Origin of the sequence: Roseateles sp., assembly GCF_044373315.1 — a bacterium.
Taxonomy (GTDB): Bacteria; Pseudomonadota; Gammaproteobacteria; order Burkholderiales; family Burkholderiaceae_C; genus JACDQM01.
Map to the genome: position 1 here is coordinate 1 of NZ_JBILQK010000026.1, position 44,439 is coordinate 44,439.

Genomic DNA, 44,439 nt, shown 5'->3' on the forward strand with positions numbered 1-44,439 from the left:
GTGGGCAAGACCGTGAACATGATGGAACTCATCAACAACATCGCCAAGGCCCACAGCGGTCTGTCGGTGTTCGCTGGTGTGGGCGAGCGTACCCGTGAGGGCAACGACTTCTATCACGAGATGGCTGATTCGGGCGTCGTGAACCTCGAGAAGCTCGAAGACTCCAAGGTCGCCATGGTCTACGGCCAGATGAACGAGCCTCCGGGCAACCGTCTGCGCGTGGCCCTGACCGGTCTGACCATCGCGGAATCCTTCCGTGACGAAGGCCGTGACGTGCTGTTCTTCGTGGACAACATCTACCGCTACACGCTGGCCGGTACCGAAGTGTCTGCGCTGCTGGGCCGTATGCCTTCCGCCGTGGGCTATCAGCCGACGCTGGCTGAGGAAATGGGCCGTCTGCAAGAGCGGATCACGTCGACCAAGGTTGGCTCGATCACCTCGATCCAGGCCGTTTACGTCCCTGCGGACGACTTGACCGACCCGTCGCCTGCCACGACCTTCGCCCACCTGGACGCCACCGTCGTGTTGTCGCGTGACATCGCTTCGCTGGGTATCTACCCCGCCGTGGACCCGCTGGACTCGACCTCGCGTCAAGTGGACCCGAACGTGGTTGGCGAAGAGCACTACAACACCACGCGCTCCGTGCAGCAGGTGTTGCAGCGCTACAAGGAACTGCGCGACATCATCGCGATTCTGGGCATGGACGAACTGTCGCCGGAAGACAAGCTGGCCGTGGCTCGTGCCCGCAAGATCCAGCGTTTCCTGTCGCAGCCTTTCCACGTCGCGGAAGTGTTCACCGGCTCGCCCGGCAAGTACGTCCCGCTGAAGGAAACCATTCGCGGCTTCAAGATGATCGTGAGCGGCGAGTGCGACCACCTGCCGGAGCAGGCCTTCTACATGGTCGGGACCATCGACGAAGCCTTCGAAAAGGCCAAGAAGCTGCAGTAAGCGGCGTACTCGGGCCTGAGGCGTCGTTGCTGTACTCAGCGGGCAGGAAGCCCGCTTCCGAGCAGCGCCTAGCCTCAGACCCGACTACTTGCTTACTGAACCTTCTTACACGCTAAAGGAAGATTGAGATGGCAACCATTCGTGTTGACGTGGTGTCCGCCGAAGAGCAGATCTTCTCCGGCGAGGCCAAGTTCGTCGCGCTGCCGGGTGAGGGCGGTGAGTTGGGCATCCTGCCGCAGCACACGCCGCTGATCACCCGCATCAAGCCGGGCGCGGTGCGCATTGAGCGCGCTGACGGTGGCGAAGAGTTTGTCTTCGTCGCCGGCGGCATTCTCGAAGTGCAGCCGGGCACGGTGACCGTGCTGGCCGACACTGCAATTCGCGGCAAGGATCTGGACGAGGCCAAGGCGGCCGATGCCAAGAAACTGGCCGAGGAAGCGATGAAGAACGCCAAGACCGACATCGACTTCGCCAAGGCGCAAGGCGAGTTCGCGGCCATGGCTGCTCAGATCGCTGCGCTGCGCAAGTTCCGCAAGAAGTAATCAGCCGCAGCAACGCATCAGGATGATGCATGGCAGCCGACGGGTTGCCTTGCGTATCATTCCAGGCGCCCGCCGACGCAAGTCCGGCGGGCGTTGTCTTTTCAACGCACCGCCCGCTATGCCGACACCGATCGCAATCACCCGCCACCAGGGCATGGATGCCCTCGAACTGCGCTCCCCCGATGGCGCCAGCGCCACGCTGTTGCTGCATGGCGCCCATCTCGTGTCCTGGGTCCCAGCCGGCGCTGACGAGCAGCTCTACGTCTCACCCCACAGCGCCTACGCCTCCGGTCAGGCCGTGCGCGGTGGCATCCCCATCTGCTTCCCGCAGTTTGCCGAGCGCGGCCCGCTGCCCAAGCATGGCTTTGCGCGTACGCGTCCCTGGCAGCTGGTGATGGCCGAGCAGGGCGAGGACGATGCGCTGGCCGTGCTGCGTCTGACCGACGATGCGGGAACACGCCTGCTCTGGCCCCATTCGTTTGACGCGGAGCTCAGCGTGCGGCTGAGCGCCCGCAGCCTGGAGATCGAATTCGCCTGCGAGAACAAGGGCGAACAGGCCTTCAGCTTTACCGCCGCCTTGCACAGTTACTTGCGCCTGCAATCGCTGGCCGACGCCAGTCTGCTCGGCCTGGGTGGCCTGCACTATTGGGACTCGGTCGATCAGGTCGAGCGTCAGCAGCGCAGCGACCTGCTGCTGCCCGGCAGCCCGGGCACCGAGGACCTGGACCGCATCTATCACCAGCTCAAGCAAGACCTGACCCTGCGTGAGCAGGGCGACGACGGAAAGACCCGCGAGCTGCTGATTCGTCAGCAGGGCTTCGAAGACGCTGTGGTGTGGAATCCTGGTGCCGCCAAGTGCGCCGCGCTGGCCGACATGCCGCCGGACGGCTATCGCCAGATGCTGTGCGTCGAGGCGGCAGCAGTCGAGCATCCGCTGCTGCTGGAGCCGGGGCAGTCCTGGGTCGCGATGCAGAGCCTGACGCTGGCCTGAGCCGTGTTGGGCTAAGCTGACTGATCCACATAGGAGCAGTCATGGCCATGAAGACGCCCAAGACCGGTAACACCAGCAAGAGCAGCAAGAGCCATAGCAACGTGGGTTGCAACGGCAAGGGCAAGCTCAGCAAGAGTGAGTATCTGGAACGTCTGGCGCCCCTTCAGCTGGAGCTGAACACTGCAGCGCAATGGCTGCAGCAAACCGGGCAGCGCCTGGTGGTGCTGATCGAGGGGCGCGACACCGCCGGCAAGGGCGGGGTCATCTCGGCCTTGTCGGAGACGCTCAATCCGCGCCAATGCCGCACCGTCGCGCTGGGCAAGCCGACCGAGCCTGAGCGCAGCCAGTGGTACTTCCAGCGCTATGTGGCGCATCTGCCGAGCGCGGGCGAGATCGCGCTGTTCGACCGCAGCTGGTACAACCGCGCCGGCGTCGAGGCGGTGATGGGTTTCTGCAGCCCTGAGCAGACGGCGAGCTTTCTGAAGCAGGCGCCGGTCTTCGAGAAGCTGCTGGTGGACGATGGCATCCTGCTGTTCAAGTACTGGCTGACGGTGGATCAGGCGCAGCAGGAGGAACGCTTCACCGAGCGTCTGGCCGATCCGCTCAAGCGCTGGAAGCTCTCGCCGATCGATCTGGATGCGCGGCGTCTGTACAAGCAGTATGGCGAGGCGCGCGAGCGCATGCTCAAGGCCACGCACAGCCGGCATGCGCCTTGGACCCTGGTCGACTTCAACGATCAGCGTCGGGGGCGACTTACGCTGATCCGCCATCTGCTGGATCATCTGCCGGACGTCAGGGTGCCACAGGCGCGGATCAAGTTTCCGGCGCTGGCGCACAAGCCGCTGCTCGAAAAATTCAGCGGCAAGCTCAAGCCCCTCCCGAGCCTGTAGACAGCCAGCCGCCCGGACCGCGCCTCAGAGCAGGATCACCGCGTCCGGTAGTTCGTTGGGATTGAGCTCGCCAGCCGCCAGCGGGAAATGCTGCTGCAGCATTTCATCAACTGCGGCCACCGCTTGACTCAAGCCTTGTTCGAACTCGCCAGCGCGCAGCGCGGTGCGCAGACCTTCGATGATGGTCTGCCATTGCGCGGGGCTGACCAGCGCATTCAAGCCGCGGTCGGCAACGATCTCGATCGAGTGCTCGGCCAGCAACAAATAGATCAGCACGCCGCTGTTGGCTTCGGTATCCCAGACGCGCAGCTTGCCGAACAGCGTCACCGCACGGTCGCGCGCGCGCAGTTGCTTCCACAGATAGGACAGCGGCAGGCCGGCCTCCACGCAGACGCAGATCTCGCCAGCATGGCGCGTTTCGCTGGCCCGCACCTGGGTTTCGAGGCGCTGCACCGCGGGCGCGGGCAGCGCGCGCTGCAGATCACGCTCGTCGGTCCAGCGATGCTTGAGCAGTCGTTTCCAGCGCTGCATCATCACCAGTCTCCCGAGGCGCCACCGCCTCCAAAATCGCCACCACCGCCGGACGAGAAACCGCCGCCACCTCCCCAGCTGCCACCGCCACCGCTGCCGCCCCAGATCACCGGGTCGCTGTGACGGCCCGAGCCAATGCGGCTGCCGCGCCGGGTCGCGCCGACGCCCATGATGCCCACCAGAACCAGCGCTGCGACAGCCGCCAGGCCGGCGATCAAGGCGCTGGCACTGAAGAACCAGCCGATCGCGCCCGCCGCGCCGCCGGTGGCCACGCTGCCGAGCTTGCGCCCGAAGATGCCGGTCAGGATCGCGCCCAGCACCGGCACGCCGATGAAGAACAGCCCGGCCAGTTCCTCGAAGTCGAATCCGCTATCGCGCGCCTGCTCCGTGCGTTTGGAGGGCGCCGGCAGCGCTTCGCCGCGGATGCGGGCCTGCAGCTGGTCCACCGCCTGGTTCAGTCCGCCGGCATAGTCGCCGACCTTGAAGGCCGGTGAGATCGCGCTCTGGATGATCTGGCGCGCGGCGAGATCGGGGATGGCGCCTTCCAGCGCCTTGGCGACCTCGATGCGCACCTTGCGGTCGTTCTTGGCCACCACGATCAGCAGTCCGTCGCCCACCTCGCGACGGCCGATCTTCCAGCTGTCGGCCACACGCTGCGCGTAAGAGGTGATGTCTTCCGGCGACGTGCTCGGCAGCATCAGGATGACGATCTGCGGCCCGGCCTCGCGCTCGAAGGCTTCCAGCTTGCCCTCCAGCGCGGAGCGTTGCAGCGCATCCAGCGTACCGGTCTGGTCGATCAGGCGGGCCGTCAGCACCGGCACCGGCAACACGTCTTGCGCCTGTGCCGGCACGAGGAGTTGCCAGACGCAAAGGCACAGCGTCAGCAGCAGGCGCATATCGGCGGCGTGCTTACTTGGAAGCTGCGGGCGCAGCCGGCTTGTCGAAGCTGACCGTCGGCGCAACCTTGATGGCGGCCTCGTTCTCGACCTGGAAGTTGGGCTTCACCTGGTAGCCAAACACCATGGCCGTCAGATTGGTCGGGAAGCTGCGGGTGTGGGTGTTGTACTCGGCCACTGACTTGATGTAGCGGTTGCGGGCCACGGTGATGCGGTTCTCCGTGCCTTCAAGCTGCACCCGCAGATCCTGGAAGCCCTGGTTGGCCTTCAGGTTGGGATAGTTCTCGGTGACCATCAGCAGGCGCGACAGCGCGCTGGACAGCTCGCCCTGGGCTGACTGCCACTTCTTCAGCGCCTCGGGGTCGTTGGCCAGCTCCGGCGTGACCTGGATGCTGGTGGCCTTGGCGCGTGCTTCCACGACCTTGGTCAGCGTCTCCTGTTCGAAACTCGCCTCGCCCTTGACGGTGTTGACGATGTTGGGAATCAGGTCAGCGCGCCGCTGGTACTGGCTCAGCACCTCGGCCCAGTTGGCATTGACCTGCTCGTCCATGCGCTGGAATTCGTTATAGCCGCAGCCCGACAGGGCCAGCGACAGGGCGGCGACAACGCCGAGCACGATGCGACGGGAAAAGGCGGTATTCATGACTCGTAGCACTCCTTGCGCGTCTAACAGGACACGGGCCTGAGATGGCGGCACTGTGCCACATCTCAAGCCGCCTCCGCCGCTCGCCAAGGCCCCCCTTGGGGTGAGGCCCGAACAAGGGCGCAAGTCGCACATGGCCATCGCCCCCACAATCAGCTGCAATGTCTGGACAAACCTCTGAAGAGCCTGCTTCGGCAGCGCTACCCGCTGGTGCGCTGCTGTGCCTGTCGCTCGCCGCATTTGGCAGCGGTATTTCGATGCGCGTCAATGACGCGCTGCTGCCTAGCCTGTCAGCAGACTTCGGCATTTCGCTGGGCCAGGCCGCTCAGGTTGTGAGCTATTTCGCCATTGCCTATGGGCTGGCGCAGTTGGGCTTCGGGCCGGCTGGCGACCGCTTCGGCAAGTACCGCGTCATCGCCTGGGCCTGCGTCGGCAGCGCCCTGACGTCGCTGCTGTGCTTGCTGTCACCGGGCTTCGAGGCGCTGCGGCTGGCCCGCCTGCTGGCGGGCATCGCGGCGGCGGCGGTGATTCCCCTGTCGATGGCCTGGATCGGCGATGTGGTGGCCTATGACCAACGCCAGCCGGTGCTGGCACGCTTTCTGAGCGGGCAGATCCTGGGCCTGGTGGTGGGCGTGGCGCTGGGCGGGTTCGCGGCGGACCACCTGAGCTGGCGCCTGCCTTATGCACTTCTGGCGGGCTTGTTCCTGGCGGTGGCGCTGGCCTTGTTCTCGATGAACCGGCGCCTGCCCGCGCGCGCCTTGCTGCGGCGCCCCAGCCAGGGCTCTGCGCTGCAGAGCATGGTGAACGACTTCAGCCATGTGCTGGCCCTGCCGTGGGCGCGTGTCGTGCTGCTGGTCGTCTTCATTGAGGGCATGTTCCTGTACGGTGCCTTTGTCTTTGTGGCTTCCTATTTGCACCAGCGCTTCGGGCTGTCGCTGTCGGCCGCCGGTGGGGTGCTGATGCTGTTCGGCGCGGGCGGCTTTTCCTTCGCCGTGGCTTCGGGCTCGCTGTCGCGGTGGCTGGGCGAGGTGCGTCTGGTGCGTTGGGGTGGCGCGCTGATGAGCCTGTCCTTCGCCGTGCTGGCGCTGGCGCCGGCATGGTGGTGGGCCTTGCCCCTGTGTCTGCTGCTGGGCTTGGGTTTCTACATGATGCACAACACGCTGCAACTGAACGCCACGCAGATGGCGCCCGAGCGGCGCGGCGCAGCCGTGTCGGCCTTTGCGGCCAGCTTCTTTCTGGGGCAGTCGGCGGGCGTCAGTGCGGCGGGCTGGCTGGTCGGGCAGCTGGGCATGGCGCCCTTGATGCTGGGTTGCTCGCTGGGTCTGCTGATCACGGCCTTGGCCTTTGCCAGGCTCCGCAGTGCCCGTCGCCCGGCGGGGTGAGGGCTGGCACAGCGGATAATCGGGGCATGAACGCCCCCTTGCAAAACGACACCTTTCTGCGCGCCTGTCTGCGCCAACCCACCGACTACACGCCGGTCTGGCTGATGCGCCAGGCCGGCCGCTATTTGCCCGAGTACCGCGAGACACGCGCCAAGGCCGGTAGCTTCATGGGCTTGGCCACCAACACCGACTACGCCACCGAGGTGACGCTGCAGCCGCTGGAGCGCTATGCGCTGGACGCGGCGATCCTGTTTTCCGACATCCTGACGGTGCCCGATGCGATGGGCCTGGGCCTGTCGTTCGCGATCGGCGAGGGCCCGAAGTTTGCCAAGGTGGTGCGTGACGAGGCCGCCGTGGCCGCGCTCGAAGTGCCCGACATGAACAAGCTGCGCTATGTGTTCGACGCTGTGAGCTCGATCCGCAAGGCGCTGAACGGCCGTGTGCCGCTGATCGGCTTCTCCGGCAGCCCTTGGACGCTGGCCTGCTATATGGTCGAGGGCGGTGGCTCGGACGACTACCGCCAGGTCAAGAGCCTGATGTATGCGCGCCCCGACCTGATGCATCGCATCCTGCAGGTCAATGCCGAGGCCGTGGCGCAGTATCTGAATGCCCAGATCGAAGCCGGTGCCCAGGCGGTGATGCTGTTCGACTCCTGGGGCGGCGTGCTGGCCGACGGCATGTTCCAGCGCTTCAGCCTGGAGTACTCGCGGCGGGTGTTGGCGCAGGTGAAGACCGAGCATGAAGGCCAGCGCATTCCGCGCATCCTGTTCACCAAGGGCGGTGGCCTGTGGCTGGACGAGATCGTCGGTGCCGGTGCCGATGTGGTGGGTCTGGACTGGACCGTCAATCTGGCGCGCGCCCGTGCCCAGGTGCAGGACAAGGTGGCGCTGCAGGGCAATCTCGACCCCAATGTGCTGTTCGCACCGCCTGAAGCGGTGCGCGAGCAGGTCAGGGCGGTGCTGGACAGCTTCGGCCGCCCGCAACGCAGCGATGGCGGCTGGGGCGGCCACGTGTTCAACCTGGGCCATGGCATCAGCCAGTTCACTCCGCCCGAGCATGTCTCGGCGCTGGTCGACGAGGTGCACGCCCATTCGCGCAAGCTGCGCGCAAGCACCTGAACCCGAGGGGGCGCGCGGCGTGAAATCCTCACGCCGCGCCGGACTTATCCCCAAAATGGGGATGAATGCCAGGTCGATCTGCCCGTGCTGTGATGCCGCCTCTGGTTTTCCCGCTTGCGGGCTAAGTGCTTGATTTCTATAGCCGCTGCGTCGTGGGCCGAAGAATGTTGCCGAACCGCGGCTTGGCTGTCATTCAGGATTCAGGGCCGACCACGCAAGTTTTTCCCACAAAGTTATCCACAGGCGGCGATCGTTTCGGGAAAGCGTTTTGAAATCATGTGCTTAGCCGCTGTTGTTCAAAAATCCCGGAGCTTGTGGCGATGAGCGATCCGCTGGACGCTTCGCGGCAGAAACTGCGTTTGCGCGTCGTCGTGGATGCGCCTGCGCACAGTGGCCTGGCCGGCCCGCTGGACTATCTCAGTGAGCATGCGCTCACACCCGGCACCTTGGTCACGGTGCCGCTGGGCCGGCGCGAGCTGACGGGCATCGTCTGGGACGATGGTGAGCCGGCGGATGAGTCGCTCGATGCCAGCCAGTTGCGGAACATCGGCGCCGCGCTGGATGCCTTGCCACCGCTGTCGCCCAACTGGCGCGCGCTGCTGGACTTCAGCGCGGCGTACTACCAGCGCAGTGTGGGCGAGGTGGCGCTGTCGGTGCTGCCGCCGCAACTGCGCGAGCTGGATGGCAAGAAACTGCAGGCGCGCCTGAAGAAGCTCGACAAGTGGACGGCGGCGGTCGAGCAGGCGAGACCCGATCCTGGCGCTGCGACGGCACTGCGTCCCGAGCTCAGCCCGGCACAGGCCGAGGCCCTGGCGCAGTTGGACGGGCTGTTGGCGCCGGGCGAGCCGACGTCAGCACCGCCGCCGCTGCTGCTGTACGGCGTCACCGGTAGCGGCAAGACCGAGGTCTATCTGCGCGCTGCCGAGCACGCGCTGGCGGCCGGCCGCCAGGTGCTGGTGCTGGTGCCGGAGATCAATCTGACGCCGCAGCTGGAGGCGCGATTTGCCGAGCGTTTTGCGGGCCATCGCATCGTCTCGCTGCACAGCGGCCTGACACCGGCGCAGCGCCTGCAGCACTGGCTGGCCGCACACCTGGGCCGCGCCGAGCTGGTGCTGGGCACGCGGCTGGCAGTGTTTGCGTCGATGCCACGGCTGGGGCTGATCGTCGTCGACGAGGAGCACGATCCTTCGTACAAGCAGCAGGACGGTGCGCGCTACTCGGCGCGGGATCTGGCGGTCTACCGCGCCCGGCTGGAGAAGGTGCCGGTGATCCTGGGCTCGGCCACACCCTCGCTGGAGAGCTGGCAGCACGCTCAAGCTGTGAGCCTCCCGGCAGCGCAAATACCGCAGCCGGCCCCCAAGGGGGGCGAAGGCCTTCCTGGGAGCGGCCCGGCGAAGGCCTTGCGGAGTCGCTATCAGCTTCTGAGAATGCCCGAGCGTATCGGCGGCGGCGCCTTGCCGCGCGTGCGCATCTTCGACATGAACACGCTGCCGCGGAACAAGGGCGTCACCACCGCGCTGGCGGCACCGCTGATCGAGGCGCTGCGCGTGCGGCTGGAGCGTGGCGAGCAGAGCCTGGTGTTTCTGAACCGACGCGGCTATGCGCCGGTGCTGCATTGCACCGAGTGCGGCTGGAAAAGCGAATGCCCGCACTGCAGCGCCTACCGCGTCTTCCACAAGGGCGACCGTACGCTGCGTTGCCACCACTGCGGCTTCACCGAGCGCGTGCCCGCCGCCTGCCCGGACTGCGGCAACCAGGATATAGCGCCGCTGGGCCGCGGCACCGAGCGGCTGGAAGAGCAGTTGGCCGCGGCACTGCCCGGCGCCCGCGTTGCGCGCATCGACGCCGACTCAACCAAGCACAAGGGTGCGCTGGAAGCACAGCTGGGCGCCGTCCATGCGGGCGAGGTGGACATCCTGGTCGGCACGCAGATGATCACCAAGGGCCACGACTTCCGCCGCATCACGCTGGTGGCGGCGGTGAACCCCGATGGTGCCTTGTTCAGCAGTGACTTCCGTGCACCTGAGCGGCTCTTCTCTCTGCTGATGCAGGCCGCCGGTCGGGCCGGCAGAGACGCGGAGCAGGCCGCCCGCAGCGAGATGTGGGTGCAGACCTGGCACCCGCAGCATGCGCTCTACAAGGCGCTGGCGCGGCACGACTTCGAGGCCTTTGCCAAGAGCCAGCTGGAGGAGCGCGAGAGTGCCGGCCTGCCGCCTTTCTCGCACCTGGCTCTGCTACGCGCAGAGGCGCGCACGGCCGAGGCGGCGCAGGCCTTTCTGGCGGCGGCAGCGCATTGGGCGCAGGGCCGGCCCGAGGCGCAGCAGCTGCTGATCTACCCGCCGGTGCCGATGAGTGTGGCGCGCGTGGCCAATGTCGAGCGCATGCAGATGCTGGTGGAAGCTGCCAGTCGTGCTGCCTTGCAGCGTCTGTTGTGGCATTGGATGCCCGAGCTGCATGCACTCAAGCGCGAGCACAAGGGGCTGCTGCGCTGGGCGGTGGATGTCGATCCGCTGGCGATCTGAGCTGGACGCAGTGTTGGCATCGAATCTGCAGGTATGACGCACTCGCGACCGACGCAAACCGATAGAAAGCGAAAGCACCCTGCGCTGGCTTGTGCGCAGAGCGCGCAAGTTAGCGTGAGGCGGGCTGTCGCCGGCCGGGAATTAGGTCTCGAGCGCTGCTGCTGCGGCTCAGCGCAGCGCGGCCAGACCTTGCCGCAGCGACTGCCACAGCGGCAGGGCCTGTGGCCAGTCCGCGGCTTCGGCCGCAAGCTCCAGCGCTGCCGCATCCATCGACTCGGCCACATGGCCCAAGGTCAGCAGCACACTCTTGAGGCTGTGGGCCAGACGGCGCATGGCTTGGCCATCCCGCGCGCGGCAAGCGGCTTCGCCCGCCTCGATGTCATGGGCGAACTGTTGCAGGCAACTGGCGCGGAAGGCTTGATACAGCGCGGCATTGCCGGCAAAGTGTTGCTGCAGCGGATCGACCGCTTCGGGGGCTGCGGCCGCTGGCGGATCGGCAGCGGCCGTGTCCAGTCCTTCACCGACACAGCGCTCAAGATCATCAAGCGAGCAGGGTTTGGCCAGTGTGCGCCAGGCGCCAGCTTTGACAAGCTCGGCGCTGATTGCGTCATCCAAGCCTGCACTGAAGACCATGACCCGGGCCTGGCCGCGCAGTGCGGGTTCGGCATGCAATCGCGCTAGAAGATCGCGACCGGAGCCGTCGGGCAGCAGGAGGTCGGTGATCAGCAAATCGACGGGCGCCTGCTGCAGCATCTCGATGGCGCCTGCAACGGTGTCGCGGCAATGCAGCTCAAGCGGCATCAACTCCAGGGCCATTTCCACAAAGCGCTGCAGCGAGGGGTCATCCTCGACTAGCAGGACGCGTGGATGGGTCACACAGCAGCCTGGCGGGTGTCAGCCAGAGCCTGCTGCAGCAGCAGCGGCAACTCGGCCACCAGCCGTGGCTTGTGCACCACCGGCACCCCTGAAAGCGCGAACGCATAGGGCGCGAGCTGCGTGTGGTCCAGTGACGTGACGACGATCAGCCGGCTGTTGGCAAATTGAGGTTGTGAGCGCAGGCTAGTGATCAGCGTGGCGCCATCGATGCCGGGCAGCAGGATGTCGACGATCAGCACCTGGGGTTGCAACTGACCGTACATGGCCAGTCCGACGATGCCGTCGTGCGCGGTGTGCAACTCCACCTGAGGGAACTGCTGCGCCACCATCAGCGACAGCAGATTCTGGTAGTGGACCGAGTCCTCGATCAGCAGCACCCGCGGTTTGCCGGATGCTGGCATCGGCATAGCGGCCGTTGTCCTGTCGGCCGCGCCGGCTGCCTTCGCGCCAGTGCGCCGTGCCAGCCAGCCGTCCACCGACTCGCGCGAGATTCGCCGATGTCCTCCCGGGGTCTTCCAGGCCGACAACTCGCCGCGATCAACCATCAGTTGGACGGACCGCACTGCCATACCCAGCAGACGTGCGACTTCCATCGTGCTGAAGTCGGCGTCCGGATCTGCGGGGCTCAAGTTTTTGCTAGCCATAGCGTATTTTTGCCGAAATTTCGGGGCCTGCGCGCGTGGCCACGCCCAAGAAAATGCGATAGAAACGACAATGTTTCATCGTTGATATCAATTTGGCAGGCTATGAAGAAAATTCTTCTCGTCGATGATCATGCCGACATCCGCAAGTTGGTACGGATGACATTGGAGTTCGAGGACTATGACGTTCACGAGGCGTCAGATGCACCCGAGGCTGTTCGGGCGGCGGGCGACTGGCAACCCGATCTTGTCCTGCTCGACGTGATGATGCCGGGCGAGTACGACGGCCTGGAGGCCTGCCGGCGCCTCAAGCGCGGTGGCAACAACAGCACCCCGCCGCGGGTGATGCTGTTGAGCGCTCGCGGTCGGGCGCTTGACCGTGAGGCGGGGCTAGGTGCCGGCGCTGACGCGTACCTGGTGAAGCCGTTCAGCCCGCTGCAGTTGATTGACAGTATTGCTGCGCTATGGAGTCGAGAGTGATACCGGCGGCCCAGCCAGATGAGCTTGGCGACCCGATGTTGCCCAGCGGCCGCGCCTTCGATGCGGCGGCACAGGCTCAGATGGAACGTCTGGTGGGCGACTTCGGTCGCATGTACCAGGAGCGTAACGAGGCATTGCGAGAGGTTGCGCGAGCGCATCACGAGGCCCTGTTGCGCCTGTCTCTGGCGGCCGACCTGCGGGACGACGACACGGGCACTCACATCACCCGCATCGGCTTTCTGGCCGAAGCCCTGGCCCTTCACCTGGGTGAGGCGGCAGCGTTTGCACGGATGCTGCGCCGCGCTGCGCCGATGCATGACATCGGCAAGATCGGCGTTTCGGACCGGGTGCTGAAGAAGCCGGGTGCCTATGAGCCGGCAGAGCGCATCGAGATGAACCAGCATCCGCTCATTGGGTCCAGGATCCTGGGCCAGTCCCGCATTCCTCTGTTCCAGCTGGCCGCCGAGGTGGCGCTGACACATCACGAACGCTGGGACGGCAGCGGCTACCCGAATAGTCTGGTCGGGGCTGCCATTCCGCGTAGCGGGCGCATCGTCGCAGTGGTCGACTTCTTCGATGCTTTGACCATGAATCGCTGCTATCGCCCGGCTCTGGCCGATGACGTCGCCTTGGCGATGCTGGGCGAGCAACGAGGCCGCGCCTTTGATCCGGAGATCGTTGACTGCTTTCTTGCGAATTCAGCCAGTCTGGTGGCCGTGCGGGACGCGATCAATCGCTGCCCACCGAGCTTCGAGTCTCTTGCCCTCGGCGATTGAACAGCGTGACGCAGAACGGAGTGATCATGAAGAACCTGCCCGTACCCTTGCTGGCGCTCGCCGCGGCGATGCTGCTGTCCCTGCCCGCTGGCACCTCCAGCGCGCAGCCTGCCGATGGCTCGGTGCTCAAGCGTCAACAGGCGAGTGGTGTGCTGCGCGTCTGCATCTGGCCAGACTATTACGGCATCACCCATCGGCATGCGCACACGCAGCAACTCAACGGTATCGATATCGATTTGTCGGCCGAGCTGGCGCGCGATCTCAAGCTCAAGCTCGAGTACGTGGATTCGAGCTTCCCGCAACTCGCCGAGCACCTGCGTGGAGGGCGCTGCGATGTGGCGATGTTCGCCATCGGCGTGCTGCCTGCGCGCAAGGAACTGATGGCCTTCACGCAACCCTATATGCAGAGCGACATCTACGGCGTGACCTCACGCAGCAGCCGCGTGGTGCGGGAGTGGGCGGACATCGACAAGCCCGGGGTTGTTGTGGCGGTGCAGGCCGGCACCTTCATGGAGCCGGTGATGAAGGCAGCGCTGCAGCGCGCGCAGATCCAGGTCGTTCGACCGCCGCAGACGCGCGAGGGCGAGCTGGAGTCAGGCCGCGTCGACGTCTTCATGACCGACTATCCGTACAGCCGCCGCCTGCTCGACAACGCGGATTGGGCACGCCTGATCTCGCCGCCCAAGCCTTTCCATGTGCTGCCTTATGCCTACGCGGTCCGGCAGGGTGATGCGGAGTGGCTGGCGCAGATGGATGCCTTCGTCACTCGCATCAAGGCAGACGGGCGCCTGCGCGCCGCGGCCAAGCGCCATGGCCTCGAGGACATCATCGTCCGCTGAAAGCGCAGCATGGCCGAAACTGCCCCGTCAACACTGCCGCTGCTCAAGCGACTGGCCATCACCGTCGGCTTAGTCATATCGCTGGTGGTGCTGATGGCGCTGGCTGCCGTGGTGCGCTCCGAGCGCGAGGCGGCGCTGGATCAGGCGACGGACCGTGGCGAGTTGATGGCCCGTGTGCTGGCTGATCATGCCGGTCGGGGCCTCGATGCGGGGGCGCTGCTGCTGACGGCCTTGGGCGAGACCGTAACGCGCGCCGACAAGACCACCTTGAGCGCGCTTTCGCCGGTGTTTGCCAGTGCGCTGCTGGGTGTGAACCATGTGCGCAGCGTCGCGCTGCTGGACTCGCAGGGGCGTGTCCAGGCGGCGAGCGACTCGGCGGCCGAAGGCCTGATGCTGGATCGGTCGCGCCTGCGCACCAGCGCCGACAGGGGCGGCGTCCAGCTTGTCGGTGTTCTGCCCGGCCGGGGGCTGCGCGACCTGACTGTGGCCGGCGCTCAGGCGGCCCCTGGCGTTGGCATGATCCTGATGCAGCGACCGCTTGTGGCGCCTGACGGGCGCCCCATGACGCTGCTGGCCGTTCTGAATCCGGATGTGTTCGCCAACTACCAGCAGCGCGCACTGGAAGAGATTTCCGGCGTGGGTGTGCTCGCCAGCTACACGGGGCAGGTCTACAGCGCCACCGCGCCGCTGGACCTGGTGCCTGGGGCCTCGATCACGGCGCATCCAGTCTTCAAGGACTGGCTGCCGGCGCGTGAGTACGGTGCCTACGTCGGCGCGGGCTTGCAAGAGGAGCGCCAGATCGTGGCCTATCGCACCTTGCGCGGCCGGCCGATGACTGTGGTCGTCGAGCAGAGCGAGGATGCGGTGCTGGCCCCATGGCGCGAGCTTGCGGCCTGGCGAGTGCTGATGGCCGCTTTCGCTGTGCTGGTGATCAGCGTCGGTACGGCCATCGTCTACCGCAGCATCTGCGCGCGCGAACGTGCGCGGGCCGCGCTGGATGAAGCCCACGAGTCTGTCGCCTTACGTGAGCGAGAGCTCAGCGTGCTGATGAAGAGCGTGCAGGAGCTGATCTTTCGCACCGATAGCCAGGGCATGCTCACTTTCGTGAATGCACGATGGGCCGCCTTGAGCCCGGAGCCTGCCGAGCGTGCTCTCGGGCGGAGCCTTCAGGATCTGGTCGAGCCGATCTGTCGTCACCGGGTGGCCGCGCTGTTCGAACGCGATGTGGACGATGGCTTGCGGACGGTCGAGGTCACGCTGAAGGCGGCCGATGGGCGGCGCCATCGACTGCAGGTCTGTGTCGTGCCCCTGCATGCGCGCGGCCGCCTCGTCGGCTATGCGGGTAGCGCTGTCGATGTCACTGAACGCTATGAAGCCCAGCGGCGACTCACTCAGGAACTCGCCTTCACCGCGCTTCTGCTGGATGTCAGTCCGTACCCGATCTCGCTCTTCGATGCGGAAGGGCGCTACGTGACGGTCAACCGGGCCTGGGAAGCGTTCACCGGGCGGGCTCGCGATACCGTCATTGGCACCCGCATGGGCAGCTTCATGAGCAGCCCTGAGCGCGAGGAGCATGACCGTCAGCACGAGCGACTGCTCGCCGGCGGAGCATCGCTGCGGTACGAGGCCATCTGGCGGCACCGCGACGGCTCGCAGCGCGACGTGGTCATCAACAAGCTGATGTTGCGTGACGAGCTCGGGCAGATCACGGGGACGCTCAACACACTGATCGACGTCAGTGAGTTCCGCGAAGCCGAGCGTGCCACGCGCGAGGCGCGTGATGCAGCGGAAGACGCCTCAAGGGCCAAGTCCGAGTTCATCGCCAACATCAGCCACGAGCTGCGCACGCCGCTGCAGTCCATCCTAGGCTTCTCCGAGCTGGGCCAGGCGCGCGCGCAGCAGGCGCCGCGGCTGGCCGAGATGTTCGGCGACATCCATGTGGCCGGTCAGCGGATGCTGGCCTTGGTGAATGACCTGCTGGACGTGTCCAAGATCGAGAGCACGGTCGGCACGCTCGACCTGGAGCGCTGCGATCTGCGCAGCCTGGTGCGATCAGTGCTGCGCGAGTTGCAGCCGCTGGCAGCCCGGCGTCAGCTGCAGCTGCAGGCACGAATGCCCGCGGAGCCGCTGCATGCGCGTGTCGACCCCCTGCGGCTGCAGCAGGTGCTTCGCAACGTCATTGCCAACGCCATCAAGTTTTCCGCCGAAGGCTCGGTGGTCGAGATCGCGGGCGACACCACCGCGCAGCGCGAGGTCCAGCTGGCCGTTTCAGACCGCGGCCCTGGCATCCCTGCTGCTGAGCTTGAATCCATCTTCGAAGCCTTTGTCCAGTCCAGCAAGACCAAGGATGGCTCGGGCGGAACGGGGCTGGGCCTGGCGATCTGCCGCAAGATCGTCGAGATCCACGGTGGTCGCATCAGTGCAAGCAACCGGGCCGATGGGGGCGCCCGTTTCGATATCGTGCTGCCGTCCTGCAGCTTTGGCGAGACCTTGTCGGCCGAGTTCGCCAAGACCACCATTCATAGCGTCGAGCCTTGAGGCGCCGAGCCTCAGTCCTGCTTCAGGGGGGCGCGTGTGGGCGCCGCTGCGGCAGCGCCTGTCGAGCGCGGGTCGCCCAGGTGCAGTTTCAGCCAGTGGCTCATCTCCCACTGCGTGTGGCCGACCGATTCGCGCGCGGTGTAGCCATGCGCCTCGAAGGGCAGCAGCACGTAGCGCACCTTGCCGCCCAGGCCAGTCAAGGCCTGGAACAGGCGCTCGCTCTGCAGCGGGAAGGTGCCTGAGTTGCTGTCCGACTCGCCGTGGATCAGCAGCAAGGGTTCCTTGATTTCATTGGCGTAGAGCAGTGGCGAAAGCTTCAGATAGGTTTCGCGGGCGTCCCACAGCGAACGCCGCTCGCTCTGGAAACCGAAGGGTGTCAGCGTGCGGTTGTACGCGCCGCTGCGTGCAATGCCGGCCTTGAACAGATCGGTGTGGGCCAGCAGATTCGCCGCCATGAAGGCGCCGTAGCTGTGGCCGCCGATCGCCATGCGCTTGGTGTCCACCGTGCCCAGTGCCTCGGCCTTGTCGATGATGGCGCGAGCGTTCATCGTGATCTGCTCAATGAAGCCGTCGTTGACGTTGCGCGCGTCGCCGACCACCGGCATGGTGGCATCGTTGAGCACCACGAAGCCGTCCAGCGCCAGCAGCTGCGGGCTGATGCCAGGCAGCGTGACAAAGCGGTTGGGTGAACCGCCCAGCTGGCTGGCCACGGTTGCATCGTTGAACTCCAGCGGGTAGGCCCACACCAGTGCCGGGCGCTTCTCGCCTTCGCGGTAGTCCGGCGGCAGGTACATCCAGAACGACAGATCGACGCCATCGGCGCGCTTGAAGCTCACCAGCTCGCGGCGGATGCGCCGCAGCTGCGGGCTGGGGTCGCGCAGCTCGGTCAGCATCTGGGTCTGCGCGCCGTCGCGCAGCACGAGGTTGGGGGGCTCGGTGGCGGTTTCGCGCTGGGTCAGCAAGCGGCCTTCGTCCAGCAAGGTCAGCGGCATCTCGTAGCTGCGTTCCTCGGACTGGAACAGCCTTGTGGTCGAAAGCTCAGCCATCGACAGCCGGTCCAGGAAGGGCCTCTCACCGCGCGCGCTGGCGCCCTGGCCGATCAGGAAGATGTCACCCTCGCGCGTGCTCTGGATCACCTTGTGGCCATTGGCCAGGGTGCGCATCAGCGGATTGCCGGGGTGGCGGTAGCGCTCGCGCAGCGAATGCTCGAACAGCGGCTTGCTCTGGCCGCCTGACAGCGGCAGCAGATAGCTGCGCGTCCAGGCGCGCACGCGGTCGGTCTCGGTCAGGATGGCGTGCTGGCCGTCATCCAGAAAGCGCAGCCGCGTGAAGCGGTGCGGCATGCGCTGCACCTCGCGCGCCTGCCCGGTGAAGGGCGGGTCCAGGCGCATCACGCGGTCACGGAAGGGCACGCGCGCGGCCGGGTTGCCACCGTCCAGTGCTTCGACCCAGTAGATCGCCGCGTCGCGCGTCGGCGAGGCGTAAAAGATCCTTGGGCCTGGCAGCACGCCGTCGATCGCCACGCCCTGGCGCATCGGCACGCGCGCGACTTCGCGCAGCACCCTGCCGCTGCGCTGGCGAACCTCGACGATCTGCGGGAAGTCGTCCCAGGTCAGCTGGTAGCTGAACGGGCGCACCAGGCGTTCGGTCAGCAGGTACTGGCCCTCGCCGACGCTGCTGACGCTGGCGAACAGCGCCGGCTCGCCCAGCGGCCGGGCACTGGCGCTGGGCAGGTCGACCAGAGCCAGCTGCGAGCGCGCGAGGAATTCGAACTGCGCCTCGTCTTCGGGATTTCGCAGCAGGTCTGGGTAGGTGCGCTCCGGCGACGGGCGGCCGATGCTTTCCTGGATGACCGGCTGCGGCCTTGTGCGGGGCGTGTTGCCGCGGCGGTCCGGCACGGCCAGCACCACCAGCTCGCGGGGATTCAGCCACGCGGGTTCGCCCTGGCTGAACACCGAGTTGAGGCGCAGCCCCTGGATCTGACGCAGGCGCCCACTGCCGGTGTCGCCGACCCACAGCTCGTTGGCCTGCTCGGTGCGACGTTCCAGCAGGAAGCGCTGCCCATCCGGCGACCAGGCGAAGCTGTGGAAACCGCCACCGGCGGGCAGCTCGACGCTGCGCTCCGCAGTTTCCGGATTCAGCAGGCTGCGCAGCCGCAGGCGCTGCAGTGTTTGCAGCGGGCTGGGCGTGGTGCTGGCCGCGTCGAAGCGCAGGCCGGCCAGACGCAGCGTCGGCCGGGCCAGTTCCTCGATGCTGTTGAAACGGCGCAGCTCCAGCAGTGCGAGCTGCTGCTTGTCGGGCGAGGGCAGCAGGCGCGGCAGCGCCGGTGCATCCAGTGCTTCGCGGACCGCCGCCGACGGCTGCTGGTAGGCCTGACCCCACAGGGGCGTGAGGCAGACTGCGATAGAGATCAGGACTCGTTTCAAGCGCATGCGCGTCGGGCTCGCAAAGCTTCGCTCAGGGGCGGCAACGATAGCGCATCGCCGGCCGCTTCATGCGGGCTTGGCGCCCAGCAGCCAGGCCAGGCCGGTGAAGCTGACGAAGGCCAGGCTGGTCGAGGCCAGGATGATGCGCGCCACGCGGCCATTGTCGGCGCCGTAGCGCTCGGCCAGCAGCGAAACATTGCTGGCGCTGGGCAGCGCGGCGGCCAGTGTCAGCACCAGCAACTGGAAGGGGCTCAGGCCCGAGCCCATCGCATGGGCGGCCGCGCCCAGCGCAAACACCAGGAGCGGGTGAACAAACAGCTTGATCAGCGCCACCGGCAGGAAGAGGGCCACCGGCGTGCGCGTGTGCGCATGTTGGCCGGCGCGCCACAGCACGGCGCCGATGGTGAACAGCGCCACCGGCGTGGCCGCGTCGGCCAGCATCTTGACGACGCTGTCGACCGGACCGGGCAGGCGCAGCTGCAAGGCCGAGGCCAGCGCACCCAGGGCGATCGACCAGGGCAGCGGGTTGGACAGCGCGCCGCGCAAGGCCTGCATCGCCGCCTGGCGCGCGGCGCGCGCGCCGGCATTGGCGTCGCTCTGCAGCGCGTCGTGCGCGCGTGCCAGCGCGATGCACAGCGAGCTGGTGATGAAGAGGTCCGCCAGCACGGTGGTGATCACCGGCCCGGCGGCAGCCGGGCCGAGCAGGGCCACCAGCAGCGGCACGCCCATGAAGCCGGTGTTGGGGAAAGCCGCCACAAGTGCGCCGAAGGCGGCATCCTTGAGCTGCACACGCGCCGACAGGGTCATCGCGATGGTGAAGAACACGATCAGCAGCGCCGCGCTGACGTACACGCTCAGCACCGCCGGGTTCAGCAGTTCCAGCACCGGCGTGTTCATGCCGAAGCGAAACAGCATGCAGGGCAGGGCGAAGAAAAGCACGAAGCCGTTCAGCCCCGGGATGGCGCTTTCGGCCAGCAGCCCGCGCCGGGCGGCCAGATAGCCGCACAGCACCAGCGCGAAGAATGGCAGCGTGACCGCCAGGATTGCCTGCATGGGGCGCGAGTATCGCAAGCGCTGCTTGAATTGCGGCTGAATGCTTGGCGGCACAGGCGCTGTGCGCACAATTTGGCAGACGGCGTGAGCGAATCCGCGCCTGCCCCCATATAGAGGGGGGACAAAGCCGTCCCGCTGATGCGGGTCTACCCCTAATATCTGCGCTGCAGCCGGTTGGCATTTGAGCCGCCGGTCACGCTCAGCCATGTCAGCCGCCGCACGCTTTTCAGCCCTCTTCCCCGCACCCGCCAGTGTCGACGCCGCAGCGTCGGCGGCGGCCTTGCTGCGCTCTGGGGAGGCCTTGGGGGTGTGGCGCATCAATGCCGCGCTGCAGCCTTGCGAGTCAGGCCGCTGGTACAGCGTCGATCACAGCCTGGCAGCGCAGACCGCAGCGGTGCTGGTCTATCAGCGGCCGGCCGAAGCCATGCCAGTGTTGCTGCGCCTGGCGGAGCAGGCCGGTGTCGCAGCGGGCCAGGCCGACGCGCTGTTCGTCAATGCCTTGGACAGCGGTGTAACCGCGAACGGCCTCCCCTACATCGTTCTGCCTGGCCCCATGGGCTCGCCGCTGATGAGCGCCTGCGCCGAGTTGCCGCTGCGTCAGCGCCTGCAGCTGGCGCTGCAGCTCTGCGATGCTCTGCAGTCCTTGCGTGAGCATGGCCTGGTGCTGCGCGAACTCGATCCGGGCTTGCTGTGGCTGGCGCCTGGGCTTCAACTGCGCTTGATGAACCTCGGGCTGGCCGATCTGGCCGATGAACCGCGTGGTATGCCCCAGCCCTATGGCACGGCCGTCCAGCCTTTCAGGAGTCCTGAGTTGCAGGCCGGTGCCTTGCCCAGTCTGGGCAGTGAGGCTTACGCCGCAGGCATGTTGTGCTGCTGGCTGGCCAACGGCCGGCCGCTGCGGCAGCAGGACGGCGCGCTGCTGCAGTCCATCACCAGCACAGCCGGCCTGACGGCGGCCGAACGCGTCAGCCTGGAGGCGGTGCTGCACAAGGCGGTGGCACCGACCACCGTCTTGCGCTATCCCTCGGTGCGCGAACTGGCTGAGGACTTGCGCGCGTGGCTGGCCGGTGAGAGCCACTCGGCCCTGCGCCTGACGCCGATGCCGACCCTTGCCGCCCATGTCGCCGCCAACGACGCCGCGGTGGTCGAGCGTCTGTTCGTGCCGGCCTTCGATGGCAGTGCCGACCAGCCGCCGGTTCAGGCCGGCCTGTTGCGTCGGGTGGGGCAAGCCTTGCAGCGTCTGATTCGCTGAACGCCTGCACGGCCCGCGTGCGCCTTGGCTGTCACGCGGGCTTCGCGCCCGGCTGGCCGGCCTCCACGACGAATTTCGCCTGTGCACGCAGGCGGCTGTCAGCAGACCAGGGCTGCTCCACCGCGCGAATCTCGGCTTCGAGGCGCTCAGCGCTCAACACGAAACGCATATAGCCGCGCTCATCGCTGCGGCCGTGGCGGATCTGTGGGTTGTGCGGGCGGACCGCGTCGATGCGCGCCTGCGCCAGGCCGTGGCTGCTGATCGAGGTGCCGCAGAACTCGGTGGCCAGCACCGGCGCCTTGTCGTCGTCGTAGTCGGCCTTCAGGTCGGCCACATAGTTGGCATGCACATCGCCGCCCAGCACCACCGTGTTGCGCACCCGGCGCGCGGCCATGTCGCGCAGCAGGCGCTGGCGCGCCAGCGGATAGCCGTCCCAGCCGTCGGTCCAGTACAGGCCGGGGCCTTGCGCGGGCGGCTGCCAGTTCATGCGCGACATCAGCGTCTGCTGCGCCAGCAGGTTCCAGGGACGTTCAGCATCCCAGTTCTGCGCCAGCCACTGCTCCTGGGTTGCGCCCAGCAGGCCGCGGCGCGGGTCGAGCAGCTCGGCACAGTCCTTCAGCAGCACGGTGTTGGAGCCGCCCCTGCCTGGCTTGGGGCAGACCTGCGGATCGCGCCACTGGCGGTTGTCCAGCGTGATCAGGCGCGCCAGCGAGCCCCAGTCATAGGCGGCGTGCACCCGCATTTCTGCCTGGCGCGGGCGCGCCGACTTGGGGAAGGGCAGGTGCTCCCAGTAGGCCTGCGCGGCCGCGGCACGGCGGCGCGCGAAATCGGCTTCCAGGTTCTGCGATTGGTCGCCGGCATAGTCGTTCTCGACCTCATGATCGTCCCAGGTGCAGACCCAGGGTGCGCTGGCATGCGCGGCCTGCAGCAGCGGGTCGCTCTTGTACTGCGCGTAACGCTGGCGGTAGTCGGCCAGTGTGCGGCACAGCCCGCCCTCATGGCGGCGTTGCGCGCTGCTGTTGGCCGGGGTGGCGTATTCGTAGATGTAGTCGCCCAGGAACAGCACCAGATCGGTCTCCTGCGCTGCCACCTCGCCCCAGGCTGCCCAGCGGCCATGGTCGAAACGCTGGCAGGAGGCGATCACGAAGCGCAGCGCAGCCGTGTTCTTGGCGTCGGCGGCGGGCGCGGTGCGGGTGCGGCCGACCGCGCTGCGTTGGCCCAGCGCGCTGAATCGATACCAATACCAGCGCGCCGGGCGCAAGCCGGCCGGCTCGGCGTGCACGCTGTGCGCCCAGGCGGCTTCGGCGCGCTCCTCGCCGCGCGCCACGATGGTCTTGAAGCCCTCGTCCTCGGCCAGTTCCCACTGCACGCTGACGGCGTCCGCCAGCTCGGGGCCTCTCAGCCGGGTCCAGAGCACCAGGCTGTCGGCGCGCGGGCAGCCCGACGCAACGCCCAGCGTGAACAGCGGCGCGCCGGTGTCGGCACCGGCATGGCGCACCAGCGCGGGGGCACAGGCCGAGGCCAGGGCGGTCTGCAGCAGGCCGCGGCGGGAGGGGGTCCAGGGAGCTGTTCGTGGTGAGGCGATGCGCATGCGTGGAGCATAGCGAGCCGGGATGGCGCGGCGTTGCTCGGGCAGCCGAGCCGTTGGTGGTCGACGGACTGCCAGCCCGCCCCAGGCGCAGCGCGGTTTGCGGTGATGGCGGCAGTCATAATGCGGCGACTTCCCACACGCCTGCCATGCCCAACGATCCTTTCATCCGCCGGCATCGTTACTTGCTGGCGCTGTATCTGCTGTTCGTCGTCTACGGCAGTCTGGTGCCGCTGCACTACCAGTGGCGCCCATGGGACGACGCCGTACAGGCCTTCCAGCGCATCCCCTTTCTCGACCTCGGCATAGGCTCCCGTGCCGACTGGGTTGCGAACCTGCTGCTGTTCATTCCGCTCACGGTCCTGGCCGGGCTGCAGATGCGCGACCCCTCGCACCTGGGGCGACGCCTGCTGCACATGTTCTGGGTCTGGCCATTGAGCGTCCTGCTGGCCGTGGCGATCGAATTCACTCAGCTGTACTTTCCCGGCCGGACGGTTTCGCAGAACGACATCTTTGCCGAGGCGCTGGGGGGCTTGATCGGGGCCTTGCTCTTCGTTGGGCTGGGGCCCCAGCTGATGGGCTGGCTGCAACGCTTCAACGACGCGCTCTCTGCGAGCTCGCGGGTCCAGCGCGTGCTGCAGGCCTATCTGCTCGTCTTGCTTGGCTTCAGCATCCTGCCTCTGGATCTCACGCTGAGCCCGGTCGAGCTCTATCGCAAATGGGCAGCAGGGCGCTTGATTCTTCTGCCCTTCACAGGGCTGCACGGCAGCGGCGCCGAGATCATCTACGAGCTGCTGACCGATGTGCTGGTCTGGGTGCCGGTGGGCTTGCTATGGGGCCTTGCTGGCGGCCTGACCCTGGCGCAGGTGTGCATGCGCACGCTGACTGTTGCCGCGGCGATCGAGTTCCTGCAGCTCTTTGTTTTTACTCGGGTGACTGACAGCACGGACATCCTTCTCAGTGCAGGCGGTGCTTTCGTGGGAGCCTGGATTGCGGGCCGGATGCACAAGCTCGGGCGGGTTCTCCCCCTCGGGCAGCAACGCAAGCTGGCCGAGCTGGGGCTGGTCCCATGGCTGGCGATGGTGTTGTTCACCTTCTGGTTTCCGTTCGACTTTGACGCCTCGCGCTGGACCCTGGCTGCCCTGCAGGACATGCTGACGCGCCCGCCGCTGACCACCTACTACATGCGCAGCGAGTTTGGCGCGACAAACGAGGTGCTGCGAAAAATCGGATTCTTCATCCCTGCCGGCGTCTTGCTGCGCCTGGCTCTGCCGCATCGGGGCTGGCGCTTGCTGTGGTGGCTGCCTTTGGGCGTCGCGCTGCTGATCGAGACGGTTCAGCTGGGCATGCCAGGCAAGGTGGCCGACCTCACGGATGCGGCGCTCAATCTGCTGGGCGCCTGGCTGGGCTGGCGCCTGACTCAGTGGGTGGCAGCAGGCGCCGCTGCCAGCAGCGGACGACCCGCGCAGCCCCCGGCGCAGGCCGCGCAGCTGTCGCCGACGCGTCGAAGCCAGGCTGCTGAATCGGCCTCGGATGGCATGTTGTCGGTCGCACAACTGGCGGGCGTGGCCCTCGCCGTGGCGCTGTTCTTGTTCCTCGGGCTGCAGTTATCGCGGCTGCCCTACAACCTGCGCGAGTTGCTTCCGGACGGCCTGATGGGTGTTGCCTCGGCGCTGTCGCTGGGGACTTGCATCGCCTTGATGGTGGCGCTGCCGCAGTGGCTGCTCCAGCCCAGACAGCAGCGCTGGCTGCTCGGCTTGCCGCTTGTGCTGGCGCTGCATGGCACGTTGTGCTTTGTCCTGCTCTGGGCAGCGGTTCCGCTGGACAGCCTGCATGACATCCTGGGTGCGCCCGTTCTCGGCGGTTCTGCCGCGCTCGAGTTGTGGGGCCGCTATGTCGCGTTGCATTCCGCCGTCATGCTGCAGGTGCTGGGCGCGCTCTTGCTGGTACGCGTGATGGGCGGGCTGAGTCGCTTCGAACAACTGCTCTACTGGCTGTTCCTCAGCCTGTTGCTGGCCTGGCCGCTGCACTATGTCGTGGTGGATGCGGCGGCCACAGACAATCTGGTGGAGCTGATGGCAGATGGCGGCAGCTTCGGCACCTCGACGATGCTGGCCCTGGCCCTGTTTTGCATGGCGCTGTGTGCCAGCAGCCTGGCCGGCGCGGTGCGGCTGCCGCGGCAGCGCGCGCGACTGCTCGCGCTGGCGGTCGCTGCTGCACCAGCGGCCACTGCCCTGTTCTGGATGGGGTGTGAGCAAGTCATCGTCAAGTACGGCAAGGTCTTCTCCGCCTGGCAGTTCCTGCTCAGCACGGATCGTGAGCACTATGCGACGGGGGCTGATCTATGGTTGCGCTATGGCCTCGCCTTCAGCGCGGTGGTCAGTGTGCTGGTCGCGCTCCAGCTGCTGGCCTGGCGTTTGTCCGGGTCGCAGCGGCAGCGCCTGGCGGCCAGCGGGGTGGCGGCTTAGCACACAAGCGGATGCAGCGGCTTTGCTATCCTGCGCGGCCCGCAGACCCGCAGCGCCATGGCCGATACCCTCAACCCCGCCCAGCTCGAAGCCGTTCATCACCTGCACGGCCCCTGCCTGGTCATCGCCGGCGCCGGCTCGGGCAAGACGCGCGTGATCACGATGAAGATCGCGCGCCTGCTGCAGGCCGGCTATGCGGCCAAGAACATTGGCGCCATCACCTTCACGAACAAGGCCTCGCAGGAGATGCGCGAGCGCGCCCGCGATCTGGTGGGGCCGCGCGCCGCCAAGGACCTGGTGATCTCGACCTTCCACAGCCTGGGTGTGCGCATCCTGCGCTCCGAAGGTCAGCTGGTCGGGCTCAAGGAGCAGTTCTCCATCCTCGACAGCGACGACGTGCTGGGCCTGCTGCGCGATGCTGGCGGCACCACCGACGCCAAGCAGGCGCGCAGCTGGCAATGGACTATCTCGCTGTGGAAGAACCAGGGCTTGACGGCCAAGCAGGCGCTGCTCGCAGCCAAGGACGAGGACGAGCGCGCGGCGGCCGTCGTGATGGAGCGTTATCAGGAGCGGCTGGCGGCCTACCAGTCCGTGGACTTCGATGACCTGATCTCGCTGCCGCTGCGTCTGCTGCAGGAATTCCCCGAGGCGCGCGGCAAGTGGCAGGACACCCTGCGCTATGTGCTGGTGGACGAGTACCAGGACACCAATGCGGTGCAGTACGACCTGCTGAAGCAACTGGTCGGCGAGCGCGCCCACTTCACTGCCGTGGGCGACGACGACCAGAGCATCTACGGCTGGCGCGGCGCCACCATCGAGAACCTGAAGCGACTGCCGACCGACTTTCCGAATTTGAAGGTGATCCCGCTGGAGCAGAACTACCGCTCCACCGGCGCGATCCTGCGCGCGGCCAACAACGTCATCGCGGTCAATCCGAAGATCTTCGAGAAGAAGCTCTGGAGCGAGTTCGGCGACGGCGAGCCGGTGGCCCTGATCGAGAGCGATGGCGAGGAACACGAGGCCGAGCGGGCGGTGGCGCGCATCCAGGCGATCCGTGCCAATGCGGGTGCGGTGCAGTTCAAGGACTTTGCGATCCTGTATCGCGCCAACCATCAGGCGCGCGTCTTCGAGCAGGCGCTGCGCCGCGCCGAGATTCCCTACAAGGTCTCCGGCGGCCAGAGCTTTTTCGACAAGGCCGAGATCAAGGATCTGTGTGGCTGGCTGCGCCTGCTGGTCAATCCGGACGATGACCCGGCTTTCCTGCGCGCGGTCACCACGCCCAAGCGCGGCATCGGTCACCAGACGCTGGGCAGCCTGAGCCAGTTCGCCGGACGCTGGAAGTGCAGCATGTACGAGGCGCTGTTCGCCGAGAGCCTGTCCACCGCGCTTAGCAGCCGCGCGATCGCCGGCCTGCACGAGTTCGGCCGCTATGTGAACGAACTGGAATACCGCGCCCGCAACACCTCGGGCGACAAGGAGGCCAAGGCGCTGCTGATGGAGTGGCTGAAGGACATCGGCTACGAGCAGCACCTGATGGAGCAGGAGGAGAACGAGAAGGTCGGCGCGGCGCGCTGGGGCAATGTGCTGGACTTCGTCGACTGGGTCGCCAAGCGCTGCGGTGGCCAGATCAGCCAGGAGGGCGGCATCACCTTCGAGGAGCCCACGCAGACCGTGCTCGAAGTGGCCCAGACCATCAGCGTGATCCTGTCGCTGGCCGAGCGCGGCGACGAGCAGGATCAGGTCACCTTGACCACGCTGCATGCCTCCAAGGGCCTGGAATGGCCGCATGTCTTCCTGGCCGGCGTCAACGAGGGGCTGCTGCCCTTCAAGGCCGACGACGAGGACATGACCCCGCAGCGTCTGGAAGAAGAGCGCCGCCTGATGTACGTGGGCATCACCCGCGCGCGCAGCACGCTGGCTGTCTCCACTTTGCGCCGGCGCAAGAAGTCGCGCGAGACCGTGATGGGCGTCCCCAGCCGCTTCATCGCCGAGATGAAGCTGCACGAGAACACCGTCAAGGAAGACCCGCGCGAGAAGCTCAAGAAACTGCGCGAGCAGCTTGCGGCCAAGGGCGCGGCGACGGCGGCGGCACTGAAGAAGTCCGACTGAAGCGGCCAGCCCTGGTGCCTGCGGATGCGGCCGCGGCGCTGGGTCTTTGCGGCAGAAGCATATGGCGAGTGAGTATTTGCCCGCCGCGCCGCCGCCGGGCAGTATTCAGGGTTTTCCATTAGGTCTATTGACCGGAGTCCCATGCCTTCCCAATCCATCCGCAAACTTGCCGCACTGGCTCTGCTGGCGCTGATCGGCGTCACCGCACAGGCCAAGCCCCTGCGCTGGGCCAGCCAGGGCGATGTGCAGAGCTTCGACCCGCATGCCTACAACAGCGCGCTGAACAACCAGTTCAACGCCTTCGTCTACGAGGGCCTGGTGGCCTATGACCAGCAGTTCACCATCGAGCCGGCGCTGGCTTCGAAGTGGACGCAGCTGGAGCCCACGCGCTGGCGTTTCGAGCTGCGTCCGGGCGTGAAGTTCCACGACGGCAGCGCGCTGACGGCTGACGACGTGGTGTTCTCGTTTGAGCGTGCGCTCAGCCCCAGCTCCAACTTCCGCGTGCTGCTGCAGGGCGTCACCGGCGTGAAGAAGCTGTCGCCGTCGAGCGTCGAGATCACGTTGTCGGCGCCCAATCCGGTGTTGCTGCGCCAGATCACCGGCGTGCGCATCATGTCCAGGGACTGGGCGCTCAAGCACAAGGTTGAGAAGCCGCAGAACTTCGCGCAGAAGGAAGAGACCCATGCGGTGCGCAATGCCAACGGCACCGGCCCCTTCGTGCTCAAGAGCAGCCAGCCGGGCGTGAAGACCGAGCTGCTGCTGAACCCGAACTGGTGGGGCAAGCTGCAGGGCAATGTCAGCGCCATCGTCTACACGCCGATTTCGTCCGACGCCACCCGGCTGGCCGCGCTGCTCTCGGGCGAGCTGGACTTCGTGCTCGACCCCGCGCCGCAGGACGTGCCCAAGCTGCGCAACACGCCGGGCTTCAAGATCATCGAAGGTCCCGAGTTCCGCACCATCTTCCTCGGCCTGGACCAGGCCAGCGACGAGCTCTCCAGCAGCAATATCAAGGGCCGCAATCCCTTCAAGGACCTGCGCGTGCGCCAGGCGCTCTACCAGGCCATCGACATCGAAGCGATCCGCCGCGTGACGATGCGCGGCCTGGCCCAGCCGGCCGGCTCGCTGGTGGCGCCCCAGGCCGAAGGCTGGACGCCCGAGGGCGACCGCCGCCTGCCCTTCGATCCGGCGCGCGCCAAGGCCCTGCTGGCCGAGGCCGGCTATCCGGATGGCTTCCAGGTGCAGCTGGACTGCCCGAATGACCGCTATGTCAACGACGAGGAAATCTGCAAGTCGCTGAGCGCGCTGTGGGCCAAGGTGGGCGTGCAGGTCAAGCTTGCCAGCCAGGGCTCCAGCGTCTATTTCCCCAAGCTGCAGCGCAAGGAAAGCAATCTGCACCTGCTGGGCTGGGGCGTGGCCACCTTCGATGCACTGTATTCGCTGCAGGCGCTGGTGCACAGCCCGGTGGGCGCCGACGGCAGCTGGAACTACGGCCGCTACAGCAATGCCAAGCTGGACGCGTTGATCGACAGCGCCAAGGTCGAGGGTGATGCGGCCAAGCGCCGCAGCCAGCTGGTGCAGGCCCTGAAGATCGTGCAGGACGATGTGGCCGTGATCCCGCTGCACCACCAGGTCACGCCCTGGGCGGCGCGCAGCAATGTCCAGGCAGTGCACCGCGCCAACAACCACATCGATGTGCGCTGGGTGCGCATCGACTGAGCGCGCCAGCTGCCGAGCCTGCGGGCAAGCCCTAGCGGCGCATGGTGGCGCATCTGCCAAGATGCGCCGCCATGCTCTTGCCTCTTACCACTCCCGTTCTCGCGGCGCTCACCGCGCTCAGCGCCGCGCTGGCCATTGCCGGCAATCTGGCGGACCAGCCCTGGCTGATCTGGCTGTTCAAGCCGCTGACCACGCTGATCATCATTGCCTATGCCTGGCCGCGCGGTGAGGCCACACCGCGGCTGCGGCGCTGGGTGGTCGCCGGCCTTATTTTTTCGCTGGGCGGCGACGTGGCGCTGATGTTCGGTGACGGCGCCTTCGTCATCGGGCTGCTGTCCTTTCTTGTGGCCCACCTGTGCTACCTCTGGGCCTTTACTCGCGTGCAGCGGCTGGCGGCTTGGCCGCTTGCTTTCATCGGCTATGCGCTGCTGGCCGGCGTGGTGCTCAGTCAGCTTTGGCCTGGCGTGCCGGTCGGCCTGCGCCCGCCGGTGATCGCCTATGTGCTGTGTCTGGCGGCGATGGCCGCGCAGGCGGCGGTGGTCTGGCGTGGCAGCCGTGAGGAGCCCGATGCGGGTGCGCGCCGCCGCGCTGCGGTGCTGGCCTTCGGCGGCCTGCTGTTCCTGATCTCCGATGCCTGCCTGGCCATCAACAAGTTTGCCGGCCCACTGCCGCTGGCGGCGCTGTGGGTGCTGGTGACCTACTGGGCCGCGCAGTGGTGCATCGCCAGCTGGCTGGCGCTGCGCCCGTCTGCGCCCTGACCGTCAGGCGGCGTTGCCGCCGCCGCGCAGCTTGCGGTAGAGCGTGTTGCGGCTGATGCCCAGGCGGCGTGCCGCCTCGGATAGATTGCCCTGGCAAGCCTGCAGCACCGTGTCGATCTGGCGCTGTGCCTGCAGGCGCAGGTCAGCGTCCTCGTCCTGAACCGCGCGTGTCGTGGCCGGTGCGCTGCCCAGCAGCTCGTCCACCAAGTCCTCGGGTAGATGCGGGCGCTCGATCTGCGTCTCCTCGTCGCCCAGCAGTGCGCAGGCGGTGCGCAGCGCATTGGCGAGCTGGCGCACATTGCCGGGCCAGCGGTAGCGCTGAAAATCCTGCAGCAGCGCCGGGGCCAAGGAAAGCTCGCGTCCAGGCGAGAGCTCGCGCATCAGGCGCGCTACCAGCGTGGCCAGATCGCCGCGCTCGCGCAGCGGCGGCAGGCGCAGTGCCAGGCCGTTGATGCGGTAGTAAAGATCTTCGCGGAAGCGCCCGGCCTCCACCTCCTGGCGCAGCGGCCGGTGCGTGGCGCAGATCAGCGCGAAGTCCAGCGCCACCGGCGCGCCGCCGCCCAGCGGCTGGACCTGGCGTTCCTGCAGCACGCGCAGCAGCCGCGCCTGCAGCGCCAGCGGCATGTCGCCGATCTCGTCGAGGAAGAGCGTGCCGCCCTGGGCCTCGCGCAGGCGGCCGGGCGCACCCTCGCGTGCCGCGCCGGTGAAGGCGCCGGGCCGGTAGCCGAACAGCTCGGCCTCGATCAGCCCCTCCGGCAGGGCCGCACAGTTCAGCGCGACGAAGGGCTTGCCGCGGCGCACGCTGCTGTCGTGGCAGGCGCGCGCGAACAGCTCCTTGCCCACGCCCGACTCGCCCTGCAGCAGCAGCGCGATCGGCTTGTCCAGCACGCGGCGCGCGCGTTCGATCTGGCCCTGCAGCGCGGCGTCGCCGCTGTCCAGTGCGGCCAGTGCGTCGGTGGGCGTGGCCGGCTTGGTGGCGCCGCCAGCCGGCACGGTCAGCGTGCTGCGGCCCGTCTCCAGGCGCAGCCACAGCGTGCGGCCATCCGGCAGGACAAACGTCCTGGCTGCGCGTCCGCCGGCCAGCAGCGCGCGCAGGTCCATGCCGATCGCCTGCTCCAGCGGCAGCGCGCCGATGGCGCTGCGCGGTAGGCCCAGCAGCTCCAGCGCCACGCTGTTGGCGCCGATGATCCAGCCATCTTCCGACAGTGCCAGCAGGCCCTCGGCCACCGTGCCCAGGCCTTCGGCGCGCGCATGCAGGCGCAGGCGCAGCTCGCCGCCGTGGCGGGCCTCGAAGAGCTGGTGCTCGATCATGCGCGAGGCCGAGCGCACCAGGCCCAGGGTGTGGCGGTGGTAGCTGCGGTGGTCGCCCGAGAGGTCCAGCGCGCCCAGCAGGCGGCCGGCCGGGTCGATGATGGGGGCGGTCGCGCAGGTCAGGAAGGCATTTCGCTCCAGGTAATGCTCGGCGCCGTGCACCACCACCGCGCGGCCATCGGCCAGGGCTGTGCCGATGGCATTGGTGCCGCGCCACTGCTCGTGCCAGATCGCGCCGGGGCGCAGCGCCACGCGCGCGGCCTTGTCGGCGAAGCTGGTGTCGCCCTGCGCATGCAGCAGCATGCCCTGTGCGTCGGCCAGGATCACCAGGTGTTCGCTGCCCTGGATCTGCTCGAACAGGAACTCCATCACCGGCCGGGCCTGCGCCACGAAGGCGCGGCGGTGCTCCAGCGCTCGGGCCAACTGCTGGGCCGAGGCATGCGGCGCGCCGGGGTTGCGCGCGTCCGGCAGCAAGCCGAAGCGCTGGCTGCGCAGCCAGCTGGCCTGCAGCTGTTCGTCGAGCAGGCCGGGCGGCAGCGCGCCGTCGCTGAGCAGGGCCTGCCGCGCCGCGCGCAGGCGCTGAGCTGGCACGCGCGCCGCCAGACCGGCGGCTGAGTGGGAAGCAGTCATTGCGCTTGTCTCCTGTGCGGGCTCTTGTTTCGTTCAGAGCCTTTCGCGTGCTGGCTACGGTAGCAGTCCGTTGGGGGTCTCAAAGCAGTTCGGCAGAAATCGGCCCGGCGGTTGTTCCGTTTCGTGACAGTGACAGCGCAGCCGGGCCGGCTCGGCACAGTGTGCGGCGTCTTGCTGACCGCTTTCTTGCGCTGCAGCGGCCGGTTTGCCGCGAAACCGGCCCTGGCACGGTCTTCGCAAACGCTGTGCCCTCGGATGCGCTTTCGCATCGATCCAGCAGCCAAAGAACGGAGACAAGCACCATGACGCTTTACGCAGCCCCCAATACCCCTGGCGCCAAGATTGCCTACAAGTCGCGCTACGACAACTTCATCAACGGCCGCTTTGTCGGGCCGCTGAAGGGCCAGTACTTCGACGTGATCACGCCGATCAGCGGTCAGGTCTACACCCAGGCCGCGCGCTCCGGCGCCGAGGACATCGAGCTGGCGCTGGACGCTGCCCACGCCGCTGCCGCCGGCTGGGCCGCCGTGGCTCCCGCCGAGCGCGCCAACATCCTGCTGAAGATCGCCGATCGCCTGGAGCAGAACATCGAGCTGCTGGCCTATGCCGAGACGGTGGACAACGGCAAGCCGATCCGCGAGACGCTCAATGCCGACATCCCGCTGGCGGTAGACCACTTCCGCTACTTCGCCGGCTGCCTGCGCGCGCAGGAAGGCGCCTTGAGCGAGATCGACGGCCACACCATCGCCTATCACTTCCACGAGCCGCTGGGCGTCGTTGGCCAGATCATTCCCTGGAACTTCCCCATCCTGATGGCGGCCTGGAAGCTGGCGCCGGCACTTGGTGCCGGCAACTGCGTGGTGCTCAAGCCCGCCGAGAGCACACCCATCAGCATCCTGGTGCTGACCGAGCTGATCGCTGAGCTGCTGCCACCGGGCGTGCTCAACGTGGTCAACGGCTTCGGCCGCGAAGCCGGCATGCCGCTGGCCGAGAGCAAGCGCATCGCCAAGATCGCGTTCACCGGCAGCACCGCCACCGGCCGCGTGATCGCGCAGGCCGCCGCCACCAACCTGATCCCGGCCACACTGGAGCTGGGCGGAAAGAGCCCCAACGTATTCTTCGACGATGTGATGGCGCAGGACGATGCCTTCCTGGACAAGGCGATCGAGGGCCTGGTGCTGTTCGCCTTCAACCAGGGCGAGGTCTGCACCTGTCCCAGTCGCGCGCTGATCCAGGAATCGATCTACGACCGCTTCATCGAGCGCGCGCTCACGCGCGTAGCCGCGATCAAGCAGGGCAACCCGCTGGACACCGACACCATGATGGGTGCGCAGGCCTCGGCCCTGCAGATGGACAAGATCCAGACCTACCTGGCGCTGGGCAAGGAAGAGGGCGCGCAGGTGCTGATCGGTGGCGACCGCGCGCAGCTTGGCGGTGATCTGGCCGGCGGCTATTACATCCAGCCCACGCTGTTCAAGGGGCACAACCAGATGCGCATCTTCCGCGAGGAGATCTTCGGCCCGGTGCTGGCCGTGACCACCTTCAAGACCGAGGCCGAGGCGCTGCAGATCGCCAACGACACGCCTTACGGCCTGGGCGCCGGCGTGTGGACGCGTGACGGCAGTCGCGCCTACCGCATGGGCCGCGCCATTCAGGCCGGACGCGTGTGGACCAACTGCTACCACGCCTACCCGGCGCACGCGGCCTTCGGCGGCTACAAGGAATCCGGCATCGGCCGCGAAACCCACAAGGCCATGCTGGACCACTATCAGCAGACCAAGAACCTGCTGGTCAGCTATTCGCCGAACGCGCTGGGCTTCTTCTGAGTCCGGGCCGAAGCCGGCTCACGGGGCCTGCGGCTCCGTTGGCCGCAGCGCCCGGGCGGCGGCAGCGTGCCAGACCGGCGCGCTGTCGGCCGCCTCCAGCGCATGGCATGCGGCCACCAGCTTGATGACATGGTCGTCGTGCTGGGCGATGGCGCCGGCAGCGAGCGCAGCCCAGCCGGGCAGCAGCGCTTTGTCCACTGGCGCTAGCACCGCCGTGCGCTGTACCGCGCCGCTGGCCATCAGTGCCGCAGCGGCGGCGCTGATGAAGCGCGGGTACGCCGAAGATTCATCCAGCCAGGGCCGTAACGCCAGCAGCGCCGCGCTGGCGGTGACCATGTGCAGCACGGTGAAGCTGGCCGTGGCTGCATAGAGCGCCGCCGCGGCGCGGGCCAGCGCCGGCAGCTCGGTGGCGGGCAGACGGGCGGCAACGGCCTGCCAGTCCGCTCGCTCACTCCAGTCGGCCATGCGTTCGGAGATCAAGCCACGTTTGGGCATGGCCTCGGCGCCCGGCAGCGCGCGCAGCGCGGCCAGCCAATCGGTCAGCGTCAGCGGCCGCGTGTCGCTCGGTTCGGGCAGGGGTTGGTGGCGGCTCGCCCAGTAGGCCAGTGCGGCAGCCAGCTCGCCCGCGTGGCCGTGGCGCAGGGCATGCCCGGCGCGGATCAAGCCGTGGAAGGCCACGGCGCCGACACCGGCCATCAGCGCCGGCAGCTCGGCGCGGAGCAGCGCATCGCGGCCATCGGCGGCCAATGCGGCGCGGTAGTGTGCGAACCACTGCGGATAGTCGTCGATGCGGCCGAACTGCTGCGGCCGTTCGGCAGCCGACGGAGTGGTCGGCATCGGCTGCAGCCTTGCGCCGTAGTGCGCGTTGAATTCGCGCAGCCGCGCGCTGGAAGCGCCCAGCTGCTGCAGCGCGTCCAGCGCCATCGGCAGGTGCGAGCTGAGCTGCGCGCGGTATTCGGGCCAGCAGCCCAGCCCCTCGTCCAGCAGCGCCAGCAGGGTGGCGTGGCTGTCGTCTCGGGTGAGCGGCTGCTTGCTGTTCTTGAGCTGTGCGCCGGGTACGCCCGGCGTGCTTTGGTTTGTCAGGGTCAACATCATGGCCTCGTCTTGATGAAGTGGATCACGGGCCAGACAATGCAAGTTCAAGTGAACTTGAAGTCAAACCGACGATGAGCAAGACCCTGCCAAGACTGGGGGCGGCAGCCCGCAGCGCTGAAGCTGCCGATCTGGCGGACAGCAGCACTGCCGGCTGGATCGCCATCGGCGAGCTGGCGCGGCGCTCCGGCGTGCCGGCCAGCGCGCTGCGCTTCTACGAGGAACGCGGCCTGATCGCCGGCGGGCGCAGTGCCTCAGGCCGGCGCCAGTACCCGCGCCATGTGCTGCGCCGCGTCGGCTTCATCCGTGCGGCGCAGAACATCGGCCTGGCGTTGGACGAGATCGCCGCCGCGCTGGCCTCGCTGCCCGAGGGCCGCACGCCCACCAAGGCCGACTGGCAGCGCCTCTCGGCCGGCTGGACGCCGCTGCTCGATGCGCGCATCGCCGCGTTGACCCGCCTGCGCGACCAGCTCGGCGCCTGCATCGGCTGTGGCTGCCTGTCGCTGAAGGCCTGCAAGCTCTACAACCCGCAGGACCGGGCGGCGGTGAAGGGGAGTGGTGCGCGGTATCTGGTGGGCGACAAGCCTGTGGCTGACTGAGTCTGCCCGCGCGTCAGCGATGCTGTCGGGAACAGCGACAGGCGCACAGTCGGACAGGATCAAGGCACGATGGCCGTAAAGAGATAGACCGCAAAGAGCACCAAGTGGATGGTCCCCTGCATCACCGTGGTCCGTCCAGTGCCGAGCGAGAGGGACGCCACAATCAGCGACAGCATGAGCAGGACGGTGGATTTGTCGTCGATGCCCAGCGAGAGCGTCCAGCCGGTTGCCAGTGACACCATGGCCACGGCAGGGATGGTCAAACCGATGCTGGCGAGCGCGGAGCCCAGGGCCAGGTTCAGGCTGGTTTGCAGGCGATTCGCCCGCGCGGCCTGATATGCGGCAATGCTCTCTGGCAATAGGACCACCGCTGCGATGATGATGCCGACGAGGGCCTTGGGGGCGCCCAGTTGTGCGACGACGGACTCCAGTGTGGGTGAGAGTGATTTCGCCAGCAGCACGACGCCGCCCAGACAGGTGAGAAGCAGGCCTGCACTGATCACGGCCATCCTTGCGGAGGGCGGCGGTGCATGCACAGCTTCGTTACTGGCGGAGACAGCGGGAAGAAAATAGTCGCGGTGCCGCACCGTCTGTACCAGTATGAACGTGCCGTAGAGCACCAGCGAGATGATGGCAATGAACGTCAGCTGGCTGGGGCTGTAGACCGGACCGGCGGCGCTGGTGGTGTAGTTCGGCAGCACCATGGTTAGCACGGAGATGGCGGCCAGCGTCGCAAGCGCCGCGGAGACCCCGTACAGGCCGAATGACTGTTCCCCGTGCCGGCGAGCGCCGCTCAGCAAGCACAGGCCGACCATGCCATTGAGGATGATCATCACCGAGGCGAAGACGGTGTCCCGCGCCAGGCCGGTGGCCGCTTCCCCGCCTGCGATCATCAACGACACGATCAAGGCGACCTCGATGGCCGTCACCGCGATCGCCAGGACCAGGGTGCCGTAGGGCTCACCGACCTTGTGTGCGACCACCTCGGCATGAAAGACTGCAGCCAAGATACCGGCGATCAGGCCACCCGCCAGCAGAAGCTGCAGCAGGCCACCCAGCGCTGCTGCAGCACCTGATTGGGCAAGGATGAACAGTCCCCACGCAGCGGCGGGGCACAGGACAGACCAGACAGGCAGGCGGGAGCTGAGCTTCATTGGCTCAGTCTATCGAAGCGACTGAGCCGTATGGCGGGAACTCTCACATTCCCTTGAACAACTGCGTGTAGCTGCGGCTGACTTCAAGCTTCTCGTTGCTGCCCTTGATGCCAACCAGCTGGCGGCCGCGGAAGTCGCGGGTGATGCCGGCGATGGCCTTCACGTTGACCAGGGTCGAGCGGTGGATCTGCCAGAACAGGGCCGGGTCCAGTTCATCGACCAGTTCCTTGATCGGCTTGCGGATCAGCGCTTCCAGCGTGGCGGTCTGCACGCGGGTGTACTTCTCGTCGCTGATGAAGAACAGCACGTCCTCCACCGGGATCATCTGGATGGCCTGGCCGACGGTGGCCTGGATCCATTGCAGATAGGCGGGCGTGCCGCCCGGGTTGAGCTGGGCTGAAAGCTTGTGCAGCAGCTGCTGCAGCGGGGCGGTGGCCGGCGCCGCGGCCGGGCTGTTCTCACCGCCGTTGCCGTTGTCGCGTGCGGCCAGGCGCTTCTTGATTCGCTCCACCGTCACCAGCAGGCGTTCGCGCTCGGCAGGCTTGAGCACATAGTCGGCCACGCCCTGCTCGAAGGCTTCCACCGCATATTGGTCGTAGGCGGTGATGAAGACGATCTCGGGCACCAGCCAGCTGTCGTCGTCGCCAGCGTCCGGCAGCTGCGCGATCTGGCGCGCGGCGTCCACGCCGGTCAGGCCGGGCATGCGGATGTCCAGAAAGACCAGATCGGGCTTGTGCTGCTTCACCAGTTCCACGGCTTCAAGGCCGTTCTTGGCTTCGGCCACGATGTCCAGATCGGGCCAGGCTTCGGTGAGGCGGCTGCGCAGCTGTTCGCGCATCAGGCGCTCGTCGTCGGCCAGCACGGCGCGCACGCGGGCGCCGGCGAGGGATGCAGGGGTGGTGTCGTTCATGGCGGCGAGGTTAGCGTCAATGTGGCGCGGTGGTGGCACCGGGCGCCTGGGGTTTGTACGGTGCAGCAGCGGCCGGCGGCTTGCGGCGCATCAGCCACCACAGCAGCAGCACCAGCAGGATCAGCGGCGAGCCGACCAGCGCGCCGACGCCCGCCACCACGGCCAGCACCAGCGCGATGACGCCGGCCACGATCATCAACGGCAGCGCCACACCCAGCAGCAGCGTCAGTGGCAGCACCACGGCCAGCACGAACAAGGTGATGCCGGCAGCGAACAGCAGACTGCCCCAATGCGCGGCGCTGAGGGCATGCACCGGGATGTCCTCGCCGTTGATGCTGATGCTCACCTCGGGGTGGCCGGAGATCTCCTGCCACAGCAGCACGCCGCCGATGGCGGCCGCCACGGCCAGGATCAGGCTCAGAGCCATGGACCATTTCAGGAAGCTTTTCATGCGTGGGCTCCTTGGGTGTCGTTGTCGTCGTCGTGCTTGCGGGCCGTCGTGTAGGGCACGGTGATGGTCACCACGGTGCCGCTGGGCTGGTTCTCGGCCACCGTGACGCTGGCCTTGCTGCCGAACAGCAGCGCCAGGCGCTCGCGGATATTGGCCAGACCCACGCCGGTGCCCTGGGTGGCCGCGCGGCCGAAGCCCAGGCCGGTGTCGGCCACAGTGACGGCCAGCTTGCCGTGCAGGATCTCGGCCTTGACCTTGAGGCTGCCGCCCTCGGCCTTGGGCTCCAGGCCATGCTTGATCGCGTTCTCGACCAGGCTCTGGATCATCATCGGCGGGAACTCGGCCGACATCAGGCCTTCGGGCACGTCGATCTCGGTCTGCAGGCGCTCTTCCATGCGCACCTTGAGGATTTCCAGATAGGGCTTGATGACGGCCAGCTCGCGGCCCAGGTCGCGCCCGCCGTTGGCATTGGCCTCGCGCATGGTGGGCATGGAGGCGCGCAGCAGCGCGATCAGGTTCTTCTGCATCTGCGAGGCCCGCGGCGGGTCGGTCTCGATCAGGTGGTCGATGGAGGCCAGCGTGTTGAACAGGAAGTGCGGTTCCACCTGCGCCTGCATCGCGGCCATGCGGGCCTCGACCACTTGGCGCTTCAGCGATTCGGCCTCGGCCGTCTCGGCAGCCTTGGCGGCCTTGACCTCGGCCTGGAAACGGCCCTTGTAGCTGGCCTTGATGATGGCCGAGGCAATCACCAGCAGCACCGCCAGATCGACCAGGAAATCGCCGAACTTGATCACCCGCACCTTGGTGCGCGACTTGCCGGCCATCGCTTCGGCCTCGCCGCGGGCTTCTTCGCGGGCCGCTTCGGCCTCGGCACGCGCGGCTTCGGCGTCGCGCTGGGCCTGGCGGGCCTGCTCGACGGCAGCCTCGATTTCGGCACGGGCGTCCTCGATGGCTTCGCGCAGCTCTTCGGGCTGCGCCGACTTCGGCAGGCGGATCTCCAGCGAGGGCAGGCCGCCGCTGAGTGAGACGCTCGCCGCCGGCGCGACGGCAGAGGCCGCAGCAGAAGCCGGCGCCGGCGGCTCGGCCGGCTTGCCCTTCTCACGCGGCACGATGCGCACGCCGCGTTCGTCGATCGTCACTTCGTAGTGGATCGGTTCCTTGGGCGAGGCCGCCTTGACCGGTTTGGCCGGGGGCTCGACGGGCTTGGGCGGCTTTGCAGGGCGAGCCGGGGCCGGGGTGGGCTCCACCGTCTCGGTGATGCGCCAGCTGGGCAGCAGGCCTTCCAGCACATTGGCGCCGATCAGCGTCAGGACGGCCAGCACGATGAAGCGCTTCCAGCTCATCGCTACCAGCCAGTTGGCGTAGGCGTGGAAACCGCGCACCGAAACGGCTGAGAAATGCTGCCAGCGCTGGTAGATGGTGGGGGGGGTGGAAGCCTGGTTCATGGGGGGACCTTGTATGGCTGTGCACTGTACGCAAGGTCCGGGGTGCCGCCCACGCGAGCGCGACACGCCGCAGAAGTCCGGGGATGACTTGCAGCAGGGGCGGACAGGCCGGCCGCCCTTTCCCCAGGCAAAACCCAAGCAAAGCAAAGACAGACGCCCCGGGCGGGGCCGGGGCGTCTGGGGGGGCGGGGCGGTCTGCCAGGCTTACTGGCGCACGGCCTCGACCTGGATGATCAGCTTGACCAGCTTGGGGAAACCCCAGTTCAGGCCGTAGTCCACGCCCCATTGGCTGCGGTCGATGGTGGTCTCGAAATCGCCGCCGCAGACCTCGCGCTTGAGCATCGGGCTCTGGTAGCAGGCGAAGTTGGTGGCCTTCAGGGTCACCGGGTTGGTCTTGTCCTTCAGCGTCAGCGTGCCGCTGACTTCGCTGACCTTGTCGCCGTTGAAGACGAACTTGTCGCCGACGAACTTGGCGGTCGGGAACTTGGCGGCGGCGAAGAAGTCGTCGCCCGTCAGGTGCTTGTCAAAGGCCGGCGTGCCGGTGCTGATGGCGCTCATGTCCAGCGTGATCTCGACCTTGCCGGTCTTGGCGGCCTTGTCCAGCGTGACCATGCCCTCTTTCTTGTCGAAGCGGCCGCGGTTGGTCGAGGCGCCGAAGTGGCTGATCTCGAAGGTGGCGAAGGTGTGCGTCGGGTCGATCGCGTAGTTGGCGCTCTGTGCTTGAGCGAAACCGGCGGCGGCCAGCGCGAGGGCGGCGATGAGAGTCTTCTTCATGGGGCCTTTCGGGGGTGGGTTGGGGTTGAGGGGACAGGGGCTTGCTTACAGCGCGGCAACGCCGCTGAAGTTCAGCTTGAACTTGACTTGGACGTCGTTGGCGACGATGGAGGTGTCGCTCCACTCACCCTCGCCGATCTTGAATTCCAAGCGCTTGAGCACGAAGGCGCCGCTGGCCGTGGTCTGGCCGCCGGCCTGGGCCAGCGTTACCGGCACGGTCAGATCGCGGCTCTGGCCCTTGATGGTCAGGCGGCCCGTCACGTCCAGGCGGCCCTTGCCGGCCGGCTTGATGGCGCTGCTCTGGAAGCTGGCCTGGGCCAGCTTCTTGCTGTCGAACCAAAGCGGCTTGGCCAGCTCGGCCTCAACCTCGGGCGCGCCCATCGCGACGCTGACCAGATCGATGGTGAAGGTCACCTTGCCGGCTTCGGGCTTCTTGGGGTCGAAAGCCAGCTGGGCATCGAAGCGCTTGAAATGGCCGTCCACCGGCACGCCCATCTGGCGGCTGGTGAAGCTCAGTTCGCTGCCGGCGGGCACGAGCTTGGCTTGCGCCAGCACAGCGCTGCTGGTCAGGGTCAGCAGCGTGGCGGCGGCGAGGCTGGGCAGATGGCGGCGGACAAGGGCATGCATGTTCTGGGTTTCCTTGGGAAGAGGGTGTTCAGCGGCGGGCCGGCCACATGCGCAGCAGCAGGCCGTCGCGGTCGATCAGCTGGTGCTTGAGGGCGGCCGCCACATGGGCCAGCACCAGCGCAGCCAGGCCATAGGCCAGCCAGCGGTGGGTCAGCTTCAGCGTCTCGGCCAGCGCCTTGTCCACCGGCACGAAGTCAGGCAGCGGCAGCAGGCCGAACCAGACGATGGGGAAGCCGGCCGCCGAGCTGTAGGCCCAGCCAGCCAGCGGCAGCGCGAAGAACAGCGCGTACAGCAGGCCGTGCACCAGATGCGCGGCGCGCTGCTGCCACAGAGGCCCGGCCGGCGGCGCCGGCGGACGGTGCGTCAGGCGCCACAGCAGGCGCAGTGCCGACAGGGCCAGGATGCTCACGCCGGCCCACTTGTGCCAGTTGTAGAGCTTGAGCCGGCCCAGCGAGAAGGGCTGGTCGACCATGTAAAGGCCCACGCCGAAGGCGCCGACGATGGCCAGCGCCAGCAGCCAATGCAGCACGATGGCCAGCGGCGTGTAGCGCGGTGCTGAGGTGGGTATTGGACGGGGCATGGCGGGCAGGCGGTATTGGCATTGCAAGGGCGCCAGTGTGAGAGCGGCCGCCGCTGTAAAAGTTCACCGGCCTTGACGCCAGGATTCAATGCCTTTGAATGCCCTCAGCCGGACTGGCCGTCACGGCGGGGTCATGCTGCAGGCCCAAGATTCGCGCCGTGTCAGCCTTCACGGCGTTTCGGGAGTGGTTATGGATGTGGTCGGCAAGATCGAGGCCTTGTTCCAGCGACGCGGCAGCCGCCCTTATGAGGACGGTGCCCATGGCGGCATCACGGTGCTGGCCCATGCGCTGCAATGTGCCCAGCTGGCCGAATGGGCCCATGCCGATCCGGCGCTGGTGGCGGCGGCTCTGCTGCATGACCTGGGCCAGTTGATGGATGCCGGCGAGGCCGAGCCGCTGCAGCCCGATGCGCATGAGCAGCGTGGCCTGGCGTTGCTCAGCACCGGCTTCGGTTCTGGGGTGCTGGAGCCGATCCGCCTGCAGCCGGCGGCCCGCCGCTACCTGGCCAGCATGGATGCCCGGCAGACCCCGCACCTGAGCCCCGGCGCCGCGCACCGGCTGCAACAGCTGGGCGGGCGCATGAATGCCGAGGAGGGGCTGATGTTCCTGGCTCGCCCACAAGCCAGCGCGGCCGTGCAGCTGTGCCGCTGGGACCAGCTGGCTTGCCATCCGGGCAAGCGCACGCCGCCTTTGGGCTATTACCTGGGTCAGCTCGAAGCGCTGCTGCCGTCTTTTCGTACCGGACTGGCACGGCTGGCGATCGCCTGAGCCTGAGGTCGGCATCCCTCCTGAGGGGGATGGCTGGGCTTGAGGGGGGCAAAGATACTGGCTCCCGTTCACCCGCCGTCTGGACCTCGGCGTGTGGCAAGGGGGGGAGGAGTGCTGTGCCGACCACCAAGGCTCGCAAGGGCGGCGGTGGTCGGTATTGCATTTTTGTGAAGACTGGGGAGTGCCCTTGGGGCCGATGCCACAGCGCGCGGCACGCTATCCCACAATCTGACGAGAACCCTGCCATCAGCGAGCCCGGCGGTGGTATGGTCCGCGCCTGTTGGTCCATAAGAACTCAGGCGCCATGCGCAAGAACATCAGTGACCGGCAGGCCGTCTCGTCCAGGCGACGGCCCTGCCAGGCCTTGGGGCATGCGCCCCTCTCCCATGCGGCGCGCAATCCCGCTGCAGCCTGCTTCAGCCCATGACGGCCGCGCCCGATACGCTGGCCGCGGTGCCGTCCACCGCCGAGTTGCCCCAGGCCGCCGTCCGCGAGGAATTGCTGCAGCTGCTGGCCAAGCAGGGGCGTCGTGTGCCCTATCCCGTGGGTCTGGCCGCCGCCGCCGTGGCCTTGATGGCGGGCGATGCGGTGTCGCCCTGGTTCTCAGGGCTCTGGCTCAGTGTCGTGATTGCCGTGCTGGCACTGCGCTGGTGGGCGCTCGGCCTGCTGCCGCGCCTGCAGACCACAGCGGTGCAGACCCGGCTGCAGTGGGCTGTCGGTCTGAGCGCACTCAACGGCCTGGTGTTCGGCTTGTCGGTTGCGTTCACCCCCTTCCTGAGCGACTACGAGCGCATGGTGCAGACCATCCTGCTGCTGGGCCTGTGCGCCGGCGCGGTGGCCACCACCGCCGGCTACGGCCCGGTTTTCCTGGCCTTCCTGATTCCGGTGTCGCTGGCCAATGCCATGTCCTGGGTGACCGGTGGCGGCGGGGCGCATGCCGTGACCTGGGTCGAGTGGGTGCTGGGCGCACTGATCCTGGGCTTCGCTGCCGTGCTGGCCGGGCTGGCGCGTGATGCCTGGCGGGTGTTCGTCGAGTCCATCGGCATCCGTCAGCAGCAGCAGCGCAGCAACGAGCAGCTGCGCCTGGCCTTGCAGCGTGCCGAATCGGCCAACTCGGCCAAGACCCGTTTCTTCGCCTCGGCCAGCCACGACCTGCGCCAACCGATGCACACGCTGTCGCTGCTGGGCGCGGCGCTGACCATGCGCGAGCTGGACCAATCCAGCAACGAAATCGCGCGCCAGATGAATGTGGCCCTGCGCTCACTGGCCTCGCAGATGGACGCCTTGCTGGACATTTCCAAGCTCGATGCGCAGGTCATCCAGGTCAAGCCCGAGCTGATCCCCTTGAGCAAATGGCTGCACCGGCTGCAGCAGGAGTTTCAGCCGGCCACCCAGAGCAAGGGGCTGACCCTGCGACTGGATTGCCCGCCGGAGGCCTTTGTCGAGAGCGACCCGGTGCTGCTGGAGCGGGTGGTGCGCAACCTGATCGACAACGCCATCAAGTACACGCCCAGCGGCGGTGTGGAAATCAGCGTCAGCCGTGACGACGAGCTGTGGAGGCTGGCGGTGCGCGACACCGGTCTGGGCATTGCGACCGATGAGCAGGCACGGGTGTTCGAGGAGTTCTACCAGCTGGGCAACCCCGAGCGCGACCGCGCCAAGGGGCTGGGCCTGGGCTTGTCCATCGTCAGCCGCCTGGTCGATCTGCTAGACCTGCATCTGGAACTGGAGTCGCAGCCGGGCACGGGCTCCTGCTTCACCCTGAGCATCACCGCGGTCGAGGGTGCCGAGCTGCCGCCATCCGCCGCGTTGCCGGAGCTGGCGGCGCTGCGCAATCTGCGTGTGCTGGTCGTCGACGACGAGGAGCCGGTGCGCCTGGCGATGCAGACCCTGCTGGGTGCGCATGGCTGCCAGGTGCTGCTGGCCGGCAGTACCCGCGAAGCGATGATCAAGGCCCTGGGCCAGCGCCCCGACATCGTGCTGGCTGATATGCGACTTCGCGCGCCAGACGATGGCTTGTCGGCTGTCCGTTCGTTGCGCTCGGCGCTGCCCGGCCTGCCGGCCTTGCTGATCAGCGGCGATACTGCGCCGGAGCGCCTGCGCGAAGCGCATGAGGCCGGGCTGCCGCTGCTGCACAAGCCGGTGGCTGCGGAAGAGCTGCTGGCGGGGATGCTGGCGGCGCTGAAGGACGCGCGTACCGAAAGCCATCCGGCCTGATGCCCGCGGCATCCGCCTCCCGGGCCTCCCGCTGGCTGAGCGAGCCGCTGGAGGCGCTGCTGCTTGAACGT

37 protein-coding genes are annotated in these 44,439 nt (G+C 67.4%); 20 read left to right on the forward strand and 17 right to left on the reverse strand.

Annotated features, from left to right (window positions below; translation table 11 throughout):
• The 4 genes from atpD to ppk2 form a co-directional block, all read left to right on the forward strand.
• The coding region (atpD, locus tag ACIQ67_RS08335; protein ID WP_397533900.1) for a F0F1 ATP synthase subunit beta at positions 1-948 on the forward strand (948 nt) is incomplete at its 5' end.
• A 128-nt stretch (positions 949-1,076) separates the two neighbouring features.
• Positions 1,077-1,490, forward strand: a complete 414-nt coding sequence (locus ACIQ67_RS08340; protein ID WP_397533901.1) for a F0F1 ATP synthase subunit epsilon — start codon at positions 1,077-1,079, stop codon at positions 1,488-1,490.
• 118 nt (positions 1,491-1,608) lie between these two features.
• Positions 1,609-2,481, forward strand: coding sequence for a D-hexose-6-phosphate mutarotase (locus tag ACIQ67_RS08345; RefSeq protein WP_397533902.1), 873 nt, complete (start codon positions 1,609-1,611; stop codon positions 2,479-2,481).
• Positions 2,482-2,522: 41 nt separating this feature from the next.
• On the forward strand, positions 2,523-3,371 hold the full coding sequence (gene ppk2 / locus ACIQ67_RS08350) for a polyphosphate kinase 2 (RefSeq protein WP_397533903.1): 849 nt from the start codon (positions 2,523-2,525) through the stop codon (positions 3,369-3,371).
• Between the two features lie 24 nt (positions 3,372-3,395).
• Here ppk2 and ACIQ67_RS08355 read toward each other — a convergent pair whose 3' ends face one another.
• Genes ACIQ67_RS08355 through ACIQ67_RS08365 form a run of 3 tightly spaced genes read right to left on the reverse strand, consistent with a single transcriptional unit; the run spans position 3,396 to position 5,441 of the window.
• Positions 3,396-3,905 carry a TPM domain-containing protein gene (locus ACIQ67_RS08355; protein WP_397533904.1) on the reverse strand — a complete coding sequence of 170 codons (510 nt, stop codon included), beginning with the start codon at positions 3,903-3,905 and terminating at the stop codon, positions 3,396-3,398.
• A complete protein-coding gene (locus tag ACIQ67_RS08360) occupies positions 3,905-4,798 on the reverse strand; it encodes a TPM domain-containing protein (RefSeq protein ID WP_397533905.1) in 894 nt (297 codons plus the stop codon). The genes ACIQ67_RS08355 and ACIQ67_RS08360 overlap by 1 nt, the downstream gene beginning before the upstream one ends.
• 13 nt (positions 4,799-4,811) lie before the next feature.
• Positions 4,812-5,441 carry a LemA family protein gene (locus ACIQ67_RS08365; protein ID WP_397533906.1) on the reverse strand — a complete coding sequence of 210 codons (630 nt, stop codon included), beginning with the start codon at positions 5,439-5,441 and terminating at the stop codon, positions 4,812-4,814.
• 161 nt (positions 5,442-5,602) lie between these two features.
• Between ACIQ67_RS08365 and ACIQ67_RS08370 the strand changes: the two genes are divergently transcribed.
• The 3 genes from ACIQ67_RS08370 (at position 5,603) to priA (ending at position 10,463) form a co-directional block, all read left to right on the forward strand.
• Positions 5,603-6,823, forward strand: coding sequence for an MFS transporter (locus ACIQ67_RS08370; protein ID WP_397533907.1), 1,221 nt, complete (start codon positions 5,603-5,605; stop codon positions 6,821-6,823).
• Positions 6,824-6,849: 26 nt separating this feature from the next.
• The gene (hemE, locus tag ACIQ67_RS08375; protein WP_397533908.1) at positions 6,850-7,941 is read left to right on the forward strand and encodes a uroporphyrinogen decarboxylase; all 1,092 of its coding nucleotides are present in this window, start codon (positions 6,850-6,852) and stop codon (positions 7,939-7,941) included.
• 320 nt (positions 7,942-8,261) lie between these two features.
• Positions 8,262-10,463 (forward strand): primosomal protein N', encoded by a 2,202-nt coding sequence (priA, locus tag ACIQ67_RS08380; protein ID WP_397533909.1) that lies wholly within the window; start codon positions 8,262-8,264, stop codon positions 10,461-10,463.
• Positions 10,464-10,631: 168 nt separating this feature from the next.
• Here the strand turns inward: priA and ACIQ67_RS08385 are convergent, their stop codons facing one another.
• Together ACIQ67_RS08385 and ACIQ67_RS08390 are read right to left on the reverse strand one after the other, a co-directional pair.
• Complete coding sequence (locus ACIQ67_RS08385; RefSeq protein WP_397533910.1) at positions 10,632-11,339, reverse strand: response regulator; 708 nt, start codon at positions 11,337-11,339, stop codon at positions 10,632-10,634.
• Positions 11,336-11,983 carry an excisionase family DNA-binding protein gene (locus ACIQ67_RS08390; RefSeq protein WP_397533911.1) on the reverse strand — a complete coding sequence of 216 codons (648 nt, stop codon included), beginning with the start codon at positions 11,981-11,983 and terminating at the stop codon, positions 11,336-11,338. The genes ACIQ67_RS08385 and ACIQ67_RS08390 overlap by 4 nt, the downstream gene beginning before the upstream one ends.
• A gap of 102 nt (positions 11,984-12,085) precedes the next feature.
• Here ACIQ67_RS08390 and ACIQ67_RS08395 point away from each other — a divergent pair, with 102 nt between their 5' ends.
• Genes ACIQ67_RS08395 through ACIQ67_RS08410 form a run of 4 tightly spaced genes read left to right on the forward strand, consistent with a single transcriptional unit; the run spans position 12,086 to position 16,613 of the window.
• Positions 12,086-12,460 carry a response regulator transcription factor gene (locus ACIQ67_RS08395; protein ID WP_397533912.1) on the forward strand — a complete coding sequence of 125 codons (375 nt, stop codon included), beginning with the start codon at positions 12,086-12,088 and terminating at the stop codon, positions 12,458-12,460.
• Between the two features lie 35 nt (positions 12,461-12,495).
• A complete protein-coding gene (locus ACIQ67_RS08400; protein WP_397533913.1) occupies positions 12,496-13,236 on the forward strand; it encodes an HD-GYP domain-containing protein in 741 nt (246 codons plus the stop codon).
• 26 nt (positions 13,237-13,262) lie between these two features.
• The gene (locus tag ACIQ67_RS08405; protein ID WP_397533914.1) at positions 13,263-14,075 is read left to right on the forward strand and encodes an ABC transporter substrate-binding protein; all 813 of its coding nucleotides are present in this window, start codon (positions 13,263-13,265) and stop codon (positions 14,073-14,075) included.
• Positions 14,076-14,084: 9 nt separating this feature from the next.
• Positions 14,085-16,613 carry a PAS domain-containing protein gene (locus ACIQ67_RS08410; protein ID WP_397533915.1) on the forward strand — a complete coding sequence of 843 codons (2,529 nt, stop codon included), beginning with the start codon at positions 14,085-14,087 and terminating at the stop codon, positions 16,611-16,613.
• 11 nt (positions 16,614-16,624) lie between these two features.
• Here the strand turns inward: ACIQ67_RS08410 and ACIQ67_RS08415 are convergent, their stop codons facing one another.
• The gene (locus ACIQ67_RS08415) at positions 16,625-19,039 is read right to left on the reverse strand and encodes a prolyl oligopeptidase family serine peptidase (RefSeq protein WP_397533916.1); all 2,415 of its coding nucleotides are present in this window, start codon (positions 19,037-19,039) and stop codon (positions 16,625-16,627) included.
• A gap of 66 nt (positions 19,040-19,105) precedes the next feature.
• Complete coding sequence (locus ACIQ67_RS08420; RefSeq protein ID WP_397533917.1) at positions 19,106-20,092, reverse strand: AEC family transporter; 987 nt, start codon at positions 20,090-20,092, stop codon at positions 19,106-19,108.
• A gap of 205 nt (positions 20,093-20,297) precedes the next feature.
• Here ACIQ67_RS08420 and ACIQ67_RS08425 point away from each other — a divergent pair, with 205 nt between their 5' ends.
• Positions 20,298-21,344, forward strand: a complete 1,047-nt coding sequence (locus ACIQ67_RS08425) for a hypothetical protein (protein ID WP_397533918.1) — start codon at positions 20,298-20,300, stop codon at positions 21,342-21,344.
• 31 nt (positions 21,345-21,375) lie between these two features.
• Here the strand turns inward: ACIQ67_RS08425 and ACIQ67_RS08430 are convergent, their stop codons facing one another.
• Complete coding sequence (locus tag ACIQ67_RS08430) at positions 21,376-22,935, reverse strand: alkaline phosphatase D family protein (protein WP_397533919.1); 1,560 nt, start codon at positions 22,933-22,935, stop codon at positions 21,376-21,378.
• 146 nt (positions 22,936-23,081) lie between these two features.
• On the opposite strand from ACIQ67_RS08430, the gene ACIQ67_RS08435 reads away from it, so the two are divergent.
• The 4 genes from ACIQ67_RS08435 (at position 23,082) to ACIQ67_RS08450 (ending at position 29,983) form a co-directional block, all read left to right on the forward strand.
• A complete protein-coding gene (locus ACIQ67_RS08435) occupies positions 23,082-25,400 on the forward strand; it encodes a VanZ family protein (protein ID WP_397533920.1) in 2,319 nt (772 codons plus the stop codon).
• Between the two features lie 57 nt (positions 25,401-25,457).
• Positions 25,458-27,509: an ATP-dependent helicase gene (locus tag ACIQ67_RS08440; RefSeq protein WP_397533921.1), complete on the forward strand. Its 2,052-nt coding sequence runs from the start codon at positions 25,458-25,460 to the stop codon at positions 27,507-27,509.
• A 141-nt stretch (positions 27,510-27,650) separates the two neighbouring features.
• Positions 27,651-29,225: an ABC transporter substrate-binding protein gene (locus ACIQ67_RS08445; RefSeq protein ID WP_397533922.1), complete on the forward strand. Its 1,575-nt coding sequence runs from the start codon at positions 27,651-27,653 to the stop codon at positions 29,223-29,225.
• Positions 29,226-29,296: 71 nt separating this feature from the next.
• Positions 29,297-29,983, forward strand: a complete 687-nt coding sequence (locus tag ACIQ67_RS08450) for a lysoplasmalogenase (RefSeq protein ID WP_397533923.1) — start codon at positions 29,297-29,299, stop codon at positions 29,981-29,983.
• A gap of 3 nt (positions 29,984-29,986) precedes the next feature.
• On the opposite strand, the gene ACIQ67_RS08455 is transcribed toward ACIQ67_RS08450, so the two are convergent.
• A complete protein-coding gene (locus tag ACIQ67_RS08455) occupies positions 29,987-31,924 on the reverse strand; it encodes a sigma-54-dependent Fis family transcriptional regulator (RefSeq protein WP_397533924.1) in 1,938 nt (645 codons plus the stop codon).
• 302 nt (positions 31,925-32,226) lie between these two features.
• Between ACIQ67_RS08455 and ACIQ67_RS08460 the strand changes: the two genes are divergently transcribed.
• Positions 32,227-33,750, forward strand: coding sequence for an aldehyde dehydrogenase family protein (locus ACIQ67_RS08460; RefSeq protein WP_397533925.1), 1,524 nt, complete (start codon positions 32,227-32,229; stop codon positions 33,748-33,750).
• An 18-nt stretch (positions 33,751-33,768) separates the two neighbouring features.
• Here ACIQ67_RS08460 and ACIQ67_RS08465 read toward each other — a convergent pair whose 3' ends face one another.
• On the reverse strand, positions 33,769-34,842 hold the full coding sequence (locus ACIQ67_RS08465; protein ID WP_397533926.1) for a questin oxidase family protein: 1,074 nt from the start codon (positions 34,840-34,842) through the stop codon (positions 33,769-33,771).
• Between the two features lie 74 nt (positions 34,843-34,916).
• Between ACIQ67_RS08465 and soxR the strand changes: the two genes are divergently transcribed.
• Positions 34,917-35,441 (forward strand): redox-sensitive transcriptional activator SoxR, encoded by a 525-nt coding sequence (gene soxR, locus ACIQ67_RS08470; protein WP_397533927.1) that lies wholly within the window; start codon positions 34,917-34,919, stop codon positions 35,439-35,441.
• A gap of 59 nt (positions 35,442-35,500) precedes the next feature.
• Here the strand turns inward: soxR and ACIQ67_RS08475 are convergent, their stop codons facing one another.
• The 7 genes from ACIQ67_RS08475 to ACIQ67_RS08505 all read right to left on the reverse strand — a co-directional run bounded on the left by ACIQ67_RS08475 (position 35,501) and on the right by ACIQ67_RS08505 (position 41,382).
• The gene (locus ACIQ67_RS08475; protein ID WP_397533928.1) at positions 35,501-36,595 is read right to left on the reverse strand and encodes a calcium:proton antiporter; all 1,095 of its coding nucleotides are present in this window, start codon (positions 36,593-36,595) and stop codon (positions 35,501-35,503) included.
• A 43-nt stretch (positions 36,596-36,638) separates the two neighbouring features.
• A complete protein-coding gene (locus ACIQ67_RS08480; RefSeq protein ID WP_397533929.1) occupies positions 36,639-37,505 on the reverse strand; it encodes a LytR/AlgR family response regulator transcription factor in 867 nt (288 codons plus the stop codon).
• 16 nt (positions 37,506-37,521) lie between these two features.
• Positions 37,522-37,956 (reverse strand): hypothetical protein, encoded by a 435-nt coding sequence (locus ACIQ67_RS08485; protein WP_397533930.1) that lies wholly within the window; start codon positions 37,954-37,956, stop codon positions 37,522-37,524.
• Complete coding sequence (locus tag ACIQ67_RS08490; protein ID WP_397533931.1) at positions 37,953-39,401, reverse strand: sensor histidine kinase; 1,449 nt, start codon at positions 39,399-39,401, stop codon at positions 37,953-37,955. Before ACIQ67_RS08490 ends, ACIQ67_RS08485 begins: the two co-directional genes overlap by 4 nt.
• A gap of 204 nt (positions 39,402-39,605) precedes the next feature.
• Entirely contained in the window at positions 39,606-40,175 is a 570-nt protein-coding gene (locus ACIQ67_RS08495; protein ID WP_397533932.1) for a YceI family protein, read from the reverse strand.
• Between the two features lie 45 nt (positions 40,176-40,220).
• Positions 40,221-40,802: a YceI family protein gene (locus ACIQ67_RS08500; protein ID WP_397533933.1), complete on the reverse strand. Its 582-nt coding sequence runs from the start codon at positions 40,800-40,802 to the stop codon at positions 40,221-40,223.
• Positions 40,803-40,830: 28 nt separating this feature from the next.
• Positions 40,831-41,382: a cytochrome b gene (locus ACIQ67_RS08505; protein ID WP_397533934.1), complete on the reverse strand. Its 552-nt coding sequence runs from the start codon at positions 41,380-41,382 to the stop codon at positions 40,831-40,833.
• 133 nt (positions 41,383-41,515) lie between these two features.
• On the opposite strand from ACIQ67_RS08505, the gene ACIQ67_RS08510 reads away from it, so the two are divergent.
• Positions 41,516-42,151 carry an HD domain-containing protein gene (locus ACIQ67_RS08510; RefSeq protein ID WP_397533935.1) on the forward strand — a complete coding sequence of 212 codons (636 nt, stop codon included), beginning with the start codon at positions 41,516-41,518 and terminating at the stop codon, positions 42,149-42,151.
• A gap of 423 nt (positions 42,152-42,574) precedes the next feature.
• Positions 42,575-44,368, forward strand: a complete 1,794-nt coding sequence (locus ACIQ67_RS08515) for a hybrid sensor histidine kinase/response regulator (protein WP_397533936.1) — start codon at positions 42,575-42,577, stop codon at positions 44,366-44,368.
• The last annotated feature ends 71 nt before the right edge of the window (positions 44,369-44,439 follow it).

Bases quoted from the DNA above. Each gene is read 5' to 3' on its own strand.
- ACIQ67_RS08365 (WP_397533906.1), bottom strand. From the start codon at position 5,441: ATGAATACCGCCTTTTCCCGTCGCATCGTGCTCGGCGTTGTCGCCGCC.
- ACIQ67_RS08500 (WP_397533933.1), bottom strand. From the start codon at position 40,802: ATGCATGCCCTTGTCCGCCGCCATCTGCCCAGCCTCGCCGCCGCCACG.
- ACIQ67_RS08425 (WP_397533918.1), top strand. From the start codon at position 20,298: ATGTCAGCCGCCGCACGCTTTTCAGCCCTCTTCCCCGCACCCGCCAGT.
- ACIQ67_RS08465 (WP_397533926.1), bottom strand. From the start codon at position 34,842: ATGTTGACCCTGACAAACCAAAGCACGCCGGGCGTACCCGGCGCACAG.
- ACIQ67_RS08360 (WP_397533905.1), bottom strand. From the start codon at position 4,798: ATGCGCCTGCTGCTGACGCTGTGCCTTTGCGTCTGGCAACTCCTCGTG.
- soxR (WP_397533927.1), top strand. From the start codon at position 34,917: ATGAGCAAGACCCTGCCAAGACTGGGGGCGGCAGCCCGCAGCGCTGAA.
- ACIQ67_RS08445 (WP_397533922.1), top strand. From the start codon at position 27,651: ATGCCTTCCCAATCCATCCGCAAACTTGCCGCACTGGCTCTGCTGGCG.
- ACIQ67_RS08405 (WP_397533914.1), top strand. From the start codon at position 13,263: ATGAAGAACCTGCCCGTACCCTTGCTGGCGCTCGCCGCGGCGATGCTG.
- ACIQ67_RS08495 (WP_397533932.1), bottom strand. From the start codon at position 40,175: ATGAAGAAGACTCTCATCGCCGCCCTCGCGCTGGCCGCCGCCGGTTTC.
- ACIQ67_RS08420 (WP_397533917.1), bottom strand. From the start codon at position 20,092: ATGCAGGCAATCCTGGCGGTCACGCTGCCATTCTTCGCGCTGGTGCTG.
- hemE (WP_397533908.1), top strand. From the start codon at position 6,850: ATGAACGCCCCCTTGCAAAACGACACCTTTCTGCGCGCCTGTCTGCGC.
- ACIQ67_RS08355 (WP_397533904.1), bottom strand. From the start codon at position 3,905: ATGATGCAGCGCTGGAAACGACTGCTCAAGCATCGCTGGACCGACGAG.
- ACIQ67_RS08455 (WP_397533924.1), bottom strand. From the start codon at position 31,924: ATGACTGCTTCCCACTCAGCCGCCGGTCTGGCGGCGCGCGTGCCAGCT.
- ACIQ67_RS08390 (WP_397533911.1), bottom strand. From the start codon at position 11,983: ATGGCTAGCAAAAACTTGAGCCCCGCAGATCCGGACGCCGACTTCAGC.
- ACIQ67_RS08370 (WP_397533907.1), top strand. From the start codon at position 5,603: ATGTCTGGACAAACCTCTGAAGAGCCTGCTTCGGCAGCGCTACCCGCT.
- ACIQ67_RS08515 (WP_397533936.1), top strand. From the start codon at position 42,575: ATGACGGCCGCGCCCGATACGCTGGCCGCGGTGCCGTCCACCGCCGAG.
- ACIQ67_RS08440 (WP_397533921.1), top strand. From the start codon at position 25,458: ATGGCCGATACCCTCAACCCCGCCCAGCTCGAAGCCGTTCATCACCTG.
- ACIQ67_RS08435 (WP_397533920.1), top strand. From the start codon at position 23,082: ATGCCCAACGATCCTTTCATCCGCCGGCATCGTTACTTGCTGGCGCTG.
- ppk2 (WP_397533903.1), top strand. From the start codon at position 2,523: ATGGCCATGAAGACGCCCAAGACCGGTAACACCAGCAAGAGCAGCAAG.
- ACIQ67_RS08510 (WP_397533935.1), top strand. From the start codon at position 41,516: ATGCTGCAGGCCCAAGATTCGCGCCGTGTCAGCCTTCACGGCGTTTCG.
- ACIQ67_RS08395 (WP_397533912.1), top strand. From the start codon at position 12,086: ATGAAGAAAATTCTTCTCGTCGATGATCATGCCGACATCCGCAAGTTG.
- ACIQ67_RS08505 (WP_397533934.1), bottom strand. From the start codon at position 41,382: ATGCCCCGTCCAATACCCACCTCAGCACCGCGCTACACGCCGCTGGCC.
- ACIQ67_RS08460 (WP_397533925.1), top strand. From the start codon at position 32,227: ATGACGCTTTACGCAGCCCCCAATACCCCTGGCGCCAAGATTGCCTAC.
- ACIQ67_RS08400 (WP_397533913.1), top strand. From the start codon at position 12,496: ATGTTGCCCAGCGGCCGCGCCTTCGATGCGGCGGCACAGGCTCAGATG.
- ACIQ67_RS08345 (WP_397533902.1), top strand. From the start codon at position 1,609: ATGCCGACACCGATCGCAATCACCCGCCACCAGGGCATGGATGCCCTC.
- ACIQ67_RS08450 (WP_397533923.1), top strand. From the start codon at position 29,297: ATGCTCTTGCCTCTTACCACTCCCGTTCTCGCGGCGCTCACCGCGCTC.
- ACIQ67_RS08480 (WP_397533929.1), bottom strand. From the start codon at position 37,505: ATGAACGACACCACCCCTGCATCCCTCGCCGGCGCCCGCGTGCGCGCC.
- ACIQ67_RS08490 (WP_397533931.1), bottom strand. From the start codon at position 39,401: ATGAACCAGGCTTCCACCCCCCCCACCATCTACCAGCGCTGGCAGCAT.
- ACIQ67_RS08485 (WP_397533930.1), bottom strand. From the start codon at position 37,956: ATGAAAAGCTTCCTGAAATGGTCCATGGCTCTGAGCCTGATCCTGGCC.
- ACIQ67_RS08340 (WP_397533901.1), top strand. From the start codon at position 1,077: ATGGCAACCATTCGTGTTGACGTGGTGTCCGCCGAAGAGCAGATCTTC.
- ACIQ67_RS08430 (WP_397533919.1), bottom strand. From the start codon at position 22,935: ATGCGCATCGCCTCACCACGAACAGCTCCCTGGACCCCCTCCCGCCGC.
- ACIQ67_RS08410 (WP_397533915.1), top strand. From the start codon at position 14,085: ATGGCCGAAACTGCCCCGTCAACACTGCCGCTGCTCAAGCGACTGGCC.
- ACIQ67_RS08475 (WP_397533928.1), bottom strand. From the start codon at position 36,595: ATGAAGCTCAGCTCCCGCCTGCCTGTCTGGTCTGTCCTGTGCCCCGCC.
- priA (WP_397533909.1), top strand. From the start codon at position 8,262: ATGAGCGATCCGCTGGACGCTTCGCGGCAGAAACTGCGTTTGCGCGTC.